Raw genomic sequence first — 42,012 nt, 5'->3', positions numbered from 1 at the left:
CGAATATTCCAATGCGGATGCAAAGCGTGTTTATGGGTATGCAGCAAAGCTGAAAGAACTGCTGAAAAGTCGGGATACGATGTTTGGGGTTACGTCGCTTCGTACATCCAATCATCCGGAGAACCCATTAAAGGAATTCGCATCGAGATCGTAAAGGGACAACCTTCCGATTTTGTGGGCCACGATCTGCAGAACGCGTTCACCAACGCTGGAATTGATGCGCCAGGTGTCGAGAGACAGAACAACAACTTCGGGCCCGATACCGCTCTAATTCGGGTCGGAGAGAAACCTTAGCTAATCCGCCCTCCTTGATCACGAAGCTGCTTCGGGCGGAGCGCGCATCGCTGGGATTTTAGCTGGGAGCTGCTTTATGACGCCCGAAGACTTCCTAGTACAATTTAATGGGTATCACCTCGACTCCGTTGAGCACTACGTCTACCGCTACCGCACTGCTGACCGTGCTCTCATGGAGATCGAAAAAAGGACCTTGCGACTTTCGCCGTTTCCGGAGCTGAACGACCCCAAGGAGTTTGCGCGTTGGCACTTTGGTTTTATGAGCGCTGCCGATTTCGGTGAAATTAACTGGCCTGACCTTGAGGAACAGGCTACGGCGTACGCTAAGAACTTCGCCAAAGTCCTCTGCACGACCTTAGATGACAGCACCGCTCTTGACAGAGGAGACGTGAATAGCGTTTGGGGTCGTGGATTTTCTCGCCCGCGCATGTGGCAACAGTACGCTGAGAATTACTGTGGTGCTTGCATGGTATTCGATCGGGCGGCACTCGATGCTGCAATCCGGGCAACGGTTCCTAAAGGGTCGAAGCTATTCGTCGATCGTGTGCGTTATGCCAACACGCCAAGGATCGGCAGAAACCACCCCCTCCTAAATCCATTCGTGCTGAACTATGACCGAATAAAGAGTTTGGGCATGGCTCGGGCGATGACTGAGCATGCAGAGATTCACTGGCAAGCCTTGTTTTTTGACAAGGCTCTGGATTGGCAAACCGAGCAAGAATATCGATGGCTAGTTTGGGATACTGAACACAAGGAAATTATTTTCGACTTCAGCGACGCCATGAAGGCCGTGGTCATTGGGGAAACGTTCCCAAGACTGAATGATCTTCACGACCTCTGCGAGCCGCTTAAAGTGCCTGTGTGGGAGATGCGATGGAAAAACGGATCTCCAGAACCCAGTCCAATCATCCGCTTAAGACCACGGACAATTGCGTAGAATCACCGCTTGCCCCGTACTGTTGGTTGCGCATTAAGGTGACAGTGTACTCAACTATACGAATTACGGTGACAGTTCATCAAATTGCGAAGACGGTTAAGTGCACACCGTAATTGATGCGCTTCCGTAAAATGGACATCCGCATGACCGTAGTGCCTCTCGAGGCGAACATGATTGATCGTTTCCTCGCCCTATCGGCATGGAACGACGATGTGGGCGCGATCGAAACCTTCGCGACCGATGCCGATAGGAAGCTGGAGATCGATCGACAGTCTGCCGCGATACGACAGGGGCTCGTGCGTGACGAAACCGGCTTGTTGATTGAGGCGGCATTCGCCATCAGCAGTCCGGTTCAGATCGCGGTCTTGTTGGGTCGCGCGCCGGTGGATGCGTACGAGGTGGTCCGTCGGATCTGCGATTCCTTCGGGTCGGACGACCGGATCCGTTTCATCGCGCCGTTCTCGGACGAAGACGCCTGGAACAGCTTGGCAGTCTCAGCCGCGCGGCGGATCAAGAGCCTGTCGACGTTCGATGTCTACGGCGTGGAGCAGTTTTCGCGTGCCACGGCCGTCGCAGATGCATGCAGGCGCCTCCTAGCGATGGGGCACGCAATCGGGATCTCTTCTTTCGGACCCCATCTAGAGCCAGAATCCTTCAAGGCGATCTGCGAAGAAATCGATGCGCTGGTCAAGCGCGTCAGCGGCCGTACCGTCATCGATCGAATTCTGGACTGCTATAGGATGTCCGGCCGCGTCCATCACGGCTCGCTTTTGTCGGGGCGACGGGTCAGCGGCGCGATCCTGAATGCGCGGTTTCCGAGCGAGCCGCTTCACTTTCTCTATAATCTGGCTTGGAAGCATTTCTCGGTCGTGCCGACATCGCGCGATCCTGCCGGCGACCACAAAAGGCTCACTGAGCTCGCGCGGGACTTGGCCGCCGTCCTCGACACTGAGGCCTACAATCCATACGATGGAATGAGCCTGTCGTTGGCCAACCTCCACGGCAGCCTTGCAGACAAGATTCTCTACGACGAATTGTTCGCCTTCCAGCAATGGCAGCCGACGGTCGCCCCCACGATCTTCGCTGGCTGGCTGCGCCACATGCAATCGGTCGGATGCGTGTTCCCCGTCGGATCGGTCGACGAATGGACCGAGTTCGGGACCCTGTTGATGGCAAGGGCCCAGATCGCCGGCCTGGCTTTCGTCACTCCATTCGACGCCTCATCGGCGACGTTACCGGCCAGGAGAGCGGCGGCTTTTTTCGAGGCATGCCGGATCCCGGTCGAGCAGTTGAACCAAGGTTATCTGACGCCACACGATACGAGCCAGCGCAATGCGCCATCCTATCCGATCTACCAGATTTCGGAGGGTCTGTACGTCCTACCGCCGCGCGCCATCGTCGGGCGGGCTTTGTTCGAAAGGGTTTTCACTCTTCTCAGGGAAGCCCGCGTTCATGACCTCAAAAATCTAATGGGTAAGGCTCTGGAATTGCTCACCGTCGACGCGGTCGCATTGACGAACGGTCGGACTACAGCGGAAAGCAGAAAGTACAAGCGCGACGGGCAGAAGAAGGGCGAAAGTCCTCCCGAGATCGATGTCGCCAGCGAGACCGACGCGCGGCTCTACCTGTTCGAGTGCAAGAGCAAGGCTCTGACCAACGCCGCGAGAGGAGGGAATTCGCTGAACGCCTTGGCCGATTTCGCGAGGGCGCTGCTCCGCCCGCTCATTCAGGCGAACGGGCATGAGATCCAGCTTCGTTCCGGCGGAATACGGTTTCTGGACGGAGGTGGAATCGACCTAGCCGGCCGAGAGATCGATCGTATCGCGGTCTCGATGACAGATCATGGTTCGATGCAGGATCGTACATTTCTTCGGGCGTTCGTTTCATCGTTGTGGGGAGCGCGGTTGACGGCCCAGGATCCTACGCTTCGCGCTCAGCTCGACGAATTCAACGACAAGTACCTTTTGCGCATTCAGCAAGGCATCGACGCAATCTGCGAGCTTTCGAACGGCCCAAAGGAACGATTTGTCCGCATGTATCTTCACGGCTGCTACTGGCTGTCCATCGACCAGCTCTATTATCTGTGCCGCCGCTCTTCGGATCTGCGAGAGGCGCTGTCGCCGCTGCGATCGATCACGTTCGGCACGGGTGACATGATGGCCGAGTTGGCTGCCTACGACAGGATGCGCAAGACCGCGTAACGGATCGCCCCGGAACCTCAGCAAGTAGCCCGCATGAGCGCAGCGACATGCGGGACGGACCATTCCCCGGATATCGCTGCGCTCATCCGGGCTCCGCTTGCCCGTTCACTCAGTGACGAACTTGACGCCGACCCATCCGCCTTTGCGCCAAACCACGCTGCACAAGCAAGTCTTGCTCGGTGGAATGATGAGGGTGAAACGATCAGGCAGCTCTGAATGCTGGTCCGCCCACAAAGCGGCGCCATCTTCCGTGATGTCCCGCACGACACAGCACAGCGACAGGTCGTCAAACCTGATCAGGGCATCATCCAACGACGGATTGCGTGCAGACTTGCGTCTGTCGGGAAGGATAACCATTCCGGGTCCATCAATAAATCATGCAAATCTGATTGATGCTCTGTCAGAAAGATTTCGTTTCCACTAACGAAGCCTGGACGCGGGGCTGCGCGCCAAAACCCGACAGACCATTCAGGCTCTACGCCGATTTGCTCGGTCTCTCCTCCGCCGGCGGCGCGGCCAGTCACGGCGTCTTTGCGGAGGATCAGGCGATCTTGCCACATCCGCCACCGGCTTCGCTGCGGGCTCGCTGGATGGCAGATCGACGACTGATCGAGGCGCTGGCTCTATCCGATTGGCAACCGCAGCCTCAAGCACCGCGAGGAATTGCCGTCCTGCATCGGTGATTTCCCAGCCTTCATGATCGCGGAGGATGAATCTGGCCGAGAAGATATTCAGATCCGGTGCATGCTGAGCCAAGCGCTTCATGCGATCGGTCCAGTCCTTGCCGCTGTTCATCAGGATTTCGACGGCGTGCCGGATTTCGGCAACAGAGGCGCGTCCGGCGGACTGGCCGGCCAGCACTTTCAAGACGGTCAGTTGGAAGGACACTTCCACGTCTCCGGTCTGGCTCTCGAAGTGTCGGCGAGGTCGGTTAACCGCCCGTCAAAATTTCGTCATTACCGCTCAACAATTGACGCAATGGATCAAGCACTGCGACCGGGATCAATCACGCAGCGGAGTTAGCCTGAACTAAAAAGGATAGGTCGGCGACCGGAGTTCCCGATCTAACCTGATCGCGCAGCATCAAGCTTAACGCGCGAGTTCGTTTGCTTTGACGCGGTCACCGATCAAACATCAGCGTACCGGATATTGCCCTCCATCCGGATCCACCATGGCGAAGTCGTCGCGCCACGATATTCGGCGTGACGACTTCGTTGTTGGCCTGTCGGCAGTTAGCCCGCACGAGCGCAGCGACATGCGGGGACGGACCATTCCCCGGCATCGCAGGCTAGGGCTCGGATAGTCCCCTGTCGCCCGACCGGCGACGAGACCGCCGGGCAGACAACCGAGCCATCGCCGCCAAAGCAGCGACGGCCGCATGCGCCGAGCGGTGCTTCGCGACATTCTCCGACGGCGACTTTCTCTGCTGACGCAGCCCTTCGATCGCGGTCCGGTTCTCCAGCCTGCGGGCGCGCGCGCGGGAGATTGCCGGTGCGGCGCGCGGCGAAGGATCGGACGGCTCGGGCGGCAACTCCGCAAGGCGCGAGGCGCTGGCGCACAGCAGGAGAAACAGCGCGCGCTGCGCCTTGTATCGCGCTGCGGCCTGACTGCATTCCGAGCCGCACATGATGGCATGCCCACCGGTGCCGCAGACGGACCATTTCCACCTGCCGCGGCCGCGCCGCTTCAGCTCGATATCGAACGCCGCGAAGCGTTCGTCGCCGGTCATGCCGCGAACCGATCCGGCAAGCCGCCCTGGAGCTCGTCCAGCAGGCGCTGTTCGCGCTCGATCCGGCTTCGGTAAAGTTCGCGCTCCTTCTCGGTCGCGGCGCTCGCGAGCAGCAGACGATAGTGGCCGATGACCTTCTCGCTGCCGCGGATCAGCAGGTCGCGGAGGTCGGTCATGACGACGCCTCCGGGCTCGGCGTGGCGCCAAGACCTTTCGGCAAGGTAAACGCGACGGGGAAGGTCCCGGACACCAGCGCCTCGACGGCGGCCTGCTCCTCCGACAGACGCCGTTCGACGAACCGGCGCTCGAGGTCCGACAGCCTCGTCTTCAGCAGCCGTCGATAGCGGTGGATGTTGTTGCGGTGGGTGCGGATGCGGGCAATATCTTCATCGAACATCATCGTCACTCCAGACGGTCGTCGTTGTCCTTTTCAGTTTCGAAAAACCGGAAACGAGTTCCGGTGCGGGAAAATCTATTCAGGGCACTCGCACTGTCAAGTGCGTTGCCGCCAGCCTTGCGCGCCGATCCTTAACGGCGGGGCATCGCGGAGCGCCATGCTGCGGCGCGGCGTCGATCTCATCGAAAATCTGCATCGAAATATCCGGCATCAAAAAATTTTCGCGGGCTCCCCTTGAATCGGCTTGTCGTTTTTCTAAGTCATTTTTCGCCGCGAGAGCGGTGTGCCGGGCGCCTTCCGGGGTCCGGCGCGGGCGCCGGGCGGGCGGTCCCCCGACCTGCCGTCTTGCGCTCCTTCGTATCCATCTTGCTCTTTGGAGGACTTGGTATGCGGACCACCTTCGACTTCGCGCCCCTGTGGCGCTCCAGCATCGGCTTCGACCATCTGGCCAACCTCGTCGACAGCTCGTTGCGCCAGGCAAGCGATGACAACTACCCGCCCTACAACATCGAACGCTCCGGCGAAGACCATTACCGGATTTCGCTCGCGGTGGCGGGCTTCGGCGCCGACGACATCACCGTCACAGCCGAGCAGAACGCGCTGACCATCGAAGGCAGGAAGCCCGAGAAGGCCGCCGGCGAATTCCTGTACCAGGGCATCGCGGCGCGCCCGTTCCGGCGCGTGTTCAACCTGGCCGACTATGTCCAGGTCAAGCAGGCCTCGTTCAGGGATGGCCTGCTGATCATCGATCTGGTCCGCGAGGTACCCGAGGCCATGAAGCCGCGCAGGATCAACATCGCGGCCGGCGGCAGCTCCTCGCCGCAGATCGAGCAGAAGCAGGCGGCCTGACGGCTCGACCGAAGTAGCGACGGCGGAACGCGGCGCGCCAATGCGGGTCCGCGCTCCCTGTCCCATGCATGAAGGAGAAGAGACATCTGAAGGAGAAGAGACATGGCAATTCGTGATCTCGTTCCCTGGGCGAGAAACCAGGAGCTCGCGCCCTCGCGCGGCAACTACGATCCGTTCATGACGCTGCACCGCGAGATGAACCGTCTGTTCGACGACGCCTTCCGCGGCTTCGGCGCGCCAAGCCTGTCCCCCCTGATGGAGGGGCGGTTCGGCTGGCCGCAGCTCGAGGTCAGCGACACCGACAAGGCGGTGACGATCTCGGCCGAGCTGCCCGGCATGACGGAGAAGGACGTGCAGATCGAAATCGCAAACGGCGTCCTGTCCATCCGCGGCGAGAAGAAGGACGAGCGCAGCAGCGAAGGCAAGCACTTCACCGAGCGCACCTACGGCGCCTTCGAGCGGCAGATCCCGCTGGAAGGCGTCGAGGAGGACAAGGCGGAAGCCTCGTTCAAGAACGGCGTCCTGACGATCTCGCTGCCGAAGAGCGAGAACCCGCGGGCGGACGTCAAGCGCATCGCCATCAAGACCCAGTAGCGGCGATCACGGGCGGCGGCGTCTGCCGCCGTCCGGTCCACGACAACCGGTCATCCCCTTGAAAGGAGCGTAAAGGGAGGCAAGCAATGACAGACGCCAACACGAACTCCGGCAAACTCCGTCCCCTCTTCCACCCGGCCGCGCACTACGCGTCACCGGACGAGGTCCTGAACGACGAGGAGCTCTCCGCGCCCGAAAAGCGGATCATCCTGTCGTCATGGGCGTCCGACATGTTCGCGGTCGAATCCTGTCCCTGGCTGCGCGAGATTCCGGGTATGGATCATCCGATCCGGCTCGCCGACATTCTTGCGGCGCTGCGCCGCCTCGACGGCGAGGACGACGATCCGCCGCGGCCCGGCGGCGTCCCGATGCGGCTGCGGCGGCCTTGGGCCGCCGCGTTGCGGAAAACACAATGATGTTCACGCCGGCCGTTCTGACCATGGTGCTGCTCGGCAATCAGGCGGCGGCGTGGGTCGTGCCCTTCGTCGTCCTCATCGGCAGTACCGCCCCCCGAATTCGATGAATGTCGACGAGCCGGTTTTGCGGGCCGAGGGGCGTCTTGCCCTTGTCGTGCAGGCCGCAGCGCGCGCGTCTCTCAGACATCTACGCCCAGCGGGCGGAGCCTTGGCTAGTGACTTGGCGAGTGACTTGGCGAGTGATTTGGCCTGTGATGCCGACACAATGCGTCGAAGCAACAGAGGTCGCCAAGCAGCCGGAACGCCGGAAAGCCCAAGCGTTGGACGCGACAGCGGCGTTCCGTGTTCACCGCATGAGCAGCCAGGCCACGCTGGCGATGAGCGCGACCAATGACGCCGCCGCAGCGCAGACAAAGGCTATCTCAATGCCATCGAGGTTGCGGTGGTTGGCCAGCATGGTGGCCCTCCTAGATCGGCACCCGTGGGCCGGATGACATCAGCCATTCCGTCAAATGAGCGGTGGTCTCTTCCTGCCGCGCCTTCCTCAGCAATATCTCACGTTCTCGACCTGGAGGAAGCTTCTTGGCCCGCTGGCGGAGCTCCTGGGCTTCCCTGGAAAGGCGTACTTCAAGAGGAAAAACATGTTTGACCCGGTGCCGTCGCTTCATAGCTCCTCTCTCCAAAGCTGACGTTGACTGCCCAAATCGGATTAAAAAAGTACGAGGAGCCAAAAAGTTCCGTGGCTTGTTGTTTGGCGAGAAAAAGATGAGGAGACCTTGGTCGCGATCAGGTCTTGCGAAAGGAGCAATTGGACATTTGTCAAGTTGAGGTAGCCCGCGAGGGCATCTCCGATGCCGGCCTTCCCCGATACAATGACATCGGCGCTGCTGACGAAGCGCGCTCGTGATCGGGACGGCTTCGGCGTTCCGCCTAGCCCCGGAAGATGCGCCGGCGGCCGTCCTGGTTGCGAAATTCGCGAGCCCATAGCACAACGCCGGCCGCTTGAAATGCTTGCGGTCGGCGCTGGTTCTAGCCCCAGGAAGGAAGTGCAAATTCCTGACAGGCATGAGTACGCGCAGGGCGCACCAAAGGTTCATGGCCTTGGGCTCCGCACGATGAGGTAATCCGAAAGAGGTTATGGGTGAGGATCGATGCAGGGCGAGCAACGCCAATAGCGATAGCCGCGCGGCGCAACACCTCGACGCAACGGTGAACGCTGCCGCGAACGAGCAAGGCCGCCTCGGCTGGCGGCCTCGTATTGGCATGAACGACAAGGCACCGCGAAAGCCGGGCCTTTTTTTCTTACCTCGGTCCTCAAAGAAAAAGACCCCAGCACCCTTGGAGGGCAATGCTGGGGCCAATCCGGATCGCCGACCGCTGCTTGCCGAGACCCAGCGGCCGGTATGAGGGCTGAAAGAATACGAAATGAAAATCACGTGCCCCGATGCCCGGATCATCCAACTGATCTGCAGTTCCGGAAATAACGCATGTGAATCGAGACGAAGGAAAGTGGCACTCCTTCCGGAAAAGAAAGCGCCGGCCACTGCTCCGCCAATGCGACGCGCCCCGACGCCCGGCGAACGGCGTGACGCAGTGCCTTGACGCCGGGCCGGTCGAGATAATAGATGATGATCATCATATATACGACCAACCGGCCACGCCGGCGAGCGCGACAGGAGCACCATGCGTCGAATTGTTGTGACGGGCCTGGGGACGGTGTCCCCGCTGGGGTGTGGCACCGAACTGGTCTGGTCGCGGTTGCTTGCGGGGCAGTCCGGGCTTCGGGCATTGCCGGACTGGGCGATGAGCCTGCCGGCGCGCGTCGCAGGCCAGGTGCCTGACAAGGCTGACGATGCCGAGGGCGGGTTCGATCCTGATTCCGCGGCGCCGCGCAAGGACCAGAAGAAGATGGACCGGTTCATCCTGTTCGCGCTGCTGGCGGCCGCGGAGGCTGTGGCGCAAGCCGGTTGGATGCCGGCCGAGGCGCGGGCGCAGGAGCGCACCGCGACCGTGATCGCAACCGGGATCGGCGGGTTTCCCGCGATCGCGGATGCGGTGCGCACGGTGGAGAAGAGCGGCACGCGCCGCCTGTCGCCGTTCACCGTTCCCGCCTTCCTGGCCAATCTCGCGGCCGGGCACATCAGCATCCGCTATGGCTACAAGGGTGCGATCGGCGCGCCGGTGACCGCCTGTGCTGCGAGCGTTCAGGCGATCGGCGATGCGGCGCGGCTGATCCGGTCCAATGAGGCCGACGTTGCGATCTGCGGCGGCGCGGAGGCGTGCATCGATCCGGTGAGCCTTGGCGGTTTTGCGGCCGCGCGGGCGCTTTCGACGTCGTTCAATGATGAGCCCGCCCGGGCCTCGCGGCCGTTCGACCGCGACCGCGACGGTTTTGTGATGGGCGAAGGCGCAGGCGTGCTCGTGATCGAGGAGCTCGACCATGCGCTGCGGCGCGGCGCGCAGCCGATCGCCGAGATCGTCGGCTACGGCACCACGGCGGACGCCTATCACATCACCGCAGGTCCCGAAGACGGCGACGGCGCCCGCCGCGCCATGGAGATGGCGCTGGCGCAGGCCGGCTTGCGCGCGAGCGATATCCAGCATCTCAACGCGCATTCGACATCGACGCCGGTCGGCGATCTCTCCGAACTGGAAGCCATCAAGCGCGTGTTCGGGCGCGAGGGCGGGGTTGCCGTCAGCGCGACCAAGTCGGCGACCGGCCACCTGCTTGGCGCTGCCGGCGGCGTCGAGGCGATCTTCACGATCCTGGCGCTGCGCGACCAGGTCGCGCCGCCGACGCTCAATCTGGAGAACGCCGATCCGGCCGCGCAGGGTATCGACCTCGTCGCCAACACTGCACGGCGGATGGCGATCGAGCACGCGATCTCGAACGGCTTCGGATTTGGCGGCGTCAACGCCAGTCTCGTGTTTCGACGCTGGGCTTGAGGCGGCCGGCTGTGCTGCACGCGTGACAGTTCAGGCGGGCGCGCTCGCACGCCTTGCCGCCGCTCATCCGCCTCACGGCTTTGCCACACTCGCATCGATCGGGAGCAAGTAGCCCGCATGAGCGCAGCGACATGCGGGGACGGACCATTCCCCGGATATCGCTACGCTCATCCGGACTACGCTTGCTGCGCGCCGACCTCTCCCGAGGGAGAGGTGGACCTCCGGCGCCGCCCGACGTCACCCCTTCGCCACGCTCGCATCGATCAGGAGCTTCGCGACCGTGAGCGCCGACTGCGCCGGCCCGTCTTCCGACTGCTGGCCGGTGACGTAGATGCCTTCGATCAGCAGCAGCAGCGCATCGCCGAGCACGGCGGGGTGGCGCGCGCCCATGCTGCCTGCGAGCTCGCGCAGGCGCCTGCGAAACAGCTTCTTGTGCGCTTCGGCGACCTGCCGCGCGGGATTGTCCCGCGACGGATACTCCACGGTGGCGTTGGTCAGGCCGCAGCCGCGATAGCCCTCGGCCACGGCGTTGGCAGACAGCACACGGATGTAGGCCAGCACATGCTCGCGCGCATCGCTGTATGACTTGCCGCCGGGCTTCTCGAACTTCTCCCAGAAGTTCGCTTCATAGTCGCGCATATAGGCGGCGGCGAGTTCGTCCTTGGAGGCGAAGCTGCGATAGAGGCTCGGCTTGGTGACGCCGGCGCGCTCGACCACCTCGTCGACGCCGACGGCGCGGATGCCCTCGCGATAGAACAGCTCGCTTGCGGAGGCGCGGATGCGGTCGGCGGCCCGTACGGGGCGCTCCGCGGATGGTTCGACGGCTTTCTTCATGACGGCTCCTTCGGATCCTCCCCGCGACCCTCTTGACAATGTTACTGACCGGTACGTATACACACCGCGTCGCAACACGTACCGGTAAGTAACATGTCCAGCACCGCCCTTCAAGAAGCTCCCGTCCGCCGGCGCCCGTTCGGCCAGAATTACGCGTTCGTCGTCGTCGCCGTGATCTTCCTTGCGCTGCTCGCCTCCGCCGGCCTGCGCGCGACGCCGGGCGTGCTGATGCTGCCGCTGCAAGGCGCGTTCGGCTGGGATGTCGGCGTAATCTCGTCATCCGCCGCGGTCGGCATCTTCCTCTATGGCCTCGCCGGCCCGTTCGCCGCGGCCGTGATGCAGCGCTTCGGCATCCGCCGCACGTTGCTGGGCGCACTGCTGCTGATGTCGGTCTCGACCGGCATGAGCTACTTCATGACCGCGCCGTGGCAATTGTTCATGAGCTGGGGGTTATTGTCCGGCATCGGCTCGGGCGCGGTCGCCAACGTGCTCGGCGCCACCATCGTCAATCGCTGGTTCACCACCAATCGCGGCCTCGTCATGGGGCTTCTGACCGCGTCGACCGCGACCGGCACGCTGATCTTCATGCCGGGCCTTGCGGCGCTGGTGGCATGGGGCGGCTGGAAGCCGGTGGTGCTGACGGTCGCCGCATGCTGCGCGGCGCTGATCCCGCTGGTGTATGTCCTGGTGCCGGAGCGGCCTGCTTCGGTCGGCCTGCGCGCGTTCGGCAGCGCGCATGACGATCCGCCCGCGCAGCAAGCTGCGGGCAATCCGTTTGTCGCCGCGATCAGCAACCTCGTGCGCGCCGCGCAGACGCGGGCGTTCTGGTTCCTGTTCGGCACGTTCTTCATCTGCGGCTTCACCACCAACGGCCTGGTCGGCACCCATCTGATCGCGTTCTGCGGCGACCACGGCATCGTCGAGGTGCAGGCGGCGAGCCTGCTCGCGCTGATGGGGTTCTTCGACCTGTTCGGCACCACGCTGTCGGGCTGGCTCACCGACCGGTTCGATCCGCGCAAGCTGTTGTTCTTCTATTATGGGCTGCGTGGCCTGTCGCTGATCTACCTGCCCTACTCGGATTTCTCGCTGGTCAGCCTGTCGGTGTTCGCGGTGTTCTATGGCCTCGACTGGATCGCGACCGTGCCGCCGACCGTGCGCATCGCCAATGAGGCGTTCGGCGACAAGAATGCGCCGCTGGTGTTCGGCTGGGTCGTCGCCGGCCATCAGTTAGGTGCCGCCTGCGCCGCGTTCTTCGCCGGCTTCATGCGCTCAAGCCAGGGCGATTACCTGCAGGCCTTCATGATCGCGGGCCTGACCGGCATCATCGCCGCCGTGCTGTCGCTGCTGATCACACGGCGGCCGGCGCAACCGGTGCTCGCCGCGGCGTGAGACCGCGTAGAACAAAACTGTGAACTCTGTCACGCTTTTGCAAGCTGTCATTGCGAGGAGTGGCAGCGACGAAGCAATCCATGTCTCCGCTTGCGGTGAGATGGCTTGCTTCGGGGAGCCTGTCATCCGGCGGCGCTTCGCGCCGACCGGGTGGCTCGCAATGACGGAGGTTGGCGTTTGGCATAAATCCGCATCTCACAGAGGAAAGTAGCACGCCTATGACGCCGCAAGACTGAAGCGCGATGAGATCAGGTTGAATCTTCATCGCGCTTCAGCCATTTGTTTGAGCATGATCGCCGCGCAAACGCGCTCCGAGTTTGTCGCGAGAGAGAACCACTTCGCAGCTTTCCAGATTATGCTTCAATGACCGGTTGAGCGCCGGTTCATGTCCTCGAGCGGCTGGCGCATGGAATCGAACTGCTCGCCAAAACCTTTCCAGTCGCCGGATTTCAACCGCTCAACGGCCTTGTTGTAACGATCGAGCGCCTCCCTTGCCCCGCTCGTCGACGGGCCGGCGGCAGGCAGTTCATCATTCGTGCCCGAGGCCGGCCGCGCCGCGCCGGGCTCGACGAACAGCGCGGACAAGGCCTCTCCGATCGTCTCCTTCATCACCACATGCTCGCCATAGGCTGCGATCACGCGTTTCAGCTCCGGCAGGTGGCCGTACTCCGCGCGCAGATAGAGCGGCGTGACATAGAGTATCGAGTTCTCGATCGGGATCACGAGCAAGTTCGCACCGCGTATCACCCGCGAGCCCATCTGATTCCACAGCGTGATCTGCTGCGATATCTCGGTATTCTGGTTGATCCGCGCCTCGATCTGGAACGGCCCGTAGACGAGCTTCTCCTTGGGAAATTCGTAGACGATCAGCTTGCCGTAGTCGGGCGCGTCACATCGCGCCGCCAGCCACGCGATCATGTTGTCGCGGCGGCTCGGCACCATGGGAAGCATGAGGAAGAACTCGGCCTGCGGCTCATCGGGCAGCCGCATGATGATGTAGTACGGCGCCATCGTCGCAATGCCGTCACCGCCCGGCTGGCGCGGGAATTGCCACAGATCCTCGCGGTTATAGAAAACGTCGGCGGCCTCCATATGGTAGGTCTGGTAGAGCCGCGCCTGAATCAGGAACAGGTCTTCCGGATATCGAATGTGCTTCTGCAAGTCCGCCGGCATCGCCGCGAACGGCTTGAACAGGCCCGGGAAGATGGACCGATAGGTCGCCGCGACCGGATCGCCGGTGTCGACGAGGTAGAAATCGACGGTCCCGTTATAGGCATCGATGATGATCTTCACTGAATTCCTGATGTAGTTGAGATCGAAATCGTGCGCCGGCTGCGACGAGGGGAAATAGGAACTCACCGTGTAGGTGTCCTGGATCCAGAACATCCGCCCGTTGCTGATGACCAGATAGGGATCGTGATCGAGCCTGAGGAACGGAGCAATGGTCTGGACCCGTTCCCTGATATTGCGGCGGATCATGATCCGGCTGTCGGCGGTAATATAACTTGAGAGCACCAGATTCGGGTCGTTGAAGTAATAGGCAAACAGGCCTCTCCACACGACTGCTCCGATCGGAACGCCACCCGTGCCGCCATAATCCGCGTAGACGTTGTCCTTTCCCTTGGGATAGTCGAACTCCGGCGTGCTCCCCTTGACGACGACGTAGTCGTCGCTCTCCTCGCCGTAATAGATGCGCGGCTCGAGGATTTTGGGGCCGCCGTCGGCAACCGGAGGGATGTCCCGCAGATAGAACAGCGGCAGTCCTTCGACATTCTTGCGGGTGACCGGGCTCATCACCGCGCCGTTGCCGTGGGTGAACAGCACGTGGCGGTTGACCCATGTCTGGGCGTTCGGCGGCAGCAGGGAGGGTCGCAGCTCGCGCGCCGAGAGCATCACGCTCTGGTAGGAGCCATCGAGCCAGTAGCGGTCGACGTCGAGATCGTGGAATTTGTAGTAGGTGCGGATCTCCTGCAGCTGCGCGTAGGTGTCCGACAGGGGCAGCCAGTCCCACAGCCTGATATTGTCGATCGTCGCCTTGTTGGCCTCGAGCGTCTTGAAGGTCAGTTTCTGTTCGGCGGCAAACGGCTTGACGACGATCTTGTCGAGATCGTAGGCCTGCCGGGTCAGCGCGATATTGCGTTCGATATAGGGCTTCTCCAGCTCCAGCTCGCTCGGCTTGACGAAGAATTGCCGGAACAGGGCGGGGATTACGCCCGACAATGCCAGGGTGCCGATGGCGACGAGCACGACCGCCGCCGCCGGAAGCCGGTAGCCGCGCGCCCGCAGGTTTGCCCACGCGACGAGCGCCGCGGTGATCGAGAGGGCGATCATGAGCCACAGGGCCGGCAACCCCACATGCACATCGGTGTAGCTTGCGCCGACGACAACGCCGTTGTCGCCGTAGAGCAGCAGATAGCGGTCGAGAGCGTAGGACCAGGCCTTCACCGCGAAGAGAAGGCCGAGCAATGCCGAACCGTGGGCGATCGCCATGGGCGACATCGACCGCTGATGAACGTCGTATTCGATATCGCCGCGAGCCCAATAGATCGCTGCGGCGAACACCGCGCTCAGGACCAGGGTGAGCAGGATCCAGTTCTTGACCAGGACATAGGCGGGCAGCGAGAACAAGTAGAAGCCGAGGTCCTTGTTGAAGAGCGGATCGTCTGCGCCATAGGGCGCCTGATAGAGATACCTCAGGAAGATGTCCCAATGGCCGACTTCGGCCGCCGCGACGAGCAGCGCGAGCAAGGCTGCCCCGCCTGCGACGATCGCGGGCCACGGCAGTCGATCCAACAACCGCGCAAACGGATCGGGCGGCGCGCTGCCCGCGACCTGCCAGACGGGCGCCGCGGCAACCTGTGTCGACCGCTTGCCGGCTAAACGCAGCGCGAGACCCCCGTTCACCCCGAGGATGAGAGCCGTTCCCGTCCAGGCCGCAGCAAAGGTGGCAGCCTTGGCGCCGATGGTTGTCCAAAAGATTTGCAAATAGCCGACCGACGAAAACCACAGCCAGTCGACCAGGAAATCGCTCGCGAGCGCGAGCAGGATCAAGCAGATCACAATGGCAATGGTCGCAAGGATGAGCCTGACCACGCCACTTTGTCGTGGTGCCTTCCGTTCGGGTCCGGTAATCCCGATCGTCATGGCTGCTATCATAGCGGAAAGCAGCGGCGTTCGCCTGCCTGATTGGGACCGGGATTCCACGGAGTGCAAAACAGCCCGCGAGAAATCACGCTCCCGCGACGAACCCGCTTCGGACAAGGCTATGGAATGGCGCTGCTTTGGCGCACCATTCAGAATAGAACCGCGAACTCTTATGCGATTGAAATTGTTCTCTAATTCCAGACTGCGCCCAAGTTATTGAGTGCAGATGGAGCAAGGCGAGGAAGCCGGGAGCGCGCCATACCCTCGATCCGATCGAGCACGTCACGAAGCGCCGGAGCTCACGGACGAGCAGCGCGCCAGCGTCTTTGACTACAACGCGGCCAAGCTGCTCAACATCAGCCTCAGCTGGCACTGCGGAGACGCTGGCGCCCGGCGGCTCCGGCGTCACAGCTCCCCGTGGCCGTTCGCCGAGCGGAACAGTTCGGCTTCGGATGCGTTTTCCGACCGAAGAACGCCATTGGGCGGAACGCATGTGCTGATGCGCAACGACCGACCTGCGGTTACGCTTGAATGCCCCGCGTGCAGTCGCGCGACGCTGCATCGGCTTCTTTACGTCAAGAACGGTTGCGACATCCTGCAATGTCCTGACTGCGGACTGGGACGCACCGAGACATCGAGCTTCGACCCCCTCGCCTATTATGACGATGGCTACTTTTCCGGCCGTCAGTCCGACGGCTACGCCGACTATCGCGGCGCCGAACCCGTGCTACGGCGCGAGTTCGCCCGCACGGTCGAGTTCATCCGGCGCCGCAAGGCACAGGGCTTCTTGCTCGAGATCGGCTGCGCCTACGGCTTCTTTCTCGATGAAGCGCGCCGCGCTGGATTTGAGGTGAGCGGCATCGAGCCCGCAGAAGCGGCTGCAGCGCATGCTGGTGATCTCGGCTTGAACGTCGTGCGCGGTCCGCTGAGCGAAGCGACTCTCAAGTCGCTTGGCACCCTGGATGTCATCGTCCTCCTCGATGTCGTCGAGCATCTGCCCGAGCCGAGGGAAGCCCTCGCGCTACTTGCAGACCATCTCCGGCCGGACGGAATCATCGTGCTGACGACCGGAGACTTCGGTTCCTTGGCAGCGCGATCGACCGGCGCGCACTGGCGCCTGATGACGCCGCCGCAGCACCTCTGGTTCTTCAACCGCGACAGCATCGCGTCTCTGGCCGATTCGATCGGTCTTCGCATAGAGAGTTCCGATCACCCCTGGAAATTCGTGCCGCTCTCGCTGATCACCTTCCAAATCGGTCGCATGCTCGGCCGCAAGATCGCGGCCAGCCCGACCGGCAACCGGTTCGCCATTCCGGTGAACCTGTTCGACGCGATGCGCGTGGTCTTGAGCAAGGCGCCCCCACGTCCGGATACGAGCTTCCCATGACCGGCCGGATTCGCAATCCCTGGGTTGTTGTCGCGGCGTACAATGAAGCACCGGTGGTCGGCAGTGTCGTGTCCGGCATTCGCCGCGCCGGATACGCGGTCATCGTGGTCGATGACGGATCCGCCGACCGCACCGGCGACGTCGCGTTGCTCGCAGGTGGGGTCGTGGTCCGGCATCCGATCAACCTCGGACAGGGCGCCGCACTACAGACCGGCATCGACTTCGCCCTCGAGCAGCATGCGGATGCACTCGTCACGTTCGACGCCGATGGTCAGCATTCCCCCGCGGCCATCGCGGCGCTGCTCGCGGCCATCGAGCAGCCCGGGATCGATTTCGCGCTCGGCAGCCGATTTCTCGCCGGCGCGACGGCAAATCTGCCGGTGCTGCGCCGCATCTTGCTCGGCGCCGCGATCCGGTTTACGCGCGCGAGCACCGGACTGCCAGTCACCGATACCCACAATGGCCTACGGGCGATGACCGCGCGCGGCGCCCGCGCGATCTCCTTGCGACAGAACCGAATGGCACACGCGTCCGAGATCCTGCACCAGATCGCGCAGAGCCGCCTGCGCTTTGTCGAGGTGCCGGTGAACATCGAGTACAGCGCCTATTCGTTGGGCAAGGGTCAACGCATCACCGATGCTCTGACCATCCTGATCGATCTGTTCGCGCGGAGACTCTACCGATGATCGCGCAGCTGTTTCTGACCGTCCTTCTCGGGTTGGTTTTGGTCTACGCATGGTCAGCGCATCGAACGGTGCCGATTATCGGGCTGTTCGCGAGCGGCGCCGGGCTCGCCGGCCTCTACTTCGTCTGGGTGCCGGAGCATGCCACGGCGCTTGCCGCCTTCGCGGGAATCGGCCGCGGGTCAGACCTCATCGTCTACACCTGGGTCGTGATCAGCTTGCTCATCATGCTCCACTTGCATCTCAAGCTGCGGCTCCAGCTCGACATGATCACGCGGCTGACGCGCGCCGTGGCGATCGATCGCGCCAAGGAGAGCCGGCGTGAGGCAGGCCGCCCGCGAAAACGTCGCCCGGCCACGTTAGCCCGAAAGGCCGAGGCGCCCCCGATCGAATTGCAGGCGAAGAAGTAGATGCCATTGCCAAGTCGCGCGGGGCAAGTTTGTGCAGGCGGGCGTCACTCACCGAGCCCGCGACGAATTGGCGTAGATCCAGGCGAAGGGGCGGCCAAATCGTTTGACCTCGTCAACCAGTACGGCCGTCGTGCCATCGGCACAAGGCCAGCGCTCGGTGGCGATCAGGTAGTCGGCCTTGTCCAGATGTGTTTCGGCAATCCAGTTGCGACGGAACATCACGCCGGCCAGATTCTCGCGCCAGGCCAGGCAGAGCAGCACGCGCGGCGAATCGCCCGCGAACCGGCCTTCGGCGTCAATTCGCGCCTCGAGGCGGCGCAGCGCCTCGGGAGCCGCCATGCTCCAATAGTCGAGGTCGAAGCGGCCGTAAGCGCCGGGGACGCCGCCTGCCAGACCGTTCATCGCGATATATTCGAGCGGATGCAGGATGATGAGCGTCGCCAGGATGGTGGCCGCGTGCGCGCCCCCGAGGGCCACGGGCACGATCGGGAGGCGCCGCAAGAAGGGCAAGAGGCTCGCGAGCCCGCGCGCGGCCACGATGGCGAGCATCGGGATCACGAACAATACATGGCGCATACCGTCATAAAGCGTCGAGCCTTGCAGGATAAGCACCCCGATAGGCCCGAACGCCGCCACACTAACGACCAGCACCGCGCGCGATCCTGCGAGCTCGGCCGCGACCGGTCGCAGTCCCACAACACCGGACCGCCGCAGCGCGCCGAAGGTGGCGCGGATCCACGACCCTGCAGCACCGATCCAGACCGCCATGCCGAGCAACAGCAACGCCAGAAAGCCCTCCGGCAGACGCGCCACGAGCTGTCCCGGGATGTACCAGGCGGGCACGTTATCGGTGAACGTGAGCCGGCCCCAGTTCTGAAATTCGAACGAGGTGTCGAGCGTACCAAAGTGCCGATAGGCCTCGAGGAATTGCGTGAGCGGATTTCCAATCTGCAACCACGGCCAGAGCGCAACCGCCGTCAGCCAGGCGATGAGGATGACGAGCAGCGTATGCGAGGCGATCCGGCGCAATTGGCCATAGCCCGCGCGGCCATGGCGCAGCAGCACCTCGAGCGCGCACAGGCTCATGCCGCCGACGAGGTAGACGTGCGTGATCACCCCGCCGGTGCGCGTCGCGATGGCGAGACCGGTGGCAAGGCCTGTCACAAGGGTCAGCCGCCAGCTAGGCGCCCCCTGCCACACCATCAGGACGATCGCGAGGGTCGACCAGTTCATGGCGAACAGGAACGGCACGTCGATCGGGGCGAAGAACAGGTTGCCGTAGAGGTAGCCGGTCAGCAGGCACAGGGTGAGCGCCGTCAACCCAGCCCAGGACCCGACCGTGAGCCGTGCGATCGGCACGACAGCGGCGAGCCCAGCGAGACCGACCAGAAAGGTCATGGCGTGCCGGACCGTGATCGGGCTCGCGAGCGCAAGCGACTGCACCGCCGCGACGAGCATCTGAAACCAGGGTCCATACATCCACAGATACTCTTCGACCGTCTCGAACTGAGACCGGTCCGCAAAAGCGCTCGTGTACCAGGCAAGCGCCTTGGGGCCGTACTCGTCGGTGTTGAATTCGTCGGTCGACAGCCCGTAGTCCGCGGCGGTCGCAAGCCCGATGATTAGGGCCACGCCGAGCACAAGGAGCACGAGCAACGTCTCGGCATGGCGAGCAGCAAATGCGAGGCCGAGTTGCGGCCTCACAAACCCGGAGCTGTCGCGATCCACCCGTTCAAGCGCCATGCAACGTCCTTAACCGATTGCATGACCACGCACTGGGGCCGCCCGGAACGCGGTGGGAATTTGCGTTGCGGAAGCACCCGTCACTTGAAGCTATCATCTCGCTCAACCGCTAAATCGGGAACGACCCCCAGCGCACCTCAAGTGTTGTACTTTGGCTGGACTTCGGTAACACGCCTGACGGGAACTTTGTTCCCGAGGTTTCAAATCAGGTCAGCCAAGGCGGATGAGCAATCCGATCCTTCTTACCGGAGGTGCCGGATTCATTGGGAGCCGCACGGTGTACGAACTTGTTGATCGTGGCGAACAGCCGCGGACATCGACCGCAAGTCTGCGTCTTGACTCATCCCGGACATCGCATTGCAAGCATCACGGCCTCCATATGCCGGGCTAGATCAAGCGATGGAGGTCGGGGATGAGGTGCCTGCATATATTTGCCACTCCAGATGGAAAATCCCATTTTGGGGAGGTGGGCGTCGTGACGACGATGACTCCGCTATTCCCCAACGAAGCGCCTTTTGAGCTTTCGGCATACTAACTGGCGTCACGCGTCCGTTTTGTTCACATCCCAGCTGGGGTGCGCGAAGCCGGTTTTCACATGCCACCGGATAGACTGCTCGCCGTATGGCTGGACGGCCACGTGGAATTCGAGACGAGCGATGGAAAGGTGAGACGCGTTACTGCAGGACATGCAGTCCTCGTCGAGGATACCCACGGGAAGGGACATATCTCGCGCCATCCACCGGAAGGGCAGAACCTTATTTTGGTTATGCTGCCAAACGGTCTTGGGTTGCCATCTGACTAATCAGCTTCGCGGCCCTTGGCCGATGCCGATGAACCGGCCACCATCCGCTGCCCTTCCGAAAGGGGGGACATCGTGTGGCAGTGTAGGAAATCGAAGAGACGACGACATCCGGCAGCTTTGGCGCGCCATTCAGAATAAAACTACGAACTCGTATGCGATTGAGATTCCGATATAATCCAGCAAATGGCGGTTGGCCAAGTCCTGGCACCACCCGACATGCGCGCCTGTATGGGGTTAACCAAGCCTGGCGCGGCCACCCAATGCGGTGAGAAGTGGCTCAAGCTGGTCCTCATAGACCCGCCAACGTCCGACTGCGCTCCGATAAATGGGCTTGCGGACCTGCGTCGCGCTCGCGGTGCGGACCGGACGCTCGGTTCTGTGAAACGACAGGCAGCGGTCATCCCATGGCAAGCCGCAATGGGCGATGATGCGCTGCGCCTGGCTCTCCAGATCACCCACCACGTCTTCATAACGGACGTCCAGGACGCTTCCGGCCGGCAGGACGCGGCACCAATGCGTCATCAGCCGCTCGTAGCGCCGGTAATAGCGGCCGAGTTCGCCGAGATCGTAGGTATGGTTTTGCTCGGCGGAAAACAGCTTGGAAAAGCACGACACACAGGTGTCGACCGGATCGCGCACGGCGTGAATGATCTTCGCCTGCGGCAGCGCCAAATGAATAAGTCCGAGGAAATAATAGTTCGATGGCATCTTGTCGGTGACGCGCTGCACGGTTGGGCTTGCCTCTCGCCGCGCAATCTCGCCGAGCCGCGCGACATAATCTCTTCCGATTTGCCGCAAGGCGGCCTCATCCAGCGCAGGCACGAATTCCGGATATGGGATCGTACAGCCGTCCGTCCCACGGACGGTAAGAACGACGTCACGGAAGGTCTGCAGTTCGCCGGCGCCGTGCACCTTGGGATGGCTGGCGATGATCTGTTCGATCAACGTCGTGCCCGAACGCGGCATGCCGACGACAAAGATCGGCACCTGTGAAGGATCGCCGCTGCCGGACTTCGCTTCGATCATGTCCGGAGTGAAAATACGCTCGATGCGGTCAAACAGCGCGAAGGCCGCCGTCTCGTCATAGCCAATCGTCGCGCGCTTGGCCGCATTGCCGGCGTGCAAATGCCGGAACGAACGCGGGTAGTCTTGAAGGTCCGCATAGGCCTTGCCGAGCGCGAAGTCGATCCGCATGCGATCGGTCTTCGATAGGCCCTCGCTCTTCGCTGCAAGCGCTTCCAGGGCGACAAGATGCGGGTCGCCAGCGACGAATTTCCTGGAGTCGGCAAGATTGACATAGACGCTCGCGACGGCCGGATCGAGCCGCAGCGCCTCGAGATAAGCCTCCTCCGCTTCGCCCAACCGGCCCAGCTCCTTCAGCACGTTGCCCATGTTGTTATAGGCATCCGCCAGATCCGGCTTGAGCGCGAGCGCGCGCTGATGAGAGGCGAGCGCGCCATCGAGGTCGCCGCGCTCGAACGCGATCCGCCCCATCAGATTGACGGCGTCGTGATTGTTCATATTGAGCGACAGCGCCCGGCTGGCCGCCACTTCCGCCTCATCCACTTTTTTCTGGTCGAGCAGCACAGTGCCGTAGTGCAGATGAATCTTGTCACTGTTCTGCTCGATGACGAGCGCGCGGCGCAACAACTCGGCGGCTTCGTCGAGCCGCTCGAGATCCTTCACCGCAAGCGCCAGATTATCGAGCGTATCGGGATTGTTGGGCGCAATCTCAAGCGCCTTGCGGTAAACCGTCTCGGCCTCTTCGGCGCGCTTGAGTTCACGCAGGCAGGTGCCGAGATTGTTCCAGCCGTCGGCGAAGTCCGGCTGCAATTCGACGGCACGGCGATAGGACGGCTCAGCCTCGGCAAAGCGTTTCAATCGCTGCAGAGCGTTACCGCGATTGCTGTGAGCTTGCACGAAATGGGCCTGCAGCGCGATGGCGCGTTCGTGCAACGAGAGCGCCTCCTCGAACTTGCCCTGATCGAACAGGGCGATGCCGAGATTGCTGTGGGCGCCGGCATTGCCCGGATCAAGCGCGATGGCGCGGCGGCTCGCCGCAATGGCTTCGTCGACGCGGCCGGCAAGTCGGCACATTTCACCCAGATTGGCGTGATAGAGCGCAACATTCGGATTGATCGCTATCGCTTGCTGTACGTGTGCGATGGCATCGGACAATTTGCCGGACTGGTGCGCAATGATGCCGAGCATGTGGGCAGCTTCGGCATTGTCGGGCTCGGCTTCAATCGCGCGGCGCGTCAACTCGTCTGCATCGGCCAGAAATCCGTTGCGGCGCTTCTGTTCGGCGACAACGAGCGCCTGGCCGGGCGGCGTTGCCGTCACCGGCGCAGTGATTGGCTCCGCAACCTGCGCGGCTTCCGCCGCCATGATCGCCGCGGCATGCGCGGCGCGGCGCGCGCCTTCGGCCCTGAACGGCGTGAGCCGCGCAAGGTCGCCCCGCACGACAGCCGCAAGTTCCTCAACGATGCGCGGCACGATATCGGTCCAGCTCTCGCCGCGCTTTTGCCGAAACAGGCGCATGGTCGGATACCAGGGATTGTCCTCGCGATTGAGCATCCAGCGCCAATCACTCACCCAGGGCAGCAACACCCAGACAGGCTTGCCGAGCGCGCCGGCAAGGTGCGCAACCGATGTGTCAACCGTGATGACGAGATCGAGCGCATCGACCGCGCCAGCCGTATCGGAAAAATCCTGAAATTGCGCGCCGAGATCTTCGATCGCGGGCTTGCCCTTTCGCTTTTTCAGATCGACCGCTCGCGGCCCAAACTGCAGGCTTGCGAATGAAGCGCCCTGCACTTCGAAGAGCGCCGCCAGGACTTCTAGATCAAGGGAGCGGCGGCTGTCGTTGACGTGTTCGGGATTGCCGGCCCACACCAGGCCGACCTTGAGGCCTCGCATCTTGGCAAGGTGCTTGCCCCAGCGTTGCGCGGCATCGGCAGGCGCGCGCAGATAACGCACGTCGCAAGGAATGGATTCGAGCCGGGTCCTGAACAGCCGCGGCAGGCTGAGCAGCACGGCATCGCATTGATACGGCGCCGGATCGCCGCGATCGCCGAGCACGGCGATGCCTGGCAGGCTTTCGCGGAAAAGCCTCACCAGCTGCTGATGCACTCGCAAGGTGACGCGGCTCGCGCGCCGGGCAAGCGGCGGGATGTAACGCGCGAATTGCAGCGTATCGCCGAAACCCTGTTCGGCCTGAACATAGATGTGCTTGCCGGCAAGGCTGCCGCCTGCCCAGGGAATTTCCGGAAAACGCGGCCCCTTGCGTTCGGTCGAGCGAAGCCGCCATTCATATTCGTCAAGACCCTCGCCGAATTCGCCGCGCATGAGCAGGAGAATGCCGAGCCCGGAACGGGCATTGGCGTGATGCGGCGCCAGCGCGATCGCGCGGCGCAGCGCGGCAATGCCTTCGTCGAAGCTGCCGCTGTGATGCAGCGTCGTGCCGTAATTGGCCCAGCCGTCGGCATAATCCGGCTTGAGCTCGATGGCGCGGCGAAAAGCGGCGATCGCCTCGTCGAATTTCCGCAGAGCGTGGAGCGCATTGCCGAGATTGCCGTGGGCTTCGGCGAAGTCCGGCGCGGCCGCGATTGCCTTGCGTTGTGCGCGCGCCGCCTCTTCGTAGTCTTTCAGCTCGTAGAGCGCGACGCCGAGATTGCTCAGCGCCGCCGGCAGATCCGGCTCGATGGCAAGCGCACGCCGTGCCTCTTCAACGGCGAGCTTGGGCCGCCCGGCAAGGCGAAGCATCTCGCCGAGATTGGCGTGAAACACCGCGATCTGTGGCGCGAGCTTGGTCGCGCGCTGCACATGCTGGATAGCCTCGGCAAGCTTGCCGTTTTGATGTGCGATGACGCCGAGGAGGTGTTCGACTTCCGGCGTATTCGGCTGCACCTGGAGGATCTGACGGCACACCGCCTCGGCTTCCGTCAGCCGGCCGTCGTTGCGGCAGCGCTCGGCGTATTGCAATGCCTCACCGAGCGGCATGAACGCCGGTGGTGTCTGCCCGCCCCTATTGTTCATTGCCTGGATGCACCGCTGTCTTAAGCCGCCTCACCACGAATAGCGCAGCGTCCCCGTCCCGCCATAGGTTTGCGCGCCGGCGCCGAAATCGCCGTCGAATTTGACGATCGCGGTCCAGCTCTGTGTGATGTGCAATTCGGCGGCGGCGGTCGTCAGCGCGGAGTCCTTCGGCGGCGCCGCGCCGTTCACCGTGAAATTCGAGCCGGGCAAGGCCTGGAAAGCGGCGTTCAACGCCGTCGCATTCGTGTACCAATCATGCGCCCAGGCGAAGCGGCCGCGCAGCACCAGCGGCATGCCGTTGACGACTTGCAGATTGTCGAAGCGCATGCCGAGCTCACTGCGCGTGTCGGTCGCATTTGCCGACGCATAAGACAATCCGAAGCCACCGCCGGTGAGATCGGTTTCGGTGTAGCTCGGCGTGCGGAAGCCTTGCGCCTGCAGTGCGGCGTAAGGTGTCACGCCAATGATGGCGCCGGTGACCGGCACGGCATAGCGATAGCCGGCTTCGCCCCGCGCCGCGTAGCTCTGGCCCGTGAACGTCGCGCGCAACTGATCGCCGAGCGCGATGCGATCCGTGGTGAACCAGTGATTGGCGAAGGCCAGCGCGCCGGACAGATAGAGCGGCCCCCAATGCGTCTTGGTGTAGAGGCCGGCCTGGAAGGCGTCGCTGCGTCCAGAGCCGAGCGCCTGCGCGAGCGTCCAATTGGTGCCGCCGCCGGCAAGGCCGAAGCCGTAGACCGTGTCCGGCGTGAAGTGCCGCTCCATGCCGGCCGCGAAGCCGTAATCGCTCGCCGTGACATTATTGGAGCCGAGCGCCGCATTGCCATCGGTATGGCTCGCACCACCGAAAGCCGCGCCCCACACCGTCCAGCGCTGATCGAAGCTTTGCGGCGCATTGGATTGCGGCGCCTTCAGCGCCTTGGCGTAAGCGAGCGCCACATCTGCCGGCAAGGTCGTGTCCTGCTCCGGCGCAAATCTTGCGGCGCCGCCGCCGCTGATGCCGCCGCCGCCAGCCGTCGGATCGAGCATCAGCTCCAGGAAATGCGTCATCAGCTGATCGGCACCCTTGCCCGCTGCGGTCGCCGCTTCGCCGGAGAGCTGGGTCAGCCCATATTGCAATTGCGACGGAGAAAGATTGAACAGATTGGCAAAGCCCGCCGGCGGCGTAACGCCGCTCTGGATCGCGGCGTCGATCGCGGTGGCGACATTGACGACATTGACGGGCGGATTGGGTGGCAACAGCGGCAGCAGCGAGTTGTATCTGACCGTCAGATCGACGTCGTCGCCGGTATAGCTGAGCACGCCTCTGTAGATGCCGAAGACGACGTCCTGGTTGGTGAACGTCCCGGTCACGCCGCCGCTGGCGGCAAGCACCGTATAGGTGGAGTTGACAACGGGCGTGCTGCCGCCGGCGACGGCGAAGCGCGCGCCGCTCGCGATCGTCGCCGTCCCGGACACGTTGGCGCGACTCGCCGCCACGCCGTTGAGCGTCACCATGTAGACCGCCGCCGACTGCAGCGTGAGGCTGCCATTGATCGTCATCGACGTGCCGGGCGCCAGCGTGCCGCCGGCATTGACGTTGACCGCGTTGAACGTGCCGGTGCCGGCCAGCGTGCCGCCGTCGACGTTCCAGGCCTGGGACTGGCCGAAGACGCCGGTCGCCGTCCACACGCCGCCCACCACGTTGAAGGCGGTGAAGCCGGTATATTGCGTGCCGATATTCGACAGGTTGAAAGCGCCGCTGCCGGTGCCGCCGAGCTGGAACGTGTCGCTGCCCTGGCCCTTGACGAGGCCGGTGATGCTGTAGCCCGGCCCCAGCGTAAAACTGTTGCCGGCGGCATTGCCTGACAGATCCACCGCCGTGCCGCTCGTCCCGACGATGACGCCGGAATCGAAAACGCCGACCGGGCTTGCGCTGCTGACCGAGATGCCGGTGGCGGCCGAGATCGTGCCGCTATTGGTGATCCCGTCAGCGAAGGCCATGACATGGTCGACCTTGATGCCGGTGCCGCCGGCCAAGATCGTACCGGAATTGCTGATGCCGCCGCTGAAGGTCGAGATCGTCACCGACGCGCCAAAGAAGGCGTCGCCGCCGACCCAAATGCCGTTGCCGCCCGACCCGGCCGAGATCGTGCCGGAATTGCTGATGCCGCCGCTGAAGGTCGAGATCGTCACCGACCCGCCGTCCAAGGCGATGCCGCCGACCCAAATGCCGCTGCCGCCCAACCCGGCCGAGATCGAGCCGGAATTGTTGATGCCGCCGTTGAAGGCCGAGATGGTCACTGACGGCGCATTGATGAAGACGTTGCCGCCGACCCTGATGCCGGCGAAGCCGGCCGAGATCGTGCCGGAATTGCTGATGCCGCCGCTGAAGCTGGAGATCGTCACCGATGAGCCGTTGGTGAGGTCGCCGCCGATCCAAATGCCGCTGCTGGCGGCCGAGATCGTGCCGGAATTGCCGATGCCGTCGCTGAAGGCCGAGATCGTCACCGAAAACGGAAGTTGAACGAAGCCGTTGCTGCCGCCGACCAAAATGCCGTTGCCGAGGCCGACGCCGAGGGCGGCCGAGATCGTGCCGGAATTGCTGATGCCGCCGCTGAAGGTCGAGATCGTGACCGACGTGCCGGCGCCGCCGCCGACCCAAATGCCGTTGCCGCCGGGGTTGCGGATGCCGTGGGGGCCGCCGCTGTTGCCGGCCGAGATCGTGCCGGAATTGCTGATGCCGCCGCTGAAGCCGGAGATCACCGATACGCCGTTGGAGTAGTCGTCGCTGCCGACCACAATGCCGTAGGCGCCGGCCGAGATCATGCCGGAATTGCTGATGCCGCCGCTGAAGCTGGAGACCGTCACGGTGCCGCCGCCGACCAAAATGCCGTCGACGCCGGCCGAGATCGTGCCCGAATTGTTGATGCCGCCGCTGAAGCTGGAGACCGTCACGGCGCCGCCGACCACAATGCCGTAGTAGCCGCCGGCCGAGATCGTGCCCGAATTGCTGATGCCGCCGCTGAAGCTGTCGCCGCCGACCAAAATGCCGTCGCCGGCCGAGATCGTGCCGGAATTGCTGATGCCGCCGCTGACAGTCGCATTATAAGTCAATATTCCGGTGCCTGAGGCCGCGGTGATGTTGCCGGCGTTGATAACGCTGCCGCCGATTGAGCTGTTGCTGACGGTGATACCGGGCGAGAAAACGCCGCTCGCGGTGATGGTACCGCTCGCGCCATTGACCAGATTGCCGCTGACAGTCGCATTGTTGACGACGATGCAGTCGCTGCTGCCGGTGTTGGTATAGGGGAACGGCCCGGTATAGCACGCTGCATGGGCCGCCGGCGCGCCGCCGCCGACCAGCAGCGCGGCAAGCGAACACGACGCGAGAAGCGGGCGCAGACGCGCCCCGTCAATGCTGGTTGCTCCGGAGGCGGCGCGCTGCGTGTAATGGCTGCCGAGCCACAAATGATTTGTCACTTATTTTGCCCCCAGAACCGGGCCGCCGCGGAGGAATCCCCGGCAAAATATCCCCGGCCATGCCCTTTCGAATCCGTCGGAGAGCAATCGGAAATCCCCCCCGACGACGTCTACCTACGCTGACCGCCGTCAACGCCTGCGTCAGTCAAGCGTGACAACAGCGTGACTCTTGCTTGCGCGGCATCCAAAATATGCCAAAGCATGTAAGATGTGCTTCCGGGGACACGGTCTCCGAGCGCCAGGGTCACGTTTGGAATGAGAGACAGCGTGCAACTTCCGAGATTTGGTCTGTCGCTGTTCGGGCGCTTTGAGCTGACCACAAGCAATGGCGTGATCCCGTTGCCTGGCCGGAAGCTCGCCGGACTGCTGGCTTATCTGGCCTGCACGGCGCCTCGCCCCCAATCCCGCGAAAAGCTCGCGAACCTGCTCTGGGGGTCGCATTTCGAAACCCAGGCCCGGCAGAATCTGCGCCAGAGCCTGGTCAGGTTACGCCGAATTCTCGGCCAGGAGGCCATTTTCAGCGACGACCATGACGTCTGGCTCGCACCCGGCGTGTTCGATTGCGACGCAGCCCGTTTCGAGGCGTTGATCCTCGAAGGCAGCCGCGCGTCGTTGGCTGCGGCCGCCGATCTGTATCGCAACCCGCTGCTGACGAATTTGAATATCGAAGAAGATGCCTGGTCGGAATGGCTCGATAAAAAACGAGAGCGACTGGAAGACCTGGCGGTCGATTCCATGGTCCGGCACGGCCAGCACGCGTTGCAATCGGGAAACCCGGAATCCGCGCTCAAGAATGCCGACCGGGCCATCGCGGTGAATGGCTTGCGCGAAGACGCGCATCGGCTGGTCATCCAGGCGCTCACGGCCACCGGACGCAAGGCTGAAGCGCTCAAGCGCTATCAAAACCTGGTCGTGCTGCTCAAGCGCGAACTGAATACCGCGCCCGACGCGGTCACCCAGTCGCTCGTCGCCGGGCTCCGCAGCGCCAGCCCATCCGACTCAGCGCATGCGAGTGAGCCCTCGGGCGGCGTTGATGAGCCGGGTCCTGCAGCCGTAGCTGTCGCAGCGCGGGACAGCGATGCGTCCCTGCAATTGCTTCATCGCGGCAGCCGCCAGCAGCGTCAATTGACGATCATGGCGTGCGACCTGATTGGCGCGACGCCCCTTTCGGCAGACCGCGACCCGGAGGACGTCCACGATCAGATCATTGCCTTCCATCAGCTGGCGGCCAATATTGCCGCGCAATTCCATGGCTTCGTCGCCCAGTACCAGGGCAACGGCCTCCTGATCTATTTCGGTTACCCCGCAGCCAACGAGCACGACGCCGAGCACGCCGTGCGCGCAGGCCTTGCCGTCGTCGACGCCGTCCGGATCCTGAGTGCGCCGGCCGGCAGCCCGCTTCGCGCAAGCGTGGGGATCGCTACAGGACTGGTTGTGATCGGCGAAAAGCCCGCATCCGGCGACATACGGCAACAACTTGCGATCGGCGAGACGCCAGACCTCGCGATTCGGTTGCGGACCGCGGCTGCGCCGGGCGAGGTCGCGATCGCAGCCGACACACGGCGGCTACTCGGGCAATTGTTCGAGTATCGCGCGCTGCCGGACATAGAGGTCAAGGGGCTGTCACAAGCGGTGACCGCGTGGCATGTGCTCGGCGAGGCTGTCGGCGTCAGCCGCTTCGATGCCCGACGCGCCGGATCATTGACCGCCCTCGCCGGCCGCCAGGAAGAAATCGAGCTGCTTCTGCGCCGCTGGGATCAGGCAAGGTCCGGCGCGGGCCGCGTGATGGTAATTTCGGGCGAACCCGGCATCGGCAAGTCGCGCATCGTCGAGAGCGTGCTGGAAAGGCTGGAGGACGGACGGCATCGCCACTTGCGCTATTCTTGCTCTCCGCACCATACGCACAGCGCGCTCTACCCGGTCATCACCCAACTGGAACTGGCTGCGGACTTCGAACCTGGCAGTGGCGCCAGCGCGCGGATCGACAGGCTGGAAGCCCTGCTCGAGCCGACGACGACAAATCTGCCGCTCGATGTCGCGCTCATCGCCGAGCTCGTGGGTGTGCCTATGGACGGACGCTATCCGGCATTGGCGATCAGCCCGCAACAGAGACGGGAGATGACTCTCAACGCACTTCTCAATCAGCTTTCAGGCCTGGCGGCACAGAAGCCCATGCTGATCGTAGTCGAGGATGCGCACTGGATCGATCCGACATCCCTCGATCTGCTCGACGCAGTGGTGGCCCGCGCGGCAAATCTGCCGTTGCTGTTGCTCGTCACGGTCCGGCCGGAATTCCAGCCGTCCTGGGTCGGCCAGCCACATGTCACGATGCTGCCCCTCAGTCGCCTGGGCCGCAGCGAAAGCGCCGGCATCATTGGCGACATCGCCCGCGACAAGGTTCTCCCCGAGACGATCGTGGAGCAGATCCTGTCGCGTACTGACGGCGTACCGCTGTTCATCGAGGAGCTGACCCGTACGCTGCTCGAGGATGGGCCGTTGCGCGAGGCAGCCGACCGCAGTGTCCTCGACGGAGCGCTGCCGTCGCTCGCCATACCGACGACGTTGCAGGCCTCGTTGGCGGCTCGCCTCGATCTGCTCGGCGGCGCGGCGAAGGACGTGGCTTCGATCGGTGCTGCCATCGGCCGGGAATTCTCCTACGAGATGATCGCCGCGATATCGCCGCTGGCCCCCTTGGATATCGACGCCGCGCTTGGCCGGCTGACGGCCTCCGGCCTCGTCACCCGCCGCGGCACGCCGCCGCTGGCGAGCTACTCATTCAAGCACGCGTTGGTGCAGGATGCCGCCTATGTCACGATGCTCAGAAGCCAACGACGGCAGTTGCACGCAGATATTGCGAGCGCGCTGATCAAACACTGCTCGGCGCAGACTGAAAGCCAACCCGAGATCGTCGCCCATCATTTCGCGGAAGCCGGACTGGCGCGCGAAGCGACCGACCATTGGATCAAGGCCGCGCGACTTGCACACGCACGCTGGGCCAACCGCGAGGCCGCCAGTTTCTTCGAGCGGGCGTTGCGCAGCCTCGAGACGCTGCCGGAAACCACGGCGACGATGGAACAGGCGATCGATCTTCGGTTCGATCTGAAAACATCGCTGCTCCCACTCGGCCAGTTCGGGCGCATCCTCGGCTATCTTCGCGAAGCCGAAGCGTTGGCCAAACGCCTGGGCGATGCGCCGCGGCTTTGTCTGGCCTCTATTCACATGTGCCAGACTCTCGGCTTCACCGGCAATCCACTGGACGCCGTCAAATTCGGACGGCACGCGCATCTTCTTGCTGATTCTCTCGGCGAACTTTCGCTCCGGGTCGCTGCATCGCTTTTTCTCGGGACCGCTTGCTTCTTGACGCTGCACTACGCCGAGGCAGAATCTCTTTTTCTCAAGGTCCTGGAGCTACTCGAAGGCGAACTGAGCTTCCAGCAATTTTCCCTTGCTGGATTTCCGGCGGTCAGCGCCCGCAGTTTTCTCACGCGCATCTGTACCGACCAGGGCAAATTCGAACGAGGCATCGTTCACGGCGAGGAGGGCATCCGCCTCGCTGAAGCGGTCGATCACCCCTATAGCCTGGCCACCGTCTGCTGGTGTCTTGCTGACCTGCTGGCAACCCGGGGAGAACTGAGTCGCGCGGTCGCCCTGCTGGAGCGCGGCCTGACGGTGGCTCGCGAGTGGAACCTGCCGTTCCTTGCCGCAGGTAATTCGGGCAGCCTGGGCTATGCGTATGCGCGGCTGGGCCGAGCTGCCGAAGGCCTGCCGCTGATGGAACAGGCGTTGAACGTTTTCGAGAGTATGGGACATCGATTTGCCCAGGCACTGTTCCTGACGCCAATGGGCGAAGTATGCATGCTTGCGGGCCGCCATGCGGACGCTCTCAAATTTGCCGGGCAGGCGCTGGCGCTGGCCCGCGAAAACGGTCAACGCAGCGGCGAGGCGGCCGCCCTCCGTCTTCTTGGCGAAGCTTCCGGCCGCGAGGGCTCTCCGGAGCAGGCCGAAGGCTACTACCGCGAGGCGCTCGCGCTGGCCAAGGAGCTCGACCTGCGTCCGCTCGTCGCGCGTTGCCATCACGGCCTCGGAAAACTCTATCTGCACGCCGGCCGACCGGATCAAGCCGGCGAGCAACTCGCGGCCGCGGCGACGATGTATATGGATATGGACATGCGGTATTGGCTGGAGCAGGCCGATGCAGAATTGAGCCGGCTGCCTCACCTCGCCGCTGATGCGTGAGCCGGCGACATCGCCGCTCGAACGGCATACCTGGCGAGCGCGGTGGATGTGATCATCGTTTTCAAGGACAAGATCCGGATCGTCGTCTCATACGACAACATCCGATCCACATTCAGCCCCGAGGGCCAACCCGAGCCGCTAACCCAAGCCGTCAACGTAAGCCTCGGGTTCGTAGATCTGTTCAGGAATGGCGCTCCCTAGGGGAATCGAACCCCTGTTTCAGCCTTGAGAGGGCCGCGTCCTAACCGCTAGACGAAGGGAGCGTTGAGAGGGAAGGCAATAGCCTTGAAATCCCCCCGCCGCAAGGTGCCTTGTGCATTGCGGCGGGGATTTTGTCATCCATGCTTTACAGACCGGGCCGGCGGTTTCGGCACGGATGGGGTCCCAAACGGGCCGGGCGCGCAGGCTTGCGCGCCTCGCCGGCACCTACCCCGCTGAGTATCTATTTCCGGGCCTGCGCGACCACGATCAGTCCGATGCCAACAAGCACAGCAAGCATCGCGCCAGAGGGAACGTACCTGAAGCCGGCGGCTGCGATACTGAGCACCGCCTGAACTGCACCACCGATGACAAGAAGCGCCCCCACAAGAAGTGTGGGGGTCACCCATGCCGGACGCGGGCTCTGCGTCATTTCAAATTTTCTCCAACACAACCTGCCGCAACGGCCAGCGGGATCGGGATTTCGAGCGTTTGCGCCAAAATACCACAGCGATGCGGCCGCGCCGATTGCATGACGGCCACCTCCGGATGTCATGTCTGCGTCGCACACGGCCCTGCTTTTGACAAACCGCAAATGCAAAACTGCTCTCTCTAGAACACCTGCCTGTGAAGTCACTCGCCGCCTTGCTCTGCTAACATCGCAGCCCTTCACCATGCTGCGCCGGGCAAGGCGCTCGAGAAGCAAGAGGAGTGCTTGGAACAAAGCGCAATCCCTTGGCGCACGACAATTTGGCTCACCAACATCTTCACAAACATCTTGGCAAAACAAACATCAGCGCGGCCGCAGGCGATGGAAGACGTTCCGCACCTCGCGCCGCAACCGGTCAATAGCTTAGGCAGAGCGAGGACAGACCATGATCAAACTAAAAATCAACGGCCAGGAACAGAATTGGGACGGCGACCCGGATCTTTCGCTGCTCTGGTATCTGCGTGACGAAGCCGGCCTCACCGGCACCAAGTTCGGCTGCGGCCAGGCGCTGTGCGGCGCCTGCACCGTGATCATCGACAAGGAGGCCGTGCGCGCCTGCATCACCTCGGTCTCCGACGCGGCCGGCCGCGAGGTCACCACCATCGAGGGGCTGCATCCGACCGGCGACCATCCGGTGCAGAAGGCCTGGCGCCAGGTCAATGTTCCGCAGTGCGGCTATTGCCAGGCCGGCCAGATCATGCAGGCCGCGGCGCTTTTGGACCAGAACCCGAAGCCAAATCACGACCAGATCCGCGAAGCCATGTCGGGCAATATCTGCCGCTGCGGCTGCTACCAGCGGATCGAGAATGCCGTGCATCTCGCATCGACGGGGGTGTGACATGAATATCCGCACCAATCCGAACAAGCTTCGTGGCTTCGAGAAGCACGCCAGGATCGAGAATCTTTCCCGCCGCAGCATCCTCAAGGGGCTCGGCATCGCCGGCTCTTTCGTGCTCGCCGCGCCCGTAATGACGCGCCAGGCGTTCGCCTATGAGACCGGCGCCGGCAAGATGCCGCACGGCGTCGTGGTCGATCCGCGCGTGTTCGTCGCGATCGCGCCCGACGGCGTCGTCACCATCCTGGCGCATCGCTCCGAGATGGGCACCGGCGTCCGCACCAGCCTGCCCCTGATCGTCGCCGAGGAGATGGAGGCCGACTGGTCGCGCGTCCATGTCCAGCAGGCGCATGGCGACGAGGTCAAGTTCGGCAACCAGGACACCGACGGCTCGCGCAGCACGCGGCACTATCTGATCCCGATGCGCCAGATCGGCGCCTCGGCGCGCGCGATGCTGGAAGCCGCCGCCGCCAAGAAATGGGGCGTGCCGGTCACCGAGGTGAAGGCGCAGAACCACGAGGTCGTGCACAGCGCGAGCGGGCGCAAGGCCGGCTTCGGCGATCTCGCGGCCGATGCGGCGAAAGAGCCGGTGCCTGCAATCGACAGCCTCAAGCTGAAGGACCCGAAAGACTTCCGCTATCTCGGCAAGGGCCAGGTCTCGATCGTCGATTTGCACGACATCACCACCGGCAAGGCGCATTACGGCGCCGATATCCGCCTGCCCGGCCTGAAATACGCGGTTATCGCCCGCCCGCCGGTCACCGGCGGCAAGGTCAAGTCGTTCGATGACAGCGCGGCGATGAAGGTGCCTGGTGTCGAGAAGGTGATGGAGGTCAAGGGCTGGCCGTGGCCGTCAAAATTCCAGCCGCTCGGCGGCGTCGCCGTGATCGCGCGCAACACCGGCGCCGCGATCAAGGGCCGCGACCAGCTCAAGATCGTCTGGGATGACGGCGCCAATGCCAAATATGACTCGGTCGCCTATCGTGCGTCCCTCGAAGAGGCCGCGCGCAAGCCGGGCCTCGTGGTGCGCAAGGAAGGCGATGTCGATGCCGCGCTGAAGAGCGCCGACAAGGTCATCACCGGCGAATACTATCTGCCGCATCTCGCCCATGTCAGCATGGAGCCGCCGGTCGCGGTTGCCAATGTGACGGGCGACAAGGCCGAGATCTGGGCGCCGGTGCAGAGCCCCGGCGGCACCCGCGAGGACGTCGCCAAGACGCTCGGGATCCCCGAGGACAATGTCACCATCAACGTGACGCTGCTCGGCGGCGGCTTCGGCCGCAAGTCGAAATGCGACTTCGCGCTCGAGGCGGCATTGCTGTCGAAGGAACTCGGCGCGCCGGTCAAGGTGCAGTGGACCCGTGAGGACGACGTCCATCACGACTTCCTGCACACGGTCTCGGTGGAACGGATCGAGGCCGGCCTCGACAAGAGCGGCAAAGTGATTGCGTGGCGGCACCGCAGCGTGGCGCCGACCATCGCCTCGACCTTCGCCGCCGGCGCCAACCACGAAGCGCCGTTCGAGCTCGGCATGGGCTTGATCGACAACCCGTTCGAGATCGCCAATCTGCAGTGCGAGAATCCGGAAGCGGCCGCGATGACGCGGATCGGCTGGTTCCGCTCGGTCTCCAACATCCCGCGCGCCTTCGCGGTGCAATCCATGGCCGCGGAGATCGCGCATGCGACCAATCGCGACCAGAAGGATATGCTGCTGGAGCTGATCGGATCGCCCCGGATCGTCAACCTGTCCTCGGTGAAGGATCCCTGGAACTACGGCGAGCCCTATGAGAGCTACCCGATCGACACCGCGCGCCTGCGCAAGGTGGTCGAGCTGGTCGCCGAAAAGGGCGAGTGGGGCCGCACGGTGCCGAAAGGCCACGGTCTCGGCATCGCCGTGCATCGGTCGTTCGTCAGCTACATCGCGACCATCGTCGAGGTGGCGGTCGACGACAAGGGCAAGTTCACGGTGCCGCGGGTCGACACCGCGATTGATTGCGGCACTTACGTCAATCCGGAGCGGATCAACTCGCAGATCGAAGGCGCTGCGATCATGGGGTTGAGTCTGGCCAAATACGGCGAGATCAGCTTCAAGGACGGCAAGGTCCAGCAGAGCAATTTCGACGACTTCCCGGTAATCCGGATGGACGAGTCGCCTGGCATCACCAACGTCTACATCGTGCCGCCCGGCGCGGACACGCCGCCCAGCGGCGTCGGCGAACCCGGCGTCCCGCCGTTCGCACCGGCGCTGATCAACGCGATCTTCGCCGCCACCGGAAAGCGCATCCGCGCATTGCCGATCGGCAAGCAGCTGGAGACGTGAGCGAGCAATAGCCGCGCGGACGCTGCGTCCCCTCTCCCGCTTGCGGGGGAGGGCCAGGGTGGGGGGCTCTCTCCGCGAGTCACATCGTGGAAAAAGAGCCCCCACCCGGCTCGCATCTTCGATGCGATCCGACCTCCCCCGCAAGCGGGAGAGGTGCATAGAATGCGCGGCTAAAGCGAACCGCAATCCATCATGCGGTTGCACAAAAGCGGACCGGGAAGCGGCCGGTCTCCCCAACCGCCGCTTCCCGATCGCATCGCCCCCTGTCGGTGAAGCTTGATCCGGAAAAGTGCGAAGCGGTTTTCCGAAAAGATCATGCTCAAACAAAGGCTGGAGCTTCGGCTCTGATTCAATCAGAACCGAAGCTCATGTCGTGTCTCTTACTTCTTGTCGAGCGCGAACACCCAGATCACGCCGCCTTGCGGGACGTTGTTCTCGAAGCCCTTGACCTTGCCGGCCAGCGCGTCCTGGATGCGCTGCGCGTCGACGCCCCAACCCGACTGGACCGCGATGTACTGCGTTCCATCGACCTCATAGGACATCGGCATCGCCATGATGCCGGAGTTGGTCTTCTGCTCCCACAACAGCTCGCCGGTCTTGGCGTTGAAGATGCGGAAGGCGCGGTCGTTGGTGCCGCCGGCGAGAACGAGATCGCCTGCGGTTGCCGTCACGGCACCGAACAGCTGCGACGTCTTGTAGTCGTGCTGCCAGACCTTCTTGCCGGTGGCCGGATCCCACGCCTGCAACTCGCCGAAATGATCGGCATTCGGCGCGGGGATCAACCCGATGTCCTCCGGCTTGGTGCCGAGCCAGAGCTGGCCGGGAACCAAGGGCTGCTTCTCGCCGGTGAAACCGCCGCAGAAGTTTTCGTTGGCGGGCACATAGACGAGCTTGGTGTTCGGGCTATAGGCCGCCGACGGCCAGTCCTTGCCGCCCCACAGTGACGGGCAGAACTCGACCCGCTTGCCGAGCACCGGCTTGTGCTCGGGATCGACGATCGGCCGGCCGGTCTCCGCCTCGATGCCCTTCCAGACATTGGTCTTCACGAACGGCCAGCCGGCGACATAGTTGATCTTGTCCGGCTTGCGCTCCAGCACCCAGAAGATCGCGTCGCGTCCGGGATGGACTAGGCTCTTGAACGACCGTCCGTCGCGCTGCATGTCGATCAGCATCGGCGCATCGACCTCGTCCCAGTCCCAGGAATCGTTCTGGTGATACTGGAAGTGGGTCTTGATCTTGCCGGTGTCGGGATCGAGCGCGAGCACCGAGCTGGTGTAGAGGTTGTCGCCGGCATGCATCGAGCCGGGCCATGGCGCGGCGTTGCCGACGCCCCAATAGACCGTCTTGGTGTCCTTGTCGTAGGTGCCGGTCATCCAGGCCGATCCGCCGCCCGACTTCCAGTCGTCGCCGCTCCAGGTCTCGTGACCGGGCTCGCCCTCGCCGGGGATGGTGAAGGTGCGCCACAGCTCCTTGCCGCTATTCGCGTCGAACGCGGCAACATAACCGCGCACGCCGAACTCACCACCGGAGCCGCCGACGATCACCTTGCCGTCGACGGTGAGCGGCATCAGCGTCATGTACTGACCCTTCTTGTAGTCCTGGACCTTGGTGTCCCAGACCACTTTGCCGGTCTTGGCGTCGAGCGCGACGACGTGGTCGTCCGTGGTGGCGAGATAGAGCTTGTCCTCCCACAGGCCGACGCCGCGGCTGGTCGGATGCAACTGGAACAGATCGTCGGGAAGCTGCCGCTTGTAGCGCCAGTACTCCTCGCCGGTCTTGGCGTTGAGCGCGATCACCTGCCCCATCGGGGTCGCGACGAACATCACGCCGTTGTTGACGATCGGCGGCGCCTCATGGCCTTCGATCACGCCGGTCGAGAAGGTCCAGGCCGGCTTCAAGTCTTTGACGTTGGATGTGTTGATCTGGTTGAGCGGACTGAAGCCCTGTCCGTCATAGGTCCGGCGATAGAGCATCCAGTTGCCGGGTTCGGGATTTTCGAGACGCTGAGACGTCACCGGACTGTAGTTTTCGATCGGCCCCGCGACGGCGTAAGTCGAAATCAGGCACGTGAATGCGACACAACTCGACAGTAACCACTGCTTGCTTGTCATGAGATGCTACCTCCCTGCTCTGTTCTATTTTTTCAGTTTTATTTAGATCATGCAGAACTCCCGGTGGGGCCTCATCCTCCCTGCTGAGCACCCACCTTCCCGACGAATGGCGCTGCGACCGTGATCGCGCCGTCGGCCACCGTCAGCGGCAATGCCGCGAGGCGACGTGGCGCCGGCCCGAACACGACCTGCGCATTCTGCCGCGGATCGTATTCGGAGTTGTGACAGAGACATTTCAAAACTTTTTTGTCGCCCTGCTCTTCCCTCACCCAGGCGGTGATCGGACATCCGGCGTGCGAGCAGATGACGGAGTAGCAGACGATGCCGTCAGGCGCGCGGGCGCGCGTCGCATCGTCGAGCTCGTTGGGATCGAGCTTGACGAGCACGACCTCGTTGAGCCGCGAGCCCTTGCGGACGACCGAGGTCTTCGGGTCCTGCGGCCAGGCGCGAATGGGCGGTCCGCCCAAGGTCAGATCATCCGACTTGATGACCTGGCCGGCCTTGTCGCCTTCGGCGCGCACAAGCACATCGGCTTTTTGCGGCCGCTCACTGGCGCCGGGCTGATCTTCATCGTCGGCGGCTGCGGGCTCGATCGCAGCGAGACAGGCGCAGCCCGCGAGCGCGGTCAACACCGCGCGGCGCGTCGGATCGATGCACGACCCCACTGCATCGGATTCACCGCATTGCTCGAAGGAAGCGTTGGGGTTGGGTTGCGACATGGCGCAAGCTGAACGTGCAACTCGGCCGAAAAGATGGCGGCACACCTTCTCGATGCGCGAACGCATGCGCAAAAGATACGCTGCAGCTTTTGGTTGATCTCGTGTGCGGCTTCGCGATTGCGAAGGTCAGGGCTCGTTGACGAAGCTCAGCCTGCCGACAGGTTTCAGCGTCTTTGCATCAAATGTGCGGATCTCTGTTGCACCGCCTATATCGAGCGTGAGCACCAGCCGCTCGCCGGCGACGCCGGTTGCGACGATGCGGGCGCCCTTCGGCAGCGCAGCAGTGACGTCGGACACCGAAACGGGGCTTCCCTCGCTGCGATAAAGGCGGTAGCCGATGGCGATCAACACGACGGCCACGGCCAGTGCCGAGGTCAGGCCCGCGATCAGCATCATGCGCCGCACCCGCGCGATCAGCGCGGCCTGGTCGGGGGTCGGTTCGGTCACAGCGGTGTCGGTCATCACAAGGCTCTATGTCTTTGCAAGTTACTTCGCAGCAGGTCTCTTCGAATGGCGGTCGGAAGCTGGAGGTCATCGTCGCTGGCGATGAGGGCTCGGCCCGGCTTGACCGCGTGCTCGCACAGCGCACTCCGGAGCTGTCACGGTCCCGGCTGAAGGCGCTGATCCTCGCGGGTTCCGTGACCGTCAAGGACGCCGTCGTCCGCGACCCCGCTTATCATGTCGCTAGCGGCGATACGATCATAATCGACGTGCCCGAGGCCGCCCCCGCGGAGCCGAAGGGCGAGGACATCGCCCTCGATATCGTGTTCGAGGACGACGATATCATCGTCATCGACAAGCCGAGGGGCCTCGTCGTGCATCCCGCGGCCGGCCACGCCACGGGAACGCTGGTCAACGCACTGATCGCCCATTGCGGCACCAGCCTGTCCGGCATCGGCGGGGTCAAGCGGCCGGGTATCGTGCACCGGCTCGACAAGGACACCACCGGGCTGATGGTGGTGGCCAAGAACGACCACGCCCACCAGTCGCTGACGGCGCAGTTCGCCGACCACGGCCGCACCGGCCCGATGGAGCGCGGCTACATGGCGTTCGCCTGGGGCGTGCCGAACCGGCCGCACGGCACGATCGATGCGCCGATCGACCGCCACCCGCATGCCCGCGAGAAGATGGCCGTGCGCCAAGGCGGCCGCGAGGCGATCACCCATTTCGAGGTGCTCTCGAGCTTTGCCGGCCGCGACGGCAAGCCGGTCGCCTCGCTGCTCGCCTGCCGGCTCGAGACCGGGCGCACCCATCAGATCCGGGTCCACCTCGCCCATCTCGGCCATCCCCTGATGGGTGACAGCGTTTACGGCGCCCACTTCAAGACCAAGGCCGGACAGCTCGGCGCGGAAGGTAAGCACGCACTTACCGCGCTCGACCGGCAGGCGCTGCACGCCTATCTGCTGGCTTTGGAGCACCCCCGCACCGGGGAACTTTTACGCTGGGAGTCGCCCCTGCCGGAGGATTTGCTTCTCCTGGAACGGGCGCTGGCAGCGGCGGTATGACGCACCCCTTCCGGAAAAGCCACGTTATGACAACAGGTTATACCTGCCACACGGGGACGTGACGTCAGCAATCCTTCCCTATCACGGACAGTTTGGTGTATGTTGCACCTGCGCTGAATATCCAGCGCGGAACATCGCAGCATGGCCGGCTTTAACCCAGCGGCCACCTGCCGGGCCCGCCGCTATCGGGGGTCTGAACCACTGGAGGGCGCTCGAATGGCCCGTACAGCTACGCTGCCGGTTCTCAATGGAGAATCCGGCCTTTCACGTTACCTCGCCGAGATCCGCAAGTTCCCCATGCTGGAACCCCAGCAGGAGTACATGCTCGCCAAGCGTTGGCGCGAGCATGACGATCGCGACGCGGCGCATAAGCTCGTCACCAGCCACCTCAGGCTCGTGGCCAAGATCGCCATGGGCTATCGCGGCTACGGCTTGCCGATCTCCGAGGTCGTCTCGGAAGGCAATGTCGGCCTGATGCAGGCGGTGAAGCGATTCGAGCCCGAGAAGGGCTTCCGTCTCGCCACTTACGCCATGTGGTGGATCAAGGCGTCAATACAAGAGTACATCCTGCGTTCCTGGTCGCTCGTGAAGATGGGCACCACCGCGAACCAGAAGAAGCTGTTCTTCAACCTGCGCAAGGCGAAGAGCAAGATCTCCGCGCTGGAAGAGGGTGATCTCCACCCCGACCAGGTGAAGCTGATTGCCAAGCGCCTCGGCGTGACCGATCAGGACGTGGTCGACATGAACCGCCGCCTCGGCGGTGACGCGTCGCTCAACGCCCCGATCCGCGACGACGGCGAAGCCGGCGAATGGCAGGACTGGCTGGTCGACAACTCGCCCAACGCCGAAGCCTTGATGGCCGAGAGCGAGGAGTTCGATCATCGCCGCCAGGCCCTCAACGGCGCGATCGGCGTGCTCAACCCGCGCGAACGCCGCATCTTCGAGGCGCGTCGCCTGGCCGATGAGCCGATGACGCTGGAAGACCTCGCCGCCGAGTTCGGCGTGTCGCGCGAGCGCGTGCGGCAGATCGAGGTCCGCGCGTTCGAGAAGGTGCAGTCGGCCGTCAAGGGCACGATCGCCCGTCAGGAAGCAGCCCTCGAAGCCGCGCACTAACCGCGCGGCGAACGAGCCAACGAGAGATGAAAGCCGGCGGCAACGCCGGCTTTTTTTTGTTGCCTGTAGGATGGGTGGAGCGCAGCGATACCCATCATCTCACCGTACAGAAGAAGATCGATGGGTATCGCTTCGCTCCACCCATCCTTGTAATAGCGCGATCGGCTATCGTCGGCATATTCCGAGAGGAATGGCCTGTCGCGGTTAGCGGCCGCGACAGGCCGCTGGCG

General features: G+C 63.4%; 30 protein-coding genes and 1 tRNA gene. 16 read left to right on the top strand and 15 right to left on the bottom strand.

The features are described from left to right. From AC628_RS44900 to AC628_RS32955, 3 genes are all read left to right on the top strand, one after another. Positions 1 to 294 (top strand): hypothetical protein (locus tag AC628_RS44900; RefSeq protein WP_210190292.1); only part of this gene is annotated, 294 nt, incomplete at its 5' end. A 76-nt stretch (positions 295 to 370) separates the two neighbouring features. After that, complete coding sequence (locus AC628_RS32960) at positions 371 to 1,231, top strand: DUF2971 domain-containing protein (RefSeq protein WP_074130907.1); 861 nt, start codon at positions 371 to 373, stop codon at positions 1,229 to 1,231. 170 nt (positions 1,232 to 1,401) lie between these two features. After that, positions 1,402 to 3,432, top strand: a complete 2,031-nt coding sequence (locus tag AC628_RS32955) for a hypothetical protein (RefSeq protein WP_143201927.1) — start codon at positions 1,402 to 1,404, stop codon at positions 3,430 to 3,432. 105 nt (positions 3,433 to 3,537) lie between these two features. On the opposite strand, the gene AC628_RS32950 is transcribed toward AC628_RS32955, so the two are convergent. The 5 genes from AC628_RS32950 to AC628_RS32930 all read right to left on the bottom strand — a co-directional run bounded on the left by AC628_RS32950 (position 3,538) and on the right by AC628_RS32930 (position 5,561). Continuing rightward, positions 3,538 to 3,789 carry a PilZ domain-containing protein gene (locus AC628_RS32950; RefSeq protein ID WP_074130905.1) on the bottom strand — a complete coding sequence of 84 codons (252 nt, stop codon included), beginning with the start codon at positions 3,787 to 3,789 and terminating at the stop codon, positions 3,538 to 3,540. Between the two features lie 111 nt (positions 3,790 to 3,900). Then, a complete protein-coding gene (locus tag AC628_RS32945; RefSeq protein WP_074130912.1) occupies positions 3,901 to 4,320 on the bottom strand; it encodes a hypothetical protein in 420 nt (139 codons plus the stop codon). 400 nt (positions 4,321 to 4,720) lie between these two features. Beyond that, positions 4,721 to 5,161, bottom strand: coding sequence for a hypothetical protein (locus AC628_RS32940; RefSeq protein ID WP_074130904.1), 441 nt, complete (start codon positions 5,159 to 5,161; stop codon positions 4,721 to 4,723). Then, positions 5,158 to 5,337 (bottom strand): hypothetical protein, encoded by a 180-nt coding sequence (locus AC628_RS32935; RefSeq protein ID WP_074130903.1) that lies wholly within the window; start codon positions 5,335 to 5,337, stop codon positions 5,158 to 5,160. The genes AC628_RS32940 and AC628_RS32935 overlap by 4 nt, the downstream gene beginning before the upstream one ends. Continuing rightward, complete coding sequence (locus AC628_RS32930; RefSeq protein WP_502689802.1) at positions 5,334 to 5,561, bottom strand: hypothetical protein; 228 nt, start codon at positions 5,559 to 5,561, stop codon at positions 5,334 to 5,336. Before AC628_RS32930 ends, AC628_RS32935 begins: the two co-directional genes overlap by 4 nt. Positions 5,562 to 5,945: 384 nt before the next feature. On the opposite strand from AC628_RS32930, the gene AC628_RS32925 reads away from it, so the two are divergent. The 4 genes from AC628_RS32925 to fabF all read left to right on the top strand — a co-directional run bounded on the left by AC628_RS32925 (position 5,946) and on the right by fabF (position 10,363). Further along, entirely contained in the window at positions 5,946 to 6,407 is a 462-nt protein-coding gene (locus tag AC628_RS32925; RefSeq protein ID WP_074130902.1) for an Hsp20 family protein, read from the top strand. 102 nt (positions 6,408 to 6,509) lie between these two features. Further along, positions 6,510 to 7,001, top strand: coding sequence for an Hsp20/alpha crystallin family protein (locus AC628_RS32920; RefSeq protein ID WP_083633233.1), 492 nt, complete (start codon positions 6,510 to 6,512; stop codon positions 6,999 to 7,001). Positions 7,002 to 7,087: 86 nt separating this feature from the next. Further along, a complete protein-coding gene (locus AC628_RS32915; protein ID WP_074130901.1) occupies positions 7,088 to 7,417 on the top strand; it encodes a hypothetical protein in 330 nt (109 codons plus the stop codon). A gap of 1,683 nt (positions 7,418 to 9,100) precedes the next feature. Further along, complete coding sequence (gene fabF / locus AC628_RS32905) at positions 9,101 to 10,363, top strand: beta-ketoacyl-ACP synthase II (protein ID WP_074130899.1); 1,263 nt, start codon at positions 9,101 to 9,103, stop codon at positions 10,361 to 10,363. A 237-nt stretch (positions 10,364 to 10,600) separates the two neighbouring features. On the opposite strand, the gene AC628_RS32900 is transcribed toward fabF, so the two are convergent. Continuing rightward, positions 10,601 to 11,197 carry a TetR/AcrR family transcriptional regulator gene (locus AC628_RS32900; RefSeq protein WP_074130898.1) on the bottom strand — a complete coding sequence of 199 codons (597 nt, stop codon included), beginning with the start codon at positions 11,195 to 11,197 and terminating at the stop codon, positions 10,601 to 10,603. A 93-nt stretch (positions 11,198 to 11,290) separates the two neighbouring features. On the opposite strand from AC628_RS32900, the gene AC628_RS32895 reads away from it, so the two are divergent. Then, positions 11,291 to 12,586: an MFS transporter gene (locus AC628_RS32895; RefSeq protein WP_074130897.1), complete on the top strand. Its 1,296-nt coding sequence runs from the start codon at positions 11,291 to 11,293 to the stop codon at positions 12,584 to 12,586. 360 nt (positions 12,587 to 12,946) lie between these two features. Here AC628_RS32895 and AC628_RS32890 read toward each other — a convergent pair whose 3' ends face one another. Next, the gene (locus tag AC628_RS32890) at positions 12,947 to 15,730 is read right to left on the bottom strand and encodes a UPF0182 family membrane protein (protein ID WP_074130896.1); all 2,784 of its coding nucleotides are present in this window, start codon (positions 15,728 to 15,730) and stop codon (positions 12,947 to 12,949) included. A gap of 226 nt (positions 15,731 to 15,956) precedes the next feature. Here AC628_RS32890 and AC628_RS32885 point away from each other — a divergent pair, with 226 nt between their 5' ends. The 3 genes from AC628_RS32885 to AC628_RS32875 are packed head-to-tail and all read left to right on the top strand — an operon-like array spanning position 15,957 to position 18,210. Further along, positions 15,957 to 17,117 (top strand): class I SAM-dependent methyltransferase, encoded by a 1,161-nt coding sequence (locus AC628_RS32885; RefSeq protein WP_083633232.1) that lies wholly within the window; start codon positions 15,957 to 15,959, stop codon positions 17,115 to 17,117. After that, positions 17,114 to 17,803, top strand: coding sequence for a glycosyltransferase family 2 protein (locus AC628_RS32880; RefSeq protein WP_074130894.1), 690 nt, complete (start codon positions 17,114 to 17,116; stop codon positions 17,801 to 17,803). The genes AC628_RS32885 and AC628_RS32880 overlap by 4 nt, the downstream gene beginning before the upstream one ends. After that, complete coding sequence (locus AC628_RS32875) at positions 17,800 to 18,210, top strand: DUF2304 domain-containing protein (RefSeq protein WP_074130893.1); 411 nt, start codon at positions 17,800 to 17,802, stop codon at positions 18,208 to 18,210. The genes AC628_RS32880 and AC628_RS32875 overlap by 4 nt, the downstream gene beginning before the upstream one ends. Before the next feature lie 48 nt (positions 18,211 to 18,258). On the opposite strand, the gene AC628_RS32870 is transcribed toward AC628_RS32875, so the two are convergent. The 3 genes from AC628_RS32870 to AC628_RS32840 all read right to left on the bottom strand — a co-directional run bounded on the left by AC628_RS32870 (position 18,259) and on the right by AC628_RS32840 (position 28,255). Next, positions 18,259 to 19,953 carry a hypothetical protein gene (locus tag AC628_RS32870; RefSeq protein WP_074130892.1) on the bottom strand — a complete coding sequence of 565 codons (1,695 nt, stop codon included), beginning with the start codon at positions 19,951 to 19,953 and terminating at the stop codon, positions 18,259 to 18,261. A gap of 1,036 nt (positions 19,954 to 20,989) precedes the next feature. Beyond that, a complete protein-coding gene (locus AC628_RS46225) occupies positions 20,990 to 24,757 on the bottom strand; it encodes a tetratricopeptide repeat protein (RefSeq protein ID WP_502689803.1) in 3,768 nt (1,255 codons plus the stop codon). Positions 24,758 to 24,823: 66 nt separating this feature from the next. After that, a complete protein-coding gene (locus tag AC628_RS32840; RefSeq protein ID WP_143201926.1) occupies positions 24,824 to 28,255 on the bottom strand; it encodes an autotransporter outer membrane beta-barrel domain-containing protein in 3,432 nt (1,143 codons plus the stop codon). A gap of 255 nt (positions 28,256 to 28,510) precedes the next feature. Between AC628_RS32840 and AC628_RS32835 the strand changes: the two genes are divergently transcribed. After that, entirely contained in the window at positions 28,511 to 32,491 is a 3,981-nt protein-coding gene (locus AC628_RS32835; RefSeq protein ID WP_245321445.1) for an ATP-binding protein, read from the top strand. 188 nt (positions 32,492 to 32,679) lie between these two features. Here the strand turns inward: AC628_RS32835 and AC628_RS32830 are convergent. Continuing rightward, positions 32,680 to 32,754: transfer RNA gene (locus AC628_RS32830), tRNA-Glu, on the bottom strand. A gap of 810 nt (positions 32,755 to 33,564) precedes the next feature. On the opposite strand from AC628_RS32830, the gene AC628_RS32820 reads away from it, so the two are divergent. Continuing rightward, complete coding sequence (locus tag AC628_RS32820) at positions 33,565 to 34,017, top strand: (2Fe-2S)-binding protein (RefSeq protein WP_074130888.1); 453 nt, start codon at positions 33,565 to 33,567, stop codon at positions 34,015 to 34,017. A gap of 1 nt (position 34,018) precedes the next feature. After that, complete coding sequence (locus AC628_RS32815) at positions 34,019 to 36,334, top strand: xanthine dehydrogenase family protein molybdopterin-binding subunit (RefSeq protein WP_074130887.1); 2,316 nt, start codon at positions 34,019 to 34,021, stop codon at positions 36,332 to 36,334. Between the two features lie 380 nt (positions 36,335 to 36,714). Here AC628_RS32815 and AC628_RS32810 read toward each other — a convergent pair whose 3' ends face one another. The 3 genes from AC628_RS32810 to AC628_RS32800 form a co-directional block, all read right to left on the bottom strand. Next, positions 36,715 to 38,445 (bottom strand): methanol/ethanol family PQQ-dependent dehydrogenase, encoded by a 1,731-nt coding sequence (locus AC628_RS32810; protein WP_074130886.1) that lies wholly within the window; start codon positions 38,443 to 38,445, stop codon positions 36,715 to 36,717. Between the two features lie 71 nt (positions 38,446 to 38,516). Further along, on the bottom strand, positions 38,517 to 39,164 hold the full coding sequence (locus tag AC628_RS32805) for a QcrA and Rieske domain-containing protein (protein ID WP_074130885.1): 648 nt from the start codon (positions 39,162 to 39,164) through the stop codon (positions 38,517 to 38,519). Positions 39,165 to 39,290: 126 nt separating this feature from the next. Further along, positions 39,291 to 39,626, bottom strand: a complete 336-nt coding sequence (locus AC628_RS32800; RefSeq protein ID WP_050402671.1) for a hypothetical protein — start codon at positions 39,624 to 39,626, stop codon at positions 39,291 to 39,293. 11 nt (positions 39,627 to 39,637) lie between these two features. On the opposite strand from AC628_RS32800, the gene AC628_RS32795 reads away from it, so the two are divergent. Both AC628_RS32795 and rpoH read left to right on the top strand, forming a co-directional pair. Next, entirely contained in the window at positions 39,638 to 40,669 is a 1,032-nt protein-coding gene (locus AC628_RS32795; RefSeq protein WP_143201925.1) for an RluA family pseudouridine synthase, read from the top strand. Positions 40,670 to 40,885: 216 nt separating this feature from the next. Then, a complete protein-coding gene (gene rpoH / locus AC628_RS32790; RefSeq protein ID WP_021077401.1) occupies positions 40,886 to 41,782 on the top strand; it encodes an RNA polymerase sigma factor RpoH in 897 nt (298 codons plus the stop codon). On the opposite strand, the gene AC628_RS44895 is transcribed toward rpoH, so the two are convergent. Further along, positions 41,779 to 42,012, bottom strand: a 234-nt coding sequence (locus AC628_RS44895) for a hypothetical protein (RefSeq protein WP_210190291.1), incomplete at its 5' end; no start/stop codon positions are given. The genes rpoH and AC628_RS44895 overlap by 4 nt on opposite strands.

Source organism: Bradyrhizobium sp. NAS96.2, from assembly GCF_001908235.1.
Taxonomy (GTDB): domain Bacteria; phylum Pseudomonadota; class Alphaproteobacteria; order Rhizobiales; family Xanthobacteraceae; genus Bradyrhizobium.
This window is presented reverse-complemented; position numbering and strand designations above follow the sequence as displayed.

Coding starts and splice junctions, on each gene's coding strand:
- AC628_RS46225 (WP_502689803.1), bottom strand. CDS start 24,757: ATGCCGCTCGGTGAGGCATTGCAATACGCCGAGCGCTGCCGCAACGAC.
- AC628_RS32915 (WP_074130901.1), top strand. CDS start 7,088: ATGACAGACGCCAACACGAACTCCGGCAAACTCCGTCCCCTCTTCCAC.
- AC628_RS32875 (WP_074130893.1), top strand. CDS start 17,800: ATGATCGCGCAGCTGTTTCTGACCGTCCTTCTCGGGTTGGTTTTGGTC.
- AC628_RS32950 (WP_074130905.1), bottom strand. CDS start 3,789: ATGGTTATCCTTCCCGACAGACGCAAGTCTGCACGCAATCCGTCGTTG.
- AC628_RS32810 (WP_074130886.1), bottom strand. CDS start 38,445: ATGACAAGCAAGCAGTGGTTACTGTCGAGTTGTGTCGCATTCACGTGC.
- fabF (WP_074130899.1), top strand. CDS start 9,101: ATGCGTCGAATTGTTGTGACGGGCCTGGGGACGGTGTCCCCGCTGGGG.
- AC628_RS32920 (WP_083633233.1), top strand. CDS start 6,510: ATGGCAATTCGTGATCTCGTTCCCTGGGCGAGAAACCAGGAGCTCGCG.
- AC628_RS32835 (WP_245321445.1), top strand. CDS start 28,511: ATGAGAGACAGCGTGCAACTTCCGAGATTTGGTCTGTCGCTGTTCGGG.
- AC628_RS32870 (WP_074130892.1), bottom strand. CDS start 19,953: ATGGCGCTTGAACGGGTGGATCGCGACAGCTCCGGGTTTGTGAGGCCG.
- AC628_RS32940 (WP_074130904.1), bottom strand. CDS start 5,161: ATGACCGGCGACGAACGCTTCGCGGCGTTCGATATCGAGCTGAAGCGG.
- AC628_RS32900 (WP_074130898.1), bottom strand. CDS start 11,197: ATGAAGAAAGCCGTCGAACCATCCGCGGAGCGCCCCGTACGGGCCGCC.
- AC628_RS32880 (WP_074130894.1), top strand. CDS start 17,114: ATGACCGGCCGGATTCGCAATCCCTGGGTTGTTGTCGCGGCGTACAAT.
- AC628_RS32805 (WP_074130885.1), bottom strand. CDS start 39,164: ATGTCGCAACCCAACCCCAACGCTTCCTTCGAGCAATGCGGTGAATCC.
- AC628_RS32960 (WP_074130907.1), top strand. CDS start 371: ATGACGCCCGAAGACTTCCTAGTACAATTTAATGGGTATCACCTCGAC.
- AC628_RS32930 (WP_502689802.1), bottom strand. CDS start 5,561: ATGATGTTCGATGAAGATATTGCCCGCATCCGCACCCACCGCAACAAC.
- AC628_RS32815 (WP_074130887.1), top strand. CDS start 34,019: ATGAATATCCGCACCAATCCGAACAAGCTTCGTGGCTTCGAGAAGCAC.
- AC628_RS32820 (WP_074130888.1), top strand. CDS start 33,565: ATGATCAAACTAAAAATCAACGGCCAGGAACAGAATTGGGACGGCGAC.
- AC628_RS32925 (WP_074130902.1), top strand. CDS start 5,946: ATGCGGACCACCTTCGACTTCGCGCCCCTGTGGCGCTCCAGCATCGGC.
- AC628_RS32935 (WP_074130903.1), bottom strand. CDS start 5,337: ATGACCGACCTCCGCGACCTGCTGATCCGCGGCAGCGAGAAGGTCATC.
- AC628_RS32885 (WP_083633232.1), top strand. CDS start 15,957: ATGGAGCAAGGCGAGGAAGCCGGGAGCGCGCCATACCCTCGATCCGAT.
- AC628_RS32890 (WP_074130896.1), bottom strand. CDS start 15,730: ATGACGATCGGGATTACCGGACCCGAACGGAAGGCACCACGACAAAGT.
- AC628_RS32800 (WP_050402671.1), bottom strand. CDS start 39,626: ATGACCGACACCGCTGTGACCGAACCGACCCCCGACCAGGCCGCGCTG.
- AC628_RS32955 (WP_143201927.1), top strand. CDS start 1,402: ATGATTGATCGTTTCCTCGCCCTATCGGCATGGAACGACGATGTGGGC.
- AC628_RS32895 (WP_074130897.1), top strand. CDS start 11,291: ATGTCCAGCACCGCCCTTCAAGAAGCTCCCGTCCGCCGGCGCCCGTTC.
- rpoH (WP_021077401.1), top strand. CDS start 40,886: ATGGCCCGTACAGCTACGCTGCCGGTTCTCAATGGAGAATCCGGCCTT.
- AC628_RS32795 (WP_143201925.1), top strand. CDS start 39,638: ATGTCTTTGCAAGTTACTTCGCAGCAGGTCTCTTCGAATGGCGGTCGG.